General features: G+C 45.6%; 52 protein-coding genes, 1 pseudogene, 1 riboswitch and 1 other annotated feature (1 of these 55 running past the window's edge). Of the genes and pseudogenes, 23 read left to right on the top strand and 30 right to left on the bottom strand.

Features of this window, described 5'->3' with window-relative positions; all coding sequences use genetic code 11:
• The 4 genes from OU793_RS02755 to OU793_RS02740 form a co-directional block, all read right to left on the bottom strand.
• A protein-coding gene (locus OU793_RS02755; protein WP_024699899.1) for a class I SAM-dependent methyltransferase crosses the window boundary here: on the bottom strand, positions 1 to 285 show its start. The gene continues 648 nt to the left of window position 1, outside the view; the window shows 285 of its 933 coding nt (coding positions 1-285); it begins with the start codon at positions 283 to 285; the stop codon falls past the left edge of the window.
• A gap of 31 nt (positions 286 to 316) precedes the next feature.
• Positions 317 to 1,009 (bottom strand): TIGR01621 family pseudouridine synthase, encoded by a 693-nt coding sequence (locus tag OU793_RS02750; protein ID WP_017820860.1) that lies wholly within the window; start codon positions 1,007 to 1,009, stop codon positions 317 to 319.
• Between the two features lie 49 nt (positions 1,010 to 1,058).
• On the bottom strand, positions 1,059 to 2,672 hold the full coding sequence (locus OU793_RS02745; protein ID WP_025509723.1) for a methyl-accepting chemotaxis protein: 1,614 nt from the start codon (positions 2,670 to 2,672) through the stop codon (positions 1,059 to 1,061).
• Between the two features lie 242 nt (positions 2,673 to 2,914).
• Positions 2,915 to 4,345, bottom strand: a complete 1,431-nt coding sequence (locus OU793_RS02740; protein WP_024702722.1) for a sodium-dependent transporter — start codon at positions 4,343 to 4,345, stop codon at positions 2,915 to 2,917.
• Between the two features lie 371 nt (positions 4,346 to 4,716).
• On the opposite strand from OU793_RS02740, the gene cls reads away from it, so the two are divergent.
• The 4 genes from cls (at position 4,717) to OU793_RS02720 (ending at position 9,650) form a co-directional block, all read left to right on the top strand.
• A complete protein-coding gene (gene cls / locus OU793_RS02735; protein WP_005462347.1) occupies positions 4,717 to 6,171 on the top strand; it encodes a cardiolipin synthase in 1,455 nt (484 codons plus the stop codon).
• Positions 6,172 to 6,424: 253 nt separating this feature from the next.
• Entirely contained in the window at positions 6,425 to 7,633 is a 1,209-nt protein-coding gene (locus tag OU793_RS02730; RefSeq protein WP_140103963.1) for a cystathionine beta-lyase, read from the top strand.
• A 223-nt stretch (positions 7,634 to 7,856) separates the two neighbouring features.
• Positions 7,857 to 8,786, top strand: a complete 930-nt coding sequence (locus OU793_RS02725; protein ID WP_029832852.1) for a triacylglycerol lipase — start codon at positions 7,857 to 7,859, stop codon at positions 8,784 to 8,786.
• Positions 8,787 to 8,798: 12 nt separating this feature from the next.
• Entirely contained in the window at positions 8,799 to 9,650 is an 852-nt protein-coding gene (locus tag OU793_RS02720; protein WP_140103962.1) for a lipase secretion chaperone, read from the top strand.
• A 33-nt stretch (positions 9,651 to 9,683) separates the two neighbouring features.
• On the opposite strand, the gene OU793_RS02715 is transcribed toward OU793_RS02720, so the two are convergent.
• The 7 genes from OU793_RS02715 to pspA all read right to left on the bottom strand — a co-directional run bounded on the left by OU793_RS02715 (position 9,684) and on the right by pspA (position 17,006).
• Positions 9,684 to 10,250, bottom strand: a complete 567-nt coding sequence (locus tag OU793_RS02715; RefSeq protein ID WP_025555803.1) for a DNA-3-methyladenine glycosylase I — start codon at positions 10,248 to 10,250, stop codon at positions 9,684 to 9,686.
• Positions 10,251 to 10,326: 76 nt separating this feature from the next.
• A complete protein-coding gene (gene vmeI, locus OU793_RS02710; protein WP_005462306.1) occupies positions 10,327 to 13,428 on the bottom strand; it encodes an efflux RND transporter permease subunit VmeI in 3,102 nt (1,033 codons plus the stop codon).
• The gene (gene vmeH, locus OU793_RS02705) at positions 13,425 to 14,510 is read right to left on the bottom strand and encodes an efflux RND transporter periplasmic adaptor subunit VmeH (RefSeq protein WP_021449266.1); all 1,086 of its coding nucleotides are present in this window, start codon (positions 14,508 to 14,510) and stop codon (positions 13,425 to 13,427) included. The genes vmeI and vmeH overlap by 4 nt, the downstream gene beginning before the upstream one ends.
• A 1-nt stretch (position 14,511) precedes the next feature.
• On the bottom strand, positions 14,512 to 15,543 hold the full coding sequence (vmeG, locus tag OU793_RS02700; RefSeq protein ID WP_005462329.1) for an efflux RND transporter periplasmic adaptor subunit VmeG: 1,032 nt from the start codon (positions 15,541 to 15,543) through the stop codon (positions 14,512 to 14,514).
• A gap of 161 nt (positions 15,544 to 15,704) precedes the next feature.
• A complete protein-coding gene (pspC, locus tag OU793_RS02695) occupies positions 15,705 to 16,094 on the bottom strand; it encodes an envelope stress response membrane protein PspC (RefSeq protein ID WP_180793934.1) in 390 nt (129 codons plus the stop codon).
• A complete protein-coding gene (gene pspB / locus OU793_RS02690; RefSeq protein WP_015296543.1) occupies positions 16,087 to 16,320 on the bottom strand; it encodes an envelope stress response membrane protein PspB in 234 nt (77 codons plus the stop codon). The genes pspC and pspB overlap by 8 nt, the downstream gene beginning before the upstream one ends.
• Positions 16,321 to 16,334: 14 nt before the next feature.
• Positions 16,335 to 17,006 carry a phage shock protein PspA gene (pspA, locus tag OU793_RS02685; RefSeq protein ID WP_005462360.1) on the bottom strand — a complete coding sequence of 224 codons (672 nt, stop codon included), beginning with the start codon at positions 17,004 to 17,006 and terminating at the stop codon, positions 16,335 to 16,337.
• Positions 17,007 to 17,237: 231 nt separating this feature from the next.
• Between pspA and pspF the strand changes: the two genes are divergently transcribed.
• From pspF to OU793_RS02655, 6 genes are all read left to right on the top strand, one after another.
• The gene (gene pspF / locus OU793_RS02680) at positions 17,238 to 18,248 is read left to right on the top strand and encodes a phage shock protein operon transcriptional activator (protein ID WP_005495684.1); all 1,011 of its coding nucleotides are present in this window, start codon (positions 17,238 to 17,240) and stop codon (positions 18,246 to 18,248) included.
• Positions 18,249 to 18,474: 226 nt separating this feature from the next.
• Entirely contained in the window at positions 18,475 to 20,094 is a 1,620-nt protein-coding gene (sapA, locus tag OU793_RS02675) for an ABC transporter substrate-binding protein SapA (RefSeq protein WP_005462340.1), read from the top strand.
• Complete coding sequence (locus tag OU793_RS02670; RefSeq protein WP_005462367.1) at positions 20,094 to 21,056, top strand: ABC transporter permease subunit; 963 nt, start codon at positions 20,094 to 20,096, stop codon at positions 21,054 to 21,056. The genes sapA and OU793_RS02670 overlap by 1 nt, the downstream gene beginning before the upstream one ends.
• Positions 21,043 to 21,930 (top strand): ABC transporter permease subunit, encoded by an 888-nt coding sequence (locus OU793_RS02665; protein WP_005462338.1) that lies wholly within the window; start codon positions 21,043 to 21,045, stop codon positions 21,928 to 21,930. Before OU793_RS02670 ends, OU793_RS02665 begins: the two co-directional genes overlap by 14 nt.
• Positions 21,930 to 22,925, top strand: a complete 996-nt coding sequence (locus OU793_RS02660; protein WP_005462378.1) for an oligopeptide/dipeptide ABC transporter ATP-binding protein — start codon at positions 21,930 to 21,932, stop codon at positions 22,923 to 22,925. Before OU793_RS02665 ends, OU793_RS02660 begins: the two co-directional genes overlap by 1 nt.
• Positions 22,922 to 23,704 carry an ATP-binding cassette domain-containing protein gene (locus tag OU793_RS02655; protein ID WP_005462331.1) on the top strand — a complete coding sequence of 261 codons (783 nt, stop codon included), beginning with the start codon at positions 22,922 to 22,924 and terminating at the stop codon, positions 23,702 to 23,704. The genes OU793_RS02660 and OU793_RS02655 overlap by 4 nt, the downstream gene beginning before the upstream one ends.
• Positions 23,705 to 23,779: 75 nt before the next feature.
• On the opposite strand, the gene OU793_RS02650 is transcribed toward OU793_RS02655, so the two are convergent.
• Positions 23,780 to 24,169: a DUF2750 domain-containing protein gene (locus tag OU793_RS02650; RefSeq protein WP_005478908.1), complete on the bottom strand. Its 390-nt coding sequence runs from the start codon at positions 24,167 to 24,169 to the stop codon at positions 23,780 to 23,782.
• A gap of 75 nt (positions 24,170 to 24,244) precedes the next feature.
• Positions 24,245 to 25,150, bottom strand: a complete 906-nt coding sequence (locus OU793_RS02645) for a manganese-dependent inorganic pyrophosphatase (protein WP_005462364.1) — start codon at positions 25,148 to 25,150, stop codon at positions 24,245 to 24,247.
• 194 nt (positions 25,151 to 25,344) lie between these two features.
• On the opposite strand from OU793_RS02645, the gene OU793_RS02640 reads away from it, so the two are divergent.
• A complete protein-coding gene (locus tag OU793_RS02640; protein WP_005478915.1) occupies positions 25,345 to 26,559 on the top strand; it encodes a putative manganese transporter in 1,215 nt (404 codons plus the stop codon).
• A gap of 86 nt (positions 26,560 to 26,645) precedes the next feature.
• Here the strand turns inward: OU793_RS02640 and OU793_RS02635 are convergent, their stop codons facing one another.
• The 4 genes from OU793_RS02635 to torE form a co-directional block, all read right to left on the bottom strand.
• Positions 26,646 to 28,385: a glycoside hydrolase family 36 protein gene (locus OU793_RS02635; RefSeq protein WP_159408091.1), complete on the bottom strand. Its 1,740-nt coding sequence runs from the start codon at positions 28,383 to 28,385 to the stop codon at positions 26,646 to 26,648.
• Positions 28,386 to 28,629: 244 nt separating this feature from the next.
• Positions 28,630 to 31,092, bottom strand: a complete 2,463-nt coding sequence (gene torA / locus OU793_RS02630) for a trimethylamine-N-oxide reductase TorA (protein WP_005462326.1) — start codon at positions 31,090 to 31,092, stop codon at positions 28,630 to 28,632.
• A 24-nt stretch (positions 31,093 to 31,116) separates the two neighbouring features.
• Positions 31,117 to 32,301: a pentaheme c-type cytochrome TorC gene (torC, locus tag OU793_RS02625; RefSeq protein WP_005462368.1), complete on the bottom strand. Its 1,185-nt coding sequence runs from the start codon at positions 32,299 to 32,301 to the stop codon at positions 31,117 to 31,119.
• A 50-nt stretch (positions 32,302 to 32,351) separates the two neighbouring features.
• Positions 32,352 to 32,531 carry a trimethylamine N-oxide reductase system protein TorE gene (torE, locus tag OU793_RS02620; protein WP_005450728.1) on the bottom strand — a complete coding sequence of 60 codons (180 nt, stop codon included), beginning with the start codon at positions 32,529 to 32,531 and terminating at the stop codon, positions 32,352 to 32,354.
• Positions 32,532 to 32,992: 461 nt separating this feature from the next.
• Here torE and OU793_RS02615 point away from each other — a divergent pair, with 461 nt between their 5' ends.
• Positions 32,993 to 33,805 carry an ABC transporter permease gene (locus tag OU793_RS02615; RefSeq protein WP_140103893.1) on the top strand — a complete coding sequence of 271 codons (813 nt, stop codon included), beginning with the start codon at positions 32,993 to 32,995 and terminating at the stop codon, positions 33,803 to 33,805.
• 237 nt (positions 33,806 to 34,042) lie between these two features.
• Positions 34,043 to 34,180, top strand: a complete 138-nt coding sequence (locus tag OU793_RS02610) for a hypothetical protein (protein WP_005478877.1) — start codon at positions 34,043 to 34,045, stop codon at positions 34,178 to 34,180.
• Positions 34,181 to 34,252: 72 nt separating this feature from the next.
• Here OU793_RS02610 and focA read toward each other — a convergent pair whose 3' ends face one another.
• The gene (focA, locus tag OU793_RS02605; RefSeq protein WP_005462425.1) at positions 34,253 to 35,113 is read right to left on the bottom strand and encodes a formate transporter FocA; all 861 of its coding nucleotides are present in this window, start codon (positions 35,111 to 35,113) and stop codon (positions 34,253 to 34,255) included.
• 299 nt (positions 35,114 to 35,412) lie between these two features.
• Between focA and OU793_RS02600 the strand changes: the two genes are divergently transcribed.
• Positions 35,413 to 35,649, top strand: a complete 237-nt coding sequence (locus OU793_RS02600) for a TIGR02647 family protein (protein WP_005462432.1) — start codon at positions 35,413 to 35,415, stop codon at positions 35,647 to 35,649.
• 84 nt (positions 35,650 to 35,733) lie between these two features.
• On the opposite strand, the gene OU793_RS02595 is transcribed toward OU793_RS02600, so the two are convergent.
• Positions 35,734 to 36,156 carry a PACE efflux transporter gene (locus tag OU793_RS02595; protein WP_005495699.1) on the bottom strand — a complete coding sequence of 141 codons (423 nt, stop codon included), beginning with the start codon at positions 36,154 to 36,156 and terminating at the stop codon, positions 35,734 to 35,736.
• An 88-nt stretch (positions 36,157 to 36,244) separates the two neighbouring features.
• On the opposite strand from OU793_RS02595, the gene OU793_RS02590 reads away from it, so the two are divergent.
• Genes OU793_RS02590 through OU793_RS02580 form a run of 3 tightly spaced genes read left to right on the top strand, consistent with a single transcriptional unit; the run spans position 36,245 to position 38,600 of the window.
• Entirely contained in the window at positions 36,245 to 37,129 is an 885-nt protein-coding gene (locus tag OU793_RS02590) for a LysR family transcriptional regulator (RefSeq protein ID WP_021453146.1), read from the top strand.
• 8 nt (positions 37,130 to 37,137) lie between these two features.
• Complete coding sequence (locus tag OU793_RS02585; RefSeq protein WP_021453909.1) at positions 37,138 to 37,965, top strand: NAD(P)H-binding protein; 828 nt, start codon at positions 37,138 to 37,140, stop codon at positions 37,963 to 37,965.
• Positions 37,962 to 38,600 carry a YdcF family protein gene (locus tag OU793_RS02580; RefSeq protein WP_005462434.1) on the top strand — a complete coding sequence of 213 codons (639 nt, stop codon included), beginning with the start codon at positions 37,962 to 37,964 and terminating at the stop codon, positions 38,598 to 38,600. Before OU793_RS02585 ends, OU793_RS02580 begins: the two co-directional genes overlap by 4 nt.
• A 72-nt stretch (positions 38,601 to 38,672) precedes the next feature.
• Here the strand turns inward: OU793_RS02580 and OU793_RS02575 are convergent, their stop codons facing one another.
• On the bottom strand, positions 38,673 to 39,251 hold the full coding sequence (locus tag OU793_RS02575; RefSeq protein ID WP_005450744.1) for a thymidine kinase: 579 nt from the start codon (positions 39,249 to 39,251) through the stop codon (positions 38,673 to 38,675).
• A gap of 50 nt (positions 39,252 to 39,301) precedes the next feature.
• Positions 39,302 to 40,675 (bottom strand): annotated as a pseudogene (gene cysS / locus OU793_RS02570) (cysteine--tRNA ligase); the annotation flags it as partial.
• A gap of 203 nt (positions 40,676 to 40,878) precedes the next feature.
• On the opposite strand from cysS, the gene OU793_RS02565 reads away from it, so the two are divergent.
• The 4 genes from OU793_RS02565 (at position 40,879) to OU793_RS02550 (ending at position 44,062) form a co-directional block, all read left to right on the top strand.
• A complete protein-coding gene (locus OU793_RS02565) occupies positions 40,879 to 41,373 on the top strand; it encodes a peptidylprolyl isomerase (protein ID WP_005478939.1) in 495 nt (164 codons plus the stop codon).
• 60 nt (positions 41,374 to 41,433) lie between these two features.
• Positions 41,434 to 42,162, top strand: coding sequence for a UDP-2,3-diacylglucosamine diphosphatase (lpxH, locus tag OU793_RS02560; protein ID WP_140103917.1), 729 nt, complete (start codon positions 41,434 to 41,436; stop codon positions 42,160 to 42,162).
• Positions 42,163 to 42,270: 108 nt separating this feature from the next.
• Complete coding sequence (locus tag OU793_RS02555; RefSeq protein WP_017448335.1) at positions 42,271 to 43,485, top strand: EAL and HDOD domain-containing protein; 1,215 nt, start codon at positions 42,271 to 42,273, stop codon at positions 43,483 to 43,485.
• 73 nt (positions 43,486 to 43,558) lie between these two features.
• On the top strand, positions 43,559 to 44,062 hold the full coding sequence (locus tag OU793_RS02550) for a YchJ family protein (protein ID WP_031791265.1): 504 nt from the start codon (positions 43,559 to 43,561) through the stop codon (positions 44,060 to 44,062).
• A 67-nt stretch (positions 44,063 to 44,129) separates the two neighbouring features.
• On the opposite strand, the gene hisIE is transcribed toward OU793_RS02550, so the two are convergent.
• From hisIE to hisG, 8 genes are all read right to left on the bottom strand, one after another.
• The gene (gene hisIE, locus OU793_RS02545; protein WP_005460001.1) at positions 44,130 to 44,765 is read right to left on the bottom strand and encodes a bifunctional phosphoribosyl-AMP cyclohydrolase/phosphoribosyl-ATP diphosphatase HisIE; all 636 of its coding nucleotides are present in this window, start codon (positions 44,763 to 44,765) and stop codon (positions 44,130 to 44,132) included.
• Positions 44,762 to 45,535 (bottom strand): imidazole glycerol phosphate synthase subunit HisF, encoded by a 774-nt coding sequence (gene hisF, locus OU793_RS02540; protein WP_020840389.1) that lies wholly within the window; start codon positions 45,533 to 45,535, stop codon positions 44,762 to 44,764. The genes hisIE and hisF overlap by 4 nt, the downstream gene beginning before the upstream one ends.
• The gene (hisA, locus tag OU793_RS02535) at positions 45,517 to 46,254 is read right to left on the bottom strand and encodes a 1-(5-phosphoribosyl)-5-[(5-phosphoribosylamino)methylideneamino]imidazole-4-carboxamide isomerase (RefSeq protein ID WP_005495717.1); all 738 of its coding nucleotides are present in this window, start codon (positions 46,252 to 46,254) and stop codon (positions 45,517 to 45,519) included. Before hisA ends, hisF begins: the two co-directional genes overlap by 19 nt.
• A 12-nt stretch (positions 46,255 to 46,266) precedes the next feature.
• Positions 46,267 to 46,881 carry an imidazole glycerol phosphate synthase subunit HisH gene (hisH, locus tag OU793_RS02530; protein ID WP_005460004.1) on the bottom strand — a complete coding sequence of 205 codons (615 nt, stop codon included), beginning with the start codon at positions 46,879 to 46,881 and terminating at the stop codon, positions 46,267 to 46,269.
• 26 nt (positions 46,882 to 46,907) lie between these two features.
• Positions 46,908 to 47,981 carry a bifunctional histidinol-phosphatase/imidazoleglycerol-phosphate dehydratase HisB gene (hisB, locus tag OU793_RS02525; protein ID WP_140103918.1) on the bottom strand — a complete coding sequence of 358 codons (1,074 nt, stop codon included), beginning with the start codon at positions 47,979 to 47,981 and terminating at the stop codon, positions 46,908 to 46,910.
• 65 nt (positions 47,982 to 48,046) lie between these two features.
• Positions 48,047 to 49,087, bottom strand: a complete 1,041-nt coding sequence (gene hisC / locus OU793_RS02520) for a histidinol-phosphate transaminase (RefSeq protein WP_017448331.1) — start codon at positions 49,085 to 49,087, stop codon at positions 48,047 to 48,049.
• A gap of 15 nt (positions 49,088 to 49,102) precedes the next feature.
• Positions 49,103 to 50,398: a histidinol dehydrogenase gene (gene hisD / locus OU793_RS02515; RefSeq protein ID WP_140103919.1), complete on the bottom strand. Its 1,296-nt coding sequence runs from the start codon at positions 50,396 to 50,398 to the stop codon at positions 49,103 to 49,105.
• 5 nt (positions 50,399 to 50,403) lie between these two features.
• Positions 50,404 to 51,300 carry an ATP phosphoribosyltransferase gene (hisG, locus tag OU793_RS02510; protein WP_005480403.1) on the bottom strand — a complete coding sequence of 299 codons (897 nt, stop codon included), beginning with the start codon at positions 51,298 to 51,300 and terminating at the stop codon, positions 50,404 to 50,406.
• Positions 51,301 to 51,354: 54 nt separating this feature from the next.
• Positions 51,355 to 51,492: a sequence feature (His leader region), on the bottom strand.
• 364 nt (positions 51,493 to 51,856) lie between these two features.
• Between hisG and OU793_RS02505 the strand changes: the two genes are divergently transcribed.
• Positions 51,857 to 52,810: a sigma-54-dependent Fis family transcriptional regulator gene (locus OU793_RS02505; RefSeq protein ID WP_021449282.1), complete on the top strand. Its 954-nt coding sequence runs from the start codon at positions 51,857 to 51,859 to the stop codon at positions 52,808 to 52,810.
• A gap of 176 nt (positions 52,811 to 52,986) precedes the next feature.
• Positions 52,987 to 55,359 carry a hypothetical protein gene (locus OU793_RS02500; protein ID WP_140104076.1) on the top strand — a complete coding sequence of 791 codons (2,373 nt, stop codon included), beginning with the start codon at positions 52,987 to 52,989 and terminating at the stop codon, positions 55,357 to 55,359.
• A gap of 88 nt (positions 55,360 to 55,447) precedes the next feature.
• On the opposite strand, the gene tet(35) is transcribed toward OU793_RS02500, so the two are convergent.
• Entirely contained in the window at positions 55,448 to 57,049 is a 1,602-nt protein-coding gene (gene tet(35), locus OU793_RS02495; RefSeq protein WP_005460042.1) for a tetracycline efflux Na+/H+ antiporter family transporter Tet(35), read from the bottom strand.
• A 113-nt stretch (positions 57,050 to 57,162) separates the two neighbouring features.
• Positions 57,163 to 57,343: riboswitch (Lysine riboswitch) on the bottom strand.
• Positions 57,344 to 57,671 lie beyond the last annotated feature (328 nt).

The following is a 57,671-nucleotide window of genomic DNA, read 5'->3' as shown; positions in this document are numbered from 1 at the left end:
ATCGGCATAACGGTGCTGAAGAACCATAGTGCGACCTTGCTTGTCTGCCCACAGTTGTGATTGTGCCAACGCATTCAGGCCGCTTTTCAGCTCAGCGAGAAACGCGTCGTCGACTTCTTTAAACAAGTTGATAATCAACTGACCTTGTAACCAATCACAGGTGATTTGCTCTAGGCCCTCAAAACGACGGCCACGACCATGAAACAGTCGACGAATTTCATTCGGAGCTTGCGCGAGCTCGGTTTCTAGATGCTGAAAGAACAGCGGAAGTTGTGATGCTTGCATCGAGTTCTCTTATTAGTTTTCTTTGTGACGGTTATTTGATCGTAGGCCAGTTCAGCTCCCAAGGGGAAAGCCAAGTATCCAAGCCCTGAGAGACGATTTCACTGTGCCATTTGCTACCCAGCACTTTGTATTCTCGTGGATCGCAAACAAAGCGATATTGCTCATCTCGGTATTGGAAGCAAAGTGAAAATGCATGCAGGTAACCGCGATCAGCCTCATTGCCTGCATTGTAAATCGGGTCGCCAACAATACCTGAGCCAACCGATTTTAATGCCACGCGAATTTGATGCGTTTTACCAGTGTGTGGCTTACATAAAAATAGGCGCTCTCCGGGCTCTGCCGCAAGAGAGAAAAACTGGGTGACGGCTGGGTTGTTTTTGCTGTTGACCAGCTTCCATGATGAACGGCGCGAACGCTCCATATCACCAACGACCAAACCTTGTTTCTTTTTCGGCTTTTTAGAGCCAATCGCCAGATAGAACTTTTCCACTTGGCGGTCAGCAAAGGCTTGCGATAACGCACTGGCCGCTTTAGCGTTGCGTCCGAGGAGCAGAATACCCGATGTCATTTTATCCAAGCGATGGATAAGATAGAGCTGCTCATCACCACTCTGCTTAGCCACTTCTTGCAACAGCATTGTGTCGCCATCGTCTTTATGAACAGAGACGTTGGGATGCTTATTGATGATCAGAAAATCGGGATGGGTATGTAGAATATCGAACATAAAAAACTGGCTCCACGTTTGGAGCCAGAAGTATACCGATTCTGATTGATTAGGCGAGCTTAAACTTACCCACTAGTGTTTCCAACTCGTGTACCTTGCGGTTCAAACCTTCTACGCTTTGTGAGCTGTCATTCGCTAGTTGCAATGAGCGAACCGAAATGTCGCTGATCGACGTAATATCTGCGGCAATTTCTTTTGTCACCGCAGTTTGCTCTTCGGCTGCGGTCGCAATAGAGTTCACCATGCTTTGCACGTGCCCTGCACCAGCAACGATTTCTTCCAATGATTCCACCGCTCCCGAGCTTTGGCTAACACCAATTTCCACCAAACGGCAACCATCTTCGGTGTAAGTCACGGCTTCTTGCGTGCCAACTTGAATCGCTTGGATAATCTCGCCTACTTCTTGTGTTGCTTTCGTCGTACGCTCGGCAAGTGCACGGACTTCATCAGCCACAACCGCAAACCCGCGACCAAACTCACCCGCACGCGCAGCTTCAATTGCCGCGTTTAACGCAAGCAAGTTAGTTTGCTCTGCGATGTCTTCAATCACTTTAATCACTGCGCCAATTTTCTCGCCATGAGCACCAAGGTGATTCATCTGAACCGACATGTCCGCCATTTGCTTCGATACCTGTTGAATGCTCTCTACCATTTCAACAATGACGGTACGGCCTTGCTCGGCTGTGGCTTCTGATTTACGAGCTTCTTCAAACGTAGACGCACCTTGTTCCGCCACTTGTGAAATGGTCAAGCTCAGCTCTTCTGCTGCCGTTGCGATGAGGTTCGCTTTGTCGGCTTGGCTACTCGCACCAGAAACAATGTCTTGGCTAACAACAGACAGCTCACTCGTGACCGACTTAACTTCTTCAGACACGACTGAAATGGAGCCAATCAACCCCGTTAGAGATGCCTGCATTTTATTTAAAGAGGTCGCTAAGTTAGAAAGCTCATCACCCGATTCGTCTTTGATAGGAGAAGCTGTCAAATCGCCTTCCGCCACACGTTGTGCCAAAGTATCCAGTGCGGTCAAACGCCCTGTGATTGAATTAGACAACAAGTATGCAATGAACACTGTTGCGATCGCCGCAAGCGTACCTAGCGCGTAAATGGTGTTCTCGATATCGTTGAATGAATCGGTCAATTGGAGAAGCGCATCATGTGTGCTTTGGCGGCCTTCTGCCGTCGCCGTATTGAGCATGTCTTCAATTGGGGCTAGATTCACCTCGTACAACTGACGGACTTGCTCAACGTTTTCTTCTAAACTGCGATGCCCAATATTCGGCTGAATTTGGCTCTCAAAGCTCGACGTAAAATTCGCCATAAGCTGCTCAATTTTTTCGATATTGCGATAATCTTCTCCACCAGCGGTTTCAAGACGTTTTACATCAGCCAACGCAGAGGCAAACTCTTTCTTGTTCGATTGATATTCACGTTGTGCACCACTGGTATTGATGATCATACCGACAGCATCTCGATAAATATCCCCAGCTTCATCGATCAAAGCCATGTATCCGATGGTCTCTGGGACGTCGTCTGTTCTGACTTCTTGTGCCACTTTATGTGAATTAATCACTTCAAACGTAATAATCGCGATCATCACCAACATGGTTGCCAAAATGGCACCAAAGCTCGCATATAACTTTTTACGAACTGACATTTTCACTGACAAGGTTCCTTATAAATTATGTTCTGTGCAGACATTGCTGTATCAATCTGCACATGAATTATTTCGGGACGATAGACACCCCTTTGCAGTGGTTGCGCATTTTATGTGACAAACATCACATTGCAATTAAAGTTTTATAAAAAGACACAATTAATCTAAAAATGTCAGTCTTATCCTACAGACACAAAAAAAGCGGGAGCCTTACTAAGCCCCCGCTTTTCTTTATCTTTTTAAGCTGTTTACAGTTTCTTCGAAAGTAATCCTGCAAAACCAATAATCGCGATACCTAAAACCATGATTTCGCCTTTGCCGCTATCGAAGCCAGACTTAATGCCCATGAAGGCAACAATAGCAATCGCTACCGGAATGACGTATTTAACGAGGTTGTACCATAAGCCAAATAGTGGGAATGATACTTCGCCATCATTCGTGATTTCTTTTTCAAGCTCTGCACGATTTAAGCGCCAGCCAGCAAAGATACATACCAACATACCCCCAACCGCTAGGAAGATTTTATCTGTCAGTAGGTCGAAGATATCGAATGCACCGGTACCAAATAGCGTTGGTCCCATACCGCCTAGCGAAAGCGATGCAAAGACACAAAGTGATGCCATCACGACACTTGCTGAAACTACTGCGTTAGAACGTTTCATGCCTTTCTCATCGATAAGGTAAGAAACCACTACTTCTAACAATGAAACCGAAGAGGTAAGCGCCGCTACCGTTAATCCGATGAAGAACAGAAGCGCAAGTAGCAAACCAATCACACCGCCCATTTCCGCGAATAATTGAGGGACAACGACGAACACCAGACCTGGGCCTGCAGCTGGCTCCATGCCGAAAGCAAACATTGCAGGGAACATCGCGACACCAGCAAGGATCGCTACGCCGGTATCCATTGCCGTAACCATACCTGTTGTTTGAACGAGGTTTTCTTTCTTCTTCAAGTAAGAGCCATAAGTCATCATACAGCCCATACCAAGACTCAATGAGAAGAACGCCTGACCTAATGCTGCAAGTACCACGTTACTGTCTACTTTTGAGAAGTCTGGCATGAACAAGAATTCAAGGCCTGCCATCGCACCTGGAAGCATCAAACCTTTCACCGATACGATGATCAAGATGACAAACAGCAGCGGCATAAGAACTTTACCCGCTTTTTCGATACCGCCAGAAATACCTTTCATTACGATCAGTACGTTAAGGAAAAGGTACACCCCCATCCAGAACAGCGGTTGTAGCGGATCAGAAATGAAACCACCAAAGCTGTCACCGATTGCCTCCGGCGTGCTTAGTAGACCACCACCGACTTTAAAAATGTACGCTAACGCCCAACCACCTACGACTGGGTAAAAACCCATGATAAGTAACCCACTAAATACACCAATTACGCCAGTGAACGTCCAGCGTCGGTCAGTGGATTTAAATGCGCCTACTGCTGATAGACCTGTCTTACGACCAATAGCGAACTCAGTAAGCATGACGCTAAAGCCGATAAAAATAACAAAGAAAAGGTAGATCGCAACGAACGCACCGCCGCCACTCTCACCTGCTGTGTACGGGAACTTCCAGATGTTACCCAAACCAACAGCGGAACCCGCTGCTGCCATTACGAAGCCTAATTTAGACCCCCACGTATCACGTGGTGCTGCTGTATTAGTTGTAGCCACGCTTATTCTCCAAAGATTTGTTGTGTTGTGTATGCATAGAGATAGGCGTCTAAAATGTTTGTGTAAATATTTATATACACTTATAAGAAGTTTGTTCGACGCTCTATGTATAGCAAGTAAAGCAGTTCCCTATTAGAATTGGAACCCCAAAAAGTACATTTATCGCACAAGTGTAGTATTACGCACGTTAAATGCTGCTTTTTTGTTCAAAAGTTAAAGAATAGCCTTATTTTTCACATTAAAATAACAGAATCACCTGTTATGAAATTTGTTCCTCATGTAGGGTCAATCCCACTTCTCATTGGGAAATCTGTTCCCCCAACCCACTTTTATGCTTAATATCCTAGATGGGCATATTACTTTGAGCGTATATGGACAAGTTCTATCATTTTCTTACTCTTACTGGCATTGGACTGTATTGGTTCTTAGTTGCTGGTGTTACTTTACGCGTTGTTTTGAAGCGTCGTGCGGTGAGCGTGTCTTTAGCTTGGCTAATGATCATCTATATCCTTCCCGTGCTTGGCGTCGCGTGCTATTTCCTATTTGGTGAGCTGAACTTAGGCAGAAAACGAGCTGAACGAGCAAAAGAGATGTTTACCCCTTTTGCCAAGTGGTTTAGTCAACTCAACGATTGCCACGCGCACATGCCTGAAACCATGGGTCGCCATATCTACCGCATCGATGAACTGTGTAACAACCGTCTTGGGCTACCTGCTTTGAGCGGGAATACTCTGTCGTTGCAACAATCTCCTGATGAAATTCTGCACTCCATCATCGAAGACATCGAGAATGCCAAAACGAGCATTCGAATGGTGTTCTACATTTGGCACCCAGGCGGCTTGGCCGATTCGGTAGCATCCGCTCTTATCCAAGCATCTAAACGTGGTGTGGATGTGAAGCTGCTATTGGACTCTGCGGGTAGCCCACGCTTCTTCAGAAGTCCTTGGTACAAAATGATGAAAGATTCGGGTATCGAGGTTATTCAGGCGCTCGAAGTGAAGATGTGGCGTATGTTCTTACGTCGTCTTGATCTTCGCCAGCACCGTAAAATCATCGTCATTGATGATGAAATCGCCTATACAGGGTCAATGAACCTTGTCGATCCTGCATACTTTAAACAGAGCAGCGGCGTTGGGCGTTGGATCGATATCATGGTGCGAGTTACAGGGCCAACCGTAAACGTGCTGAGTGCGATTCACTGCTGGGACTGGGAAGTAGAAACGGGCGAACGTTATTTGCCGAAGTTGCCGGAGTGCAAAATTGACAACAGCAAATACCAACATCCGATTCAGGTGGTTCCATCTGGCCCCGGCATGCCAGAGTATTTGATTTATCAAGTGCTTACTTTGGCAATTAACCAAGCCAATCGTTCGGTACGAATCACAACACCGTATTTTGTACCTAATACAGACTTGCTTGAGACGTTAAAAATGACGGCGCAGCGCGGTATTGATGTTGAGCTGATCATACCGCACAAAAATGACTCACTTATGGTTCAGTGGGCATCGCGCGCTTTCTACAGCGAACTTTTGGCCGCTGGCGTGAAAATTTACGAGTTCTATGGTGGCTTGCTGCACACCAAATCGGTCGTTATCGACGACCAGTTTTGTTTGGTTGGTACGGTGAATATGGACATGCGTAGCCTGTGGCTGAACTTTGAAGTCACTCTGGCTGTCGACGATGAAGAGTTCACCAAGCAATTGTCATGGTTGCAAGATGGCTATATCAAGCAATCTCATCCTGTCGTTTTGGACGAGTGGGAAAAACGTAGCCTTTATTCTCGTTTCCTTGAGCGTGTGTTCTACCTCTTCAACCCATTGCTCTAAATCAGCAACCATTTCAGTTCAAACCTCCAGTAATGAAAGTCCATGCTGGAGGTTTATTTTATCTGCGTCTTATTTTTCGCATCGACTATTCTGTGCGTTCCCCAATACATCTCATGTAATCATCGCTACCACACGGCGCTCTAAACGTTCAATCCAAACGGTTATTGGTCGATATGTGACTTTTCCCTTGCAAACCCTATGTCGTCCATGTTTTAAATAATCCAAATTGTAATATTTAAGACAGGGAATATTTATGTCAGAGGGCAAAAAGACCAAACTCATTACCGCAGGCCGCGATAAGAAGTGGACCAACGGCGTGGTAAACCCACCAGTACAACGCGCTTCTACTGTCGTTTTTAATACTGTTGCAGAGAAAAACCAAGCCGCAATAAACCGCGCAAACAAAACGCTGTTTTACGGACGTCGTGGCACTAACACTCACTTTGCTTTTCAAGACGCAATGGTCGAGATCGAAGGCGGCGCGGGTTGTGCTCTTTACCCTTGTGGAACGGCAGCCATTTCTAACGCGATCCTTTCTTTCGTCGAAGCTGGCGACCATATTTTGATGGTTGATACGTGTTACGAACCAACACGTGATTTCTGCAACGTGATAATGAAAAAGATGGGCGTAGAAACCACTTACTACGATCCGATGATCGGCGAAAACATTCGTGATTTGATTCAACCAAACACCAAAATACTGTTTCTTGAATCGCCGGGGTCAATCACGATGGAAGTTCAAGACGTTCCAACCATGGCACGCATCGCTCACGAGCACGATATCATTGTGATGCTCGATAACACGTGGGGCGCAGGCGTGAACTTCTCACCTTTCGAGCATGGCGTGGACATTTCTATTCAAGCGGCGACAAAGTACATCGTTGGACACTCTGACGTCATGCTCGGCACCGCAGTGGCGTCTGAGAAATACTGGGATCAGCTTCGCGAACAAAGCTACCTGATGGGTCAATGCGTTTCTCCTGATGACGCTTACCTTGGCCTACGAGGTATTCGCACTTTGGATGTTCGCTTACGCCAGCATGCTGAAAACAGTTTGAAAGTCGCACAGTGGTTGGCAAACCGCCCTGAAGTGGATCATGTTCGTCACCCTGCCCTAGATACTTGCCCTGGTCATGAGTTCTTTGAGCGTGACTTTACTGGCGGCAATGGCTTGTTCTCATTTGTGCTGAAAACCTCGTATCCAAAAGCGACCACAGCTTTGCTTGATGGCATGAAACACTTCAGCATGGGTTACTCTTGGGGTGGTTATGAGAGTTTGATTTTGGCTAACGAACCTCGCAGCTTTAACAGCTTACGCACGGTCGCCAATCCGAACTTTGAAGGCACTCTGATTCGTATTCATGTAGGCTTGGAAGATATTGAAGACTTAATCGCCGATTTAGAAGCCGGATTTGCTCGATACAACGCCCTAGTGCTTGAAAAAGAAGTCTCTCTGAAATAACTCATGTTATCGCCCTGCTCAGCAGGGCTTTTTTATAAGTCAATGAAATAACTGGGATATCTACCGCCTCCCATCTTACTCTCCTTCAATGTTCATCATTTGTGTTGTTTTTCATTTGAGCAATCACAGAATAAAAATATGTGCTTCATGAAGACTTCCCATCTTCTCAATTTGTCTCCTACCTTTTATCACTCATAAGAGGTCATACCACAAGGAGATAACTTTGAAACTCAAACTCATAGCAGTGTTGCTTTTTACTCTAATTACCCTGCCGATTGCTTCAGCCAACACCGCCACTGGCTATACGCAAACCAAATACCCCATTGTGTTGGTTCATGGTTTATTCGGCTTTGACTCGCTGGCTGGCGTGGATTATTTCTTTGGTATCCCTCACTCATTAACCAAAGATGGCGCTACAGTTTATGTGGCACAAGTTTCTGCGACAAACAGTAGCGAAGCCCGCGGTGAGCAGCTTCTTTCTCAAGTCGAAACCTTACTCGCCGCCACAGGTGCTAGCAAAGTGAACCTCATCGGTCACAGCCATGGTGGCCCAACAGCGCGTTATGTAGCCTCTGTACGCCCTGATTTAGTGGCTTCTGTCACCAGTATCGGCGGAGTCAACAAAGGCTCAAAAGTCGCAGACTTAGTACGTGGCACTGTTCCAGAAGGATCGGGGACAGAACAGTTGGCCGTTAAACTCGCGCAGGGATTAACCACTCTGATCAATCTGCTTTCGGGTGGTTCAGATCTTGATCAAGATCCACTGGCTTCGTTAGCCGCATTAACGACGGAAGGCTCGTTAGCTTTTAACCAACACTACCCTGAAGGCATTCCAACCAGCGAATGTGGCGACGGTGATTTGCTGGCTCCCAACGGCGTGTATTACTACTCATGGACCGGATCATCCACTTTTTCCAACGTTTTCGATCCGACAGACGCAGCCATAATGGTACTCGGCTTGGCATTCGATGGGCCAAACGATGGGCTCGTTGGCGCATGCAGCACTCATTTAGGAAAAGTTATTCGTGATGATTACAAAATGAATCACTTGGACGAAATTAACGGTTTACTCGGTATCCACCATCTTTTTGAAACCGACCCCGTCACGCTGTATCGCCAGCATGCGAATCGTTTGAAACTGCAAGGTCTGTAACAGGAATTCCCCATGAAGAAAGTCGCTCTTATCGTTGTGCCCATTCTTTTGCTTCTCGGTGTGGGAGCGGCTTCCCTCTACGTATCGGACTCACCACAATCCAAGATGGCTCAATCGCAACATGACACTACTATCGACCTCTCCTCTCAGAAAGACTTTTTTGAGTTCTCATTGAGCAGCTTGGGAGAACATAGCCTTGAAGAAATCCAAGAAAATATTGAAGAAAGTATCTCGCAGCAAAACTCACTAGGCATTGATGTTGAGTTGTTTCAAACCTATCTCGCGTACAAACGGGCGCTTTCTAAATTAGAACCACTTGAAGATACGACGTTGTCATTAAGCCAACTGCAACGGCTGAATGAAGCCATTCTAAATTTGCAACTTGAATACTTTAACGATCAACAAATTTCCCAACTATTTGATGAAGAAAATCGACTACGCCAACTCGCAATAGAGAAACTGGTGATTAAAACGTACGAGCAAGACTCTGATTCTCAGCAACTACTACTCAACCAAGCGTTATCTGAACAACCTGAGTACATCCAGCAAAGTGAACGCAACAATGCCTTAACGAGGCAACTCGACCAAACAGCATTACTCAGTTCACAGGATAAGTATCTTGCTCGCGTCGAGTTGGTAGGAGAAGAAGGCGCGCAAAGGCTGCAAAAATTGGATGAACAACGAGCGACGTTTGAAACAGAGCTAACAAATTACCTAGAAAAACGTGCGGATATTCTTGATGATGAAATTTTGGACAGCGAAGAGAAGCAGTTAGAAATTGCCAACTTAAGGAAGCAAAGCTTCGAGACAACTCAATGGCGCCGTATCGAAGCCTTGGAACGTATTCATGACAGCCAGAACTAGCTGTATAAACTGAACAATTATATAAACGAAACGTTACTGGTTTTGTTTTTTAGGGCATCCAACGATGTGGTCATCCACCATGCCAACGGCTTGCATAAAGGCATAACAGATGGTTTCACCGACAAACTTAAAGCCTTTCTTTTTGAGAAACTTGCTCATGGCTTTGGACTGTTCTGTCGAAGCAGGTACGTCACTCATTTCATGCCACTGATTTACCACAGGCTTGCCATCGACAAACTGCCACAACGCCGCTGATAAGCTGCCATATTCAGCAATAAGTGCTTTGGCTGCTTTAGCGTTGCTAAATACCGAATTGATTTTGCCGCGATGCTTCACTACATCGAAGTTTTCGACGATGAACTCGGCGCGCTCTTCGTTTCTCTGTTCCAACGCGTCCAAATCATAGTTTTCAAACGCTTCTCGGTATCCTTCACGTTTTTTCAGAATCGTAATCCAACTCAATCCCGCTTGCGCACCTTCCAACGTAATAAATTCGAACAACACTTTGTCGTCATAAACCGGAACGCCCCACTCTGCATCGTGATATTCGCGCTCTAGAGGGTGGTTCATCGCCCACGCGCACGTTTTGTGTTCTGTCATTTTTCGTCCTTATAAAAAGCGCCTCTAACTCACCAGCTAGAGGCGCTGAACTTTACATCGTTACTTTACATTAAGCCTATTTCGGCACCGACACTTTATGGAACAGACGATACAACACTGGCACGACAATAAGTGTCAGGATGGTGGCAAAACCTAAACCAAACATAATCGTTACCGCCATCGGTTTAAAGAAGATATCAGGTAGAAGAGGAATCATACCCAAAATGGTTGTAATTGCTGCCATACACACTGGGCGAACACGACTGACTGCCGCATCAACCACTGCGTCATACGCCTCTTTCCCCGACTTCATCTCAATTTCAATTTGGTCGAGCAGAACAATGCCATTTTTGAGTACCATGCCGGATAAGCTCAAAAAGCCCAGCAACGCCATAAAACCAAAAGGCGTATTGAGTGCCAACAAGCCGGTGGTGACACCAATCAATGCCAGTGGTACGGTGAGCCAAACAATCAGCGGTTCTTTAATCGAGTTGAATAGGAACACGGTGATCAAGAACATGAACAAGTAGCCCATCGGCATCGTTGTGAACAGAGACTCTTGAGCATCACCTGAAGACTCGTACTCACCACCCCATTCTAGAGAATAGCCAGGTGGCATTTGAATCGCTTCGATTTGCGGTTGTAGGCGTTTTTGCAACGTCGATGCGGTTTCTTCACCGAGAATATCAGGGTCCGCCATCACAGTAAGCATACGCTTACGGTTCTTACGCACGATGATAGGGTCTTCCCAACGCATGTCGTAACCCATTGTGACTTGCTGGAGTGGGATAAACTCACTCTGCGCAGGGCTCCAAATTTTCATGCCTTCGATGTTACGAATATCGATACGCTCGTCTTCTGGTAAACGCGCCACAATCGGCATCAACGTAGTACCGTCACGGTAAAGACCTATCGTCATTCCCGAGAACGACATCGACAAGAAATCATCCACATCAGATTTAGTGATACCGTAACGACGCGCTTGGCTTTCGTTGAACTGAGGCTCAAGCACTTGAGTACGCTCACGCCAATCGTGGCGAATATTGGTCGCGCCCGGATCGGCGTACATGATATCCATTACTTGCGCCGCAATCGTGCGAAGCACCGTTGGATCAGAGCCGATAATACGCGCTTCAATTTTCGCGCCGCCACCAGGGCCCAATTCAATCTGTTTGAGCTTGTAATTGATCTCTGGATAGTTGGCTTTTAGGTGATCCCTAAACCGTGCCATTAACGGCGCAAGCGCTTCGTAGTTATCAACTCGCGTAGTGATTTCACCATAAGCGGCATAGCTTTTTTCCGGAGCATACGTCAGCATAAAGCGTTGCAGACCTTTACCCGCAGTTGTTGTGATGTGATCAACGTGCTCTTGCTCAGCAAGCCAAGATTCCAGTTCTTTTAGCTTATCGTTAGTCGCACGAATATCTGTACCTTCCGGTAGCCACACATCCAATTGGAAAATTGGCGTGGTTGAAGATGGGAAAAACGATTGTTTTACCAAGGTAAACCCATAAACACTTGCACCAAGCCCAACAATCAACACCACGACCGTTAACCACGCGCGACGCATACAGAACTCTAAAAACTTTTTATATGCCACAAAAATAATGCCGTTATATGGGTCGTTTTCCTCACCTTCACCTTGCTTGATTTTCTGTCCCTTAAAGAAAATATCGGCAAAGAACGGCGTTAGAGAAATAGCGGTAAACCAACTCAGCATGAGGGAAATCAGCAGCACCGTAAACAAGGTGCCACAATACTCACCCGTGGAGTCCTCAGATAAACCAATTGGCGCAAATGCCGTTACCGCAATTACAGTTGCACCCAATAGCGGCCATTTGGTTTGAGTGACGATATCCGTCGCGGCTTGTAATCGCGTTCGCCCTTTTTGAGTGCCGATTAATATCCCTTCCACCACCACGATGGCATTATCCACCAACATACCGAGTGCGATAACCAACGCACCCAGAGAGATGCGCTGCAAGTCAATCGCGAGATATTTCATGAAGATGAACGTACCTAAAACCGTGAGTAGCAAGATCAGGCCTATCAATAGACCCGAGCGCAGCCCCATAAAGAACAGCAATACAATAATTACGATGCCAACCGCCTGCGCCAAACTGATCACAAAGCCGCTGACCGATTTATCTACCTCTTTCGGTTGGCTGTAAATCTCTGAGATTTCGACACCAACCGGTTGTTGATACTTCAACTCGGCAAGGCGACGATCAAAGGCCTTACCGACTTCAACCACGTTGACACCTTGAGCAAATGACACGCCAACGTTCAGCGCTAAGCTGCCATTAAAGTTGATGATGTTACTCGGCACTTCAACATAGCCACGTTTAATCTCCGCTACGTCTTTGAGGAAAATAAGCCCTTGCGCGCCAGATTCGGTGATCAACAGATCCCCTAACTCATCAACGCTTTGGAACTCACCCGTAGGCTGAATTCGAATGTACTCATCACCAATACGAATAGCGCCAGCATCGGACACAATATTTTGCGTGGACAGCAAGTTAAAAACCGTATTTGGCGACAAACCAATACTGCTGAGCTTCTTCATCGAAACTTCAATAAAGACTTGCTCTTGCTGCTGACCAGAGACAGAAACCTTGCTGACGCCATCGACCAGTTCAAGCTCACGGCGTAAGTAGTCGACATAATCAAGCAACTCTTTATAGCTGTAGCCATCCCCTGTCACTGCCAACAAGATGCCGTACACATCACCGAAGTCATCAATAACCTGAGGCTCATTAACACCTGGAGGTAAGGTGACTTTTAAGTCGTTCACTTTTCGACGCAATTCATCCCAAATTTGTGGTAAATCATCGGGACCATAGTTGTTTTTCATCGTCACGGTGATCTGAGATAAACCACGGTTGGAAATGGAGTTCACTTCGTCAACGTAAGTCAGTTGCTGGATGGCTTTTTCCAGCGGGTACGTCACTTCTTCTTCCACTTGTTGCGGCGTCGCACCTGGGTATGACGTCACTACCATCGCATCTTTGATGGTAAAGGCCGGATCTTCTAAACGTCCCAACCCGAAGAAGGCAGCAATACCACCAATCAAGAAGATCAAAGACACCATCCAACTAATCACGCGATTTCGAATGAAATAAGCCGCAATGCCCGTTACGTCATCATCACTTTGAGGCACTTTATTTTGCTCGCTCATAAACCAGCCTCCTGCTTAACCACTTCCACTTTCATTCCATCTCTGAGTCGCGAAACGCCAGCAACCACCACTTTGTCGTTAAGCGCTAATCCATCAAGCACTTGAATCGACGTTTTAGAGGCTTTGCCGGTTCGGATTTGTTTTCTTGAAATGGTACTGTCGTCATTCAGTACCCAAACAAACTTGTTCTCACGTCCAAGCTCGTCACCATCGGCATTGAAAATCGCCTCAATCGGCACATTGATCCCAACGTTCAGCTCTAAACCCACTTTTTCATCTTTCGAGGTCACTTCAACGGCCATACCATCAAGGATGTATTCCTCTTTTGGCATCGGTAAAGAAAGCGTCACGGTAAATGTTCCCGTGGTTGGGTCAGGCTCAGTAGTGAACTCTTTAACCGTCGCCTTGTACTCGTTGCCACTAGGAACACGAACCACCGCATTAATTGCCGTTAATCTTTCTTCTGTAGGAGGCTGTTTGACGTACAAGCGATCTGGCAATTGGATCAAAACTTCTACGCGATCCAGACTGTGGATATTGACGATATGTTGCCCAACTTGAACATTCTCAAATTGATCAATATTGACCCGAGAAATGATGCCATCAACCGGCGCTTTTAATGTGGTGAACGATAAACGCAACTTAGCGAGTTCCAATTCCGCCAAAGCGATTTGGCGCTGCGCAGCAATTTCATCAAACTGCGACTTCGCCAACAAACCTTTATCCACCAAAGGCCGAGAGCGGCGATATTGACTGTCGACCACAGAAAACCTCGCCGCGGCATTATCGACATCTAGTTGATAATCCGTTGGGTCTAGGGTGGCGATAACAGCGCCTTTTTGCACTTTATCCCCTTCTCGCACCATGACGCGACTCACTTCACCCGCCACACGGAAACTCAAATGAGAGCGGTCCGCAGCGTTCGCAACAGCAGGAAAATACAGATTGTCATCAACTCGATTGCCTTCTAGCGAAACCACTCTTACTTTGGGGGTTTCGACGGTTCTTTCTGGCCCTTTTTCACCACAACCAGCCAAAGTAAGCGCTGCGAAAATCGCGGTTAAGGTTATGATTCCTTTCATACTACAACCCTCGCTCCTTCACCCAAGCCCGGACTTTGATTCCCGGCTCAATGACGTTAATGCCTGAGATAATGATTTGATCGCCATCCGCTAACCCTTGCAAGATCTGTCCATTGTCATTCATCGTAATGTCGGCTTTCGCAACCACGCCTTGGTCATCAACGCGCCAAACGTAAGTTTTTCCATTTTCTTCAAAGAGCGCAGAATCTGGAATTTTGGTCGCTCCGGAGTTTTGTGACACGAGATACGCATTGCCTGACATACCTGGAAGAATGCCTAGCTCTGGCGGTCTTTCCATCACCATCGTCACTTTATAGCTACCCGTTTTTGGGTCGGCTTCGGTGTCAATTTCTTGGAAAGTCAGATCGAAAGAGCGTTCGGGAAACGCATCGAATATCATTTTTGCTGAAACATTCACGCCTTGCGTATAACGGTTGAGCAAATAGTCAGGCAGTTGAAAAATCACCTTCATTACCTGATTGGTTTGAATGTTCATTACCCCTTCTTTGGCGGCAACGTATTCATGATTTTCGGCAGGAAGATAAGAAATTGTGCCATCGTAAGGAGCAACGAGTTGGGTGTAGCGCAAGTTCGCTTTGGCTTGATCCCATTGCGCTTTAGCGGAGTTATGATTAGCTTTCGCTTCATCAAAATCTTGTTCAGAGACCACTTGGTCTTTCCGCAGCTTTTTATAGCGCTTGTACTGAACATCAGCTAACGCAAAATTCGCTCTTGCTTGCTTTTCCAATAAGGAATATTCATCTGGGTTAAGAACTGCTAGCACATCGCCTTTTTTAACAACTTGCCCTTCATTAACTTCGATAGATTGAAGCAACCCTGGGACACGAAATGCGAGTACAGCTCTGTCACCGGCTTCTGTGGTGGCGGGGAAATGGCGTTCAAATTGTGCGTTGCCAACAGAAACAGTAAAAAGTTTTGCGGGGCGAGATTCTGGCTCAGGAACTGGTGGAAGCTCTTTACCACAACCCGACAATGCAGCCGTGACGGCTATCGGAATGAGCAGTTTTCTCATCACATTCATCCATAAAAAGTAAGTGATTACATTTAAAGTAGATGAATTATGAATTAACTTCCAGAGCACAAAAGATTAATTATGCTTAAAAATTAGTAATTTGTGATAAAAAAGCAGGCTTGTCGCCTGCTTTATTTAAATCATTGATAGATGCATCAAGTTTAGAGTTTGCTGAACTCTCGGTTCACCCTAAATGTATCGGACGTCACATACGCTTCCATGTTACGGATTTTGCCATCAAGACGGTCAAAATCTCTTTCCAAAACACTGAGTAATTGATCCGGACTTTGTCCTTTCTGCCAAGGCTTACTTTTAAGCGTATGCTCTTGCAGCTCTCTTATGTTTTCAGAATATCTCACGGGTTGCTTTTCGAGCATAAATGCCATCGCGATATACGCTAACACCACTAAGAATGTACCACCTAATAGGGCAGCAGAAATCACTACAATACGAATCAACCAAACTTCTGCACCAAAGTAGTTGGCAAATCCGGCACAAACACCGGAGATTTTGCCATTTACTGGATCACGATACAGTTCTCGATTATTCATACTTACGTCTCCATGTTGGTGACTCAGCATCTAAGATGCGCTCCAGTGTATCAACTCGAGACTGCATCGCTTCCGCTTTTTCAGACAGTACCTGAAGGCGCTCTAAGTCTTGGCTCGACAGTGCACTATCCGTTTTGCGTTTGCTGCGATAGTGTAAGAAGAGCCATAGTGGAGCGACAAAGATTAAAAAGACAATCACTGGTCCTACTAATAAAAATGCCGACATAAATGGCTCCTCTCTTATTTATCTTGCGATGACATCTGTTCTTTCAGTTTTGCCAACTCTTTTTCAATTTCGTCTTGAGCCTGAAGCTCGGCAAACTCTTGCTCTAGCGATTTTGCATTCCCAGTTTGAGCGTACAAATCGGCTTCCGCTTCCATTTCGTCAATTTTACGAGAATATTGATCGAACTTCGCCATTGCTTCATTTGTGCGGCTAGTATGCAGATGCTTTTGAACATCGCGACGGTTAGACGCTGTTTGATTACGAATCGCTAGTGCTTGTTGCTTTGCACGTGTTTCTGCGATTTTGTTCTCAAGCTTACCGATTTCACCAGTCAACTTGTTGATCGTTTCTTCCACCAGCGTTTGCTCTGTGTGCAAACCTTTTACGACTTGCTCAAGTTTTTGCTTTTCAATTAGGGCTGCACGCGCCAAATCTTCGCGCTCTTTAACCAACGCTAGGCTCGCTTTTTGACCCCATTCGCCAATTTGCTCTTCTAGCATCTCAACTTTACGAGCCAGCTCTTTTTTGTCTGCAATCGCTTTAGCCGAGTTAGTACGCACTTCTACAAGTGTGTCTTCCATTTCTTGAATGATAAGACGGATCATTTTTTCAGGATCTTCCGCCTTGTCTAGCAATGCACTGATGTTTGAGTTAACGATATCTGCAAAACGAGAAAAAATACCCATAACGGAACTCCTCTTTTTCCTATTAAAACTCGACAAGGTGGTGATTCACCTTGTGTCTCCCTGAATATATAACAAGTACCATGCCAACTTTTATAACCTATTAAAATCAACAAGTTATCAGTCACCTTGTTGTTATGCACCGTTATGCTATGATGTTTTTCACCAACAGTTGGTAAAATTCACCAACTCTGCGCTTAAATTAGGCTAGGTAGCAAAAATAAGAAGGATTTTATGAAGCAAAACCTTATTGGTGAATCTCCCGCTTTTCTCGCTGTATTGGATAAAGTATCACAACTCGCCCCAATTGAACGTCCCGTCCTCATTATTGGTGAGCGAGGTACCGGTAAAGAACTGATCGCTCAACGTTTGCATTACTTATCAAAACGTTGGGATAAGCCACTTCTTTCTCTCAACTGTGCGACCTTAAGCGAAGGTTTGATTGACTCCGAGTTGTTCGGCCATGAATCCGGCTCGTTCACTGGTTCAAAAGGCAAACATAAAGGCCGTTTTGAACGTGCGGAAGGTGGCACCTTGTTCTTGGATGAGTTGGCAACTGCGCCGTTACTTGTGCAAGAGAAGCTGCTGCGAGTGATTGAATACGGTGAATACGAACGCGTCGGTGGTCATACCGCTCTTAACGCGGATGTGCGCTTAGTGTGTGCTACCAATGCAGATTTGCCACGACTGGCTGAGCAAGGTGACTTTCGTGCCGACTTGCTCGATCGTCTAGCCTTTGACGTTATCATGTTGCCACCACTGCGAGAGCGCAAAGAAGATATCCTGTCGCTTGCCGAACATTATGCAATGAAAATGTGTCGAGAGTTGCAACTCGAATACTTCGTTGGTTTCACTCATCAAGCGCAACAAGCCCTGCTCGATTACTCGTGGCCAGGTAATGTGCGTGAGCTAAAAAACGTAATTGAGCGCGCTATCTATCAACACGGACTAAATGCAGAACCGATTGATGAGCTGATTTTTAACCCTTTTGCCACTGGTTGGAACAATGCGCTTGGCCATACTGCGGCAAACGAAGATCCTCAAGAAGAAGCCTCGTCTCAAACGACTTCGATCCACTTTCCTCTCGACTACAAACAGTGGCAAGAGGAGCAAGATATCAATCTTCTCAATCGTGCCTTGGAAGAAGCAAAATTCAACCAACGACAAGCTGCCGAATTGCTGGGATTAAGCTATCACCAGCTACGAGGTATGGTCAGAAAGTACGGTTTGGTCGGACAAAGTTAACAAAACCAAAAACACCACTAGCCATAGATAGCGCAACTCATGTCTGCAAAATTCGGGCTACAGTGTTAAATAGACATCGTATTTTGATCTAACACCCTACCAGCAAAAGATTTTGTGTTTGGAGCGAGTTCACAAAGGTGTTAAATTAGCGAGATCATTTTCGCTTGTGAGCTCTGGACGAGTAAGATCAAATGAAACAAGCAAAATCCAATGAACATTTCATATTATGAATGCTTTTATAAGATTATCGCTGAGCCTTATTGGTATTAGCTTACTGACTGCCTGTGGTGAAGAAATCGATCACAACGATATTCGCCAAGCAGGTTTTGTGTTTTGTGGGCAAGGTAAACCAACAACATTTAATCCTCAGCTTATAGACAGTGGTATTACAGCCGAGGCGTTAAGCCCTCAGTTGTACGACACCTTACTCACGCTTGATCCTAAAACACACCAACCTATTGCAAGCATTGCGGAAAGTTGGTCTGTGAACAAGGAAGGTACTGAGTACACATTCAAGCTCAAACATGGCGTTCAGTTCCAAACGACACCGTGGTTCTCTCCGACTCGCCCGTTAAATTCAAAAGACGTGGTATTCAGCTTTAAGCGAATCATTGATGTAGACCATCCTTTTCATCAAGTTGGTGGTGGTTTTTATCCATGGTTTGCTGGTTTAGATTTTCAAAATCTATTGCAAGATGTGATTGCTGTCGATGATTACACAGTGACGTTTAAACTCGCGCAACCAAACTTTTCATTCTTGGCAAACATCGCCACCAGCCATGCGGTAATACTGTCAGCAGAATACGGTCAACAATTGGCGGCAAAAGACAACAAAGAGCAAATCGACCAACTCCCTATTGGTTCAGGGCCTTACCAGCTCAAAGAGTATCAAGTAAACGATTTGATTCGCTTGGAACGTCACCCGAACTACTGGAACTCGCCAGCGAAAATGGAACAAGTAGTGTTCGACATTTCACACCGTGGTACTGGCACGTTAGCTAAGTTGCTGCGCAATGAATGCGATGTTTTGTCTTCACCTATCTCTAGCCAGATCCCAATCATTCAAGAAGATGAAAACCTTGAGTTGACGGCAACACCAGCAAATAACGTTTCCTTTATTGCGATTAATACCGAGACTCCAGCACTTCGCGACCCAAGAGTCCGCCAAGCGTTGAACCTTGCGATCAATCGTCAAAATATCTTGGATTCGGTTTATTACGGTACAGGTACCCTAGCTTATACATTGCTGCCGCCGAACTCTTGGGCGTATCAAAAAGACAGTGCGAAAATTCGTTATGACCGAAATTACGCTCTCGCTCTACTTCGTGAAGCAGGATACGAAGATGGTCTAAAACTGTCGATGTGGGTGCCGCTAGAGCCAAGAGCATTCAACCCAAGTCCACGCAAAACTGCTGAGCTCATTCAGGCGAACTTCGCCGATATCGGCATTAAGCTGACTCTGCTCACCGACGACCGTTTCGAGCGAGTGGATCTTGAAAACATCAACGATATCGACTTGCTCCTTACTGGCTGGATTGGCGATACAGGCGATCCGGATAACTTCTTCCGTCCTTTACTATCGTGCGAATCAGACCGAGTGGGCCTTAACGTTTCGATGTGGTGTAACGATGATTTCGACTTTTTGCTGGATCTCGCGCTAGAGACGCAAGAGCAACGTTACCGCCTAAACCTGTATCGTCAGGCGCAAAATATTTTGAATGAAGAGTTTCCAGTTATTCCGTTGGCACATGGGGTTCAATTCCGTGTGCACGACAAGTCATTAACTGGCTTCAAATCGAGCCCTTTCAATGCCCAACCGTTTGATAGAGTTGAGAGAATCCACTGATGTTTTGGTACACCATTCGACGATTTAACCTCTTTTTCATCACTTTGATGATTCTCACTTTGGTGGGCTTTTCTCTGCTGCGCCTTGACCCGCTTTCACATTGGGCAAATGTGGAGTTCTGGTCTGGCTGGCAAAGCTACTTAATTAACCTTTCTCAGCTCGATTTTGGTTTAAGCAAAAACGGCAATGCGATTTACGACGAACTCGCCGTTGTTTTTCCTGCCACATTAGAATTGTGCTTTTTCGCCTTTCTGGTTTCGCTCTTAATCGGTATCCCACTTGGTACGATTGCAGGGATGAAGCAAGGTAAGTGGCTAGACACTGGTATCTCGTTTCTTTCGATGTCGGGTTACTCTGCTCCGATTTTCTGGGTGGCACTACTGCTGATCATGGTCTTCTCGTTGGAATACCATATCTTCCCTGTTGCTGGACGCTATGACTTGCTGTACGAAATCGACCATGTGACTGGGTTTGCCATTATTGACGCCTTTATGGCGAAAGGTGAATACCGAGCTCATGCACTGCAAAGTGTCATTGAGCATATGGTTCTGCCGTGTTTGGTTCTGGCGTTAGCACCTACGACTCAAGTTGTTGGTTTGATGCGTGCATCTGTTGCAGAAGTTATGAGCCAAAACTACATTCGCGCAGCCCGAATCAAAGGTTTATCGAATCGTGAGATCGTCACTCAGCACGTAATGCGTAACGCCATTCCGCCCATCATTCCAAAAGTTGGGGTTCAGCTATCTAGCATGATCACTTTAGCGATCATCACCGAGTCGATCTTTAACTGGCCGGGCATTGGTCGCTGGTTGCTGGATGCGCTTGCCAATCAAGATTACGCCTCAATCCAAGCAGGAGTAATGGTGCTTGCGACACTCGTTTTAACTGCCAATATCCTTTCGGACTTGATTGGCGCCATGATCAACCCTCTGGTGAGAAAGGAATGGTATGCTAACAAATAACGTTTATCAGGAAGAACGCATTCCAACTCAGTTCGAGCGATTTTGGCGTAGTTACCGCGCTAACGGGTTAGCGATGTTTGGCTTGTGGTGTTTAGGCTTGATTGTATTGATCACTATTTTAGCTCCGTGGCTTGCCCCGTTTGATCCACAAGCACAATCTGGCGAGTTGCTCGTTCCCCCTTCATGGGCACCAGCGGGCACTGTCGATTACTTTTTAGGAACCGATGACTTAGGTCGTGATATTCTGTCGCGCTTGATCATGGGCTCTCAACTGACTTTTGGCGCAGCAGTTGGCATTACTGCGATTGCGACCATCGTAGGTTGCTTTATCGGAGTGCTGGCGGGGATGACGAAAGGTCTGCTTTCCAGCACTTTGAACCACCTTCTCGATACCGTTATGTCGATTCCATCGCTATTGCTCGCGATCATTTTTGTGGCATTCCTTGGCTTTGGTGAATTTAATATCTTGCTGGCGATTTGTTTAGCCCTGATCCCACGTTTTATTCGCTCGGTGTATATTGCCGTGCATACTGAGGTAGAAAAAGATTACATCATGGCAGCCCGCCTAGATGGCGCAAATGACTTCTACTTGCTGTGGAGCTCGATTCTTCCAAACATTTTAACCGTCATTGCAGCAGAGATTACTCTCGCTCTGTCGGCGGCCATTTTGGATATTACAGCTCTTGGATTTCTTGGCTTGGGTGCTCAAGCGCCGAGTACCGAATGGGGAGCCATTTTGGGTGATTCCGTCGAGCTGATTTACATCGCACCATGGACCGTGACGCTTCCGGGTCTGACCATCATGTTCACCGTAATTATCTTAAACTTAGTAGGTGAAGGTGTACGCCAAGCGCTGAATGCGGGGATCGAATAATGCCGTTATTAGATATTCGACATCTGACTATCGAGATCGAAACACCACAAGGGATGGTGAAAGCCGTCGACCGAATGAGCCTAACGCTCAACGAAGGTGAAATCCGAGGCTTGGTGGGCGAGTCTGGCTCAGGTAAAAGCTTAGTTGCGAAAGCGATCGTGGGGGTTTGTAAGGACAACTGGCGAATCACTGCGGACCGAATGCGCTTGGGTAACATCGACCTTTTACAGCTTACGCCGAAAGAGCGTCGACGCGTCATTGCCCGCGATATCGCGATGATCTTCCAAGAACCCTCAACCTGTTTGGACCCTTCCGAAGAAGTAGGACGTCAGTTAATTGAGTCTATCCCCTCTCGCGCCTTTGAAGGCAAGTGGTGGGAGCGATTCAAATGGCGTAAAAAACAGGCCATTGCGCTACTGCACAAAGTTGGTATCAAAGATCACAAACGCTTGATGGGCAGCTACCCGTACGAGCTAACAGATGGTGAATGTCAAAAAGTCATGATCGCCATGGCCATCGCAACCAAACCTAAATTGTTGATTGCCGATGAACCAACTAACGACTTGGACCCCATCACTCAATCGCAGATTCTGCGTTTGTTGAGCCGAATGAACCAGCTCAACAACACTACGATTTTGCTGATCGGTCACGACTTGGCTACCATCACACAATGGGCAAGCCGAATTACCGTCATGTACTGTGGTCAGTCGGTTGAATCTGCCGACACCGACAAAATCATCGAAGCACCTAAACACCCTTACACTGACGCGCTGCTAAAAGCGATGCCAGATTTTAATGATTGGGTACCGCACAAGCAGAAACTGCAATCGCTACCTGGGTCTATCCCTCCTTTGCAGCACCTGCCAATTGGTTGTCGATTAGGGCCACGTTGTCCGTACGCGCAAAAACAGTGTGTTGAAATTCCACACACGCGACGCATTAAAAACCATAAGTTTAACTGTCACTTTCCATTGAACACGGAGAAGAAGTCATGAGTGCGTTACTCGAAGTCGATAACTTATCGAAGCAGTTTGTCACGCGTTCTCGACTGTTCAGACGTCAAGTTAATGAAGCGGTTAAACCCGTGAGCTTTACGCTAGAACCGGGGCAAACTATTGGCTTTATTGGCCAGAATGGCTCCGGTAAATCAACACTTGCACGTATGCTCGCAGGCGTTGTTGAACCGAGCTCTGGTGAGATCCGAGTCAATGGTGAGCGTTTAGAACACAAAGATTACGCAACGCGATGTAAGTTGATTCGCATGATTTTCCAAGACCCAAACACGTCATTGAACCCTCGGATTCAAATTGGACGAATCTTGGAAGGTCCGTTGAAACGAAACACCAACATGCCGCCCGATGCACGAATGAAACGTGTGAAAGAGACGTTGCTTCGCGTGGGGCTTCTGCCGGAGCACGCCTACTTCTATCCTCAAATGCTTGCTGCTGGTCAAAAACAGCGTGTCTGTTTGGCTCGTGCACTCATCCTTCAGCCATCAATCATTGTGGCGGATGAAGCGCTAAACGGTTTGGATATGGCGATGCGCTCACAGATCATCAACTTGTTCTTGGAGCTGCAAGAAGAGATGGGCTTGTCGTTTGTGTACGTGTCTCAGCATATCGGTATCGTAAAACACATCACCGACAAAGTGATGGTAATGCACGAAGGCGAAGTCGTTGAGTTTGGTGAGACAAACCAAGTCCTTACTAATCCAGAACATGCGATTACCCAGCGCTTGGTAGAAAGCCATTTCTACAAAGCGCCAAGCCACTAAACAGATGGCTCACGAAAAACAAAAAGCCTGCTTTCATGCAGGCTTTTTCTATTGGGTAAAGCGAGTAAAGTCAGATTAACGACGGCTTGCTTGTTTACGCAGTTCGAAATCAAACTCGTCAGGAAACAACACCACGCCTTCTTCGTTTTGATTCGGGAATACAACAACCGATAGCTCATCATCTTCTAGGCCAGTAGTCCAACGGCTATGCCATTTGTTAAGAGAGATCGCTTCTGGTTCACACTCTTCCCAGTCACCCGTTGCCCACTGCTTGGCAAATTCTTCATTTGGCCACACAGGAACGCAATCATCGTCTTCTGTGTTTAACATGACACAGCCGTGCTCATCTTTAAGAATCCAAACTTTACGATTCGCGACAATCTCTTTGACACAATACTTTAGGCGCTGCTCTTCGTTGTAGCGATTAATCGTATCGATTTGTTCTTGGGTGAGTTGCTCAGACATATCAGTCTCCTGTTTCCCATAGAAAAATGCCCGCAGCTAAGCGGGCATTTACAGTATATGCTGGTAATAGTGAAATTACGCTAGCTCAGTTTGAAGCCAAGGCCAACCTTGCTTCTTACGGCTTAGTGTATTTTCCATCATTAGCATGCCGTCTTTCTCGTGCTTAACAAGTTTCTCAGCCCACTCACCTTTGTATAGAAGACGAGTTTGAGCAGTTGTGATGTCTGTTAGCATAACAGCAGCGAACGCTAGGTTATCTTTCTCACAACGAGATTCTAGGTCTGCTTCTAGTGCTTCGATCATACCGTCAACTTGCTCAAGAGTTGCAAGTTCAACCTGACCAACCACTACGTCACGACCGTTGAATGGGTAACCTTTAAGGTCCTTTTCAACGAGTTGAGCCGCAGATAGACCTTCGATGTTTGTCTTAGCAATTAGAAGATCTTTCGTGAATGCATCCACATCTTGTACGTCAGCGATTGCAGCTAGCTCAGCAACAGCATCTTTGTCTTTTTGTGTACAAGTTGGAGAAGCGAAGCCTACTGTGTCAGATAGGATTGCTGACATCATTAGCTTAGCGATTTGAGGCTTGATCTCGTGACCTTCAATCTTGAACATGTTGAATAGTACTGTGTTAGTACAGCCAACAGGCCAGATCCATGCTTCCATTGGGTTCACTGTCATCACGTCACCTAGACGGTGGTGGTCAACGATACCCGCAATTTCAGCTTCAGCGATGTCGTCTGGTGCTTGCGCTAGATCTGAGTAGTCTACTAGCCAAACGGTTTCACCCGCTACTGAAGTGCGAAGTTCTGGAACTTCTGCGCCAGCTACTTCAAGAATGTGCTGAGTTTCACGGTTGATTTCGCCCTGACGAATTGGCATTGCTTCAACGCCACGCGCCTTTAGAAGTTCTGTTGCAACTAGTGCACTACAAATACTGTCACTGTCTGGGTTCTTATGACCTACAACTAGAATCATGTTTCTTCCTATCCAAGTCAATTTGATACGCTTCCGAACAATGGCACGGTGTGCCGTGGAAGCTGTTTGCTCACAAAGGCCGATACTTTACCTGATTTGAGGGAATTTGACACGAAGAAAAGTTCACAACCCTATTGCGAATAAATCTCATTTACATATAATGATAATTATTACCATTTGCATTTGAGTTAACGATGAACGCGACCCGATTTTTGCACTCCGCACAGCAGCTATTTCAGCCAACTCAGTTCCAGTTAGCTTATAAGCGACTGCTTATCCCCATTATCATGCTTGTCTTATTAGCGAATGAGAACACCCGAGAGATCACAGTGACCACGCTTTCCGATTCTTTCTGGGCAGTATCTTGTTATGTCGCAGCAACCTTGGCGATTTATCATTACCTCTCCAACTTTATGTCGAAGACGAATCGCATCACTCAACTCTATCATCGCTCTCGTCATCATCAGGTGTTTTTTGCAGCCCTACTCGGTGCGCTTCCGGGCTGTGGCGGAGCTATTGTTGTTACGACTCAATTTATTAGTGGACGAGTAGGATTTGGCGCAATCGTAGCCGTACTAACATCAACCATGGGCGATGCGGCATTCTTGTTACTCGCGGCAAAACCGTCCGTCGGCGTTGGCGTCGTCGCACTTGGCATTGTGGTAGGTACGGTTTCGGGTTTGATCGTCAACGCATTTCATCCTGATGATTTTCTACGCCCCGAGCCAAAGCAAGCGAGCGCTCACCACCATTGTTGTCAGCATCAAAGCGAGCGATACACACCTTTAGAGCAACGTGCGATTAATCTTCAAGGCGCATTCTGGAAGTGGTTGATAGTCCCTGCGAGCATGGTGGCCGTAATGACCTCATTCCAAGTGGATATCAATCAGCTACTGAATTTGAGTCCAAGTAGCATTGAATGGTTAGGAGCGATATTTGCGGTGGTCTCCATGTCGTTGTGGGCAATGACAAAAGAGTTGGGAGATTATCAATCGACGGTGTCAGAAGATGAAAAAATCGTTGATTCACACCCGATTCAAAAAGCAGCTCAAGACACCAACTTTGTCAGCGCGTGGGTTATCGTGGCGTTTCTTGCGTTTGAATTAACGACCTATTTTTCAGGCGTTGATTTGGCTGCTACCTTTTCAAATTGGGGCATCTGGATGCCATTGGCTGGCTTAGCCATCGGTATGCTACCAGGCTGCGGCCCACAGATTCTCGTCACCAGTTTGTACATTACTGGTGCCGCACCATTATCCGCGCAGATTGCGAATGCGATTTCTAACGATGGAGATGCACTGTTCCCCGCGATTGCCATGGCTCCCAAAGCGGCATTGATGGCAACGGTCTATTCTTCTATCCCTGCATTCATTGTGGGCTATGGCTATTACTTTATGTTTGAGTTTTAGTTATTCCGCTCTCAAAAAAGAACGCGTAAAAACAAGAAAAGAGCCCAAGTGGCTCTTTTCGTTTAATACATCGTTTTCAATGACCTTTACGCGGTCACTATTGCTTTGGCATTCAGACCTCTATCGACACTCACTAGAAGCAACTGACAAGGATCTTGGTTGAGCTTTTCTCCGGTCCAATAGTCATACCAATCAACGGGCTGATCCGCTGTGAGAGTAAATTCAGTCGCATTATGATTCGCGTAATTGAACAAACAATGTAGATCATTCTTGTCCGTCAGTTTCAAAAAAGCATGGCTCAAACTTAACGCCGTGAACTTAGCAGATTCTTGGCTGCGTCGTTGTCGCAACATCAATTTCGCCAAGGTTTTACTCGCAAATGGCGTGATTTCCGGGAGAGGGTCGCCAGACAAAAGCAATCCGCCAGAAGCCAATAATACGGTACGGTGAAACTCGTAGTCTTCACGTGATGCTGCTTGATTAGCAAGAGAAGTAAACGTCGCGCAGTCTGGGTCAATTTGCCACAACTTACGGTGCTGCCAACTACGAAAAAACGTCTCTTTAGCGATCTGTTCAAAACGGTTGCTATGACGCTCGACGTCATCAGACACGCGCATCGCATCCACCAGCCCCAAAGATGGCCACATTGGCGCGTTGCAGCCAAGCAACCACGCGTCTCCTGCGCCTCTGGCGATCGCCTCCATCCCTAATCGATACGCTTCGACACCCGTAATACCAGACTGACTACGTTTTCCTTTTAGTGTTCCCCAGTAGTTTGCATCGAGCTTAAACAGCTCTACGCCCCACTCTAGCCTCATCACTGACACAACGTGCGTTAGATGATCTTGCACTTCTGGGTTGGACGTATCGAGAATATACCAAGGCGTGCAACGCCAGCCGCCGTAGGTAACATCTTCGGCTTTAAGGAACTGACCGTCAGGATGACGAACAAACCATTCAGGATGTTGCTTAAAGACCTCAGATTCTGGCTGCGCTATGAAAGGAGCCATCCAAATCGCCGGCCTTTTGCCTTTTGCGCGAATGTTTTGAATCAGCTCCTTCACACCGCCAGAGAATTTATCCGACGGCGTAAGCCAATCCCCCATGAACGCTTGATAGCCATCATCCAGAAGTACCCATTCTAGGTCTTCGAGCTTGTCTTGCATGCAATCAACATTTTCTAAAACATTTTGCTCGGTCACATCGGCATAGTACGCATACCAAGAACACCAGCCTATCGGTGCATCCTGCGTGACACCGCTGCGAATAGGATGATGCGCGGCAATCATCTCGCTGAACTCTTGATACAGATCGGATAGCGAGTTGCCAGTTAAAATCGTAATGGACTCAAGTTGATTGTGTTCCCAATCCGCCACTTGCGTGTGTTCGCCATCGATTGCAGCGGTCAGTATCCACTGTCCATTTCGCTGTTGTATATCAAAGTATCCAGCAAATCGACAGCACGTCGTGAAGCCAAACAAGGTGTAACCAGCAGAATCCTCAATCACTAGATAGTTGTAGTAACGCTTGGGGGCATGTTGCGAGTACACACGGTATGGGGGAATGTTGTCGGGGCAGCGACCTATTTCAATAGGATGCGTGATCGTTCCTGACGTTTGCGCCAACATTTGAAAACCATCACCAATCACGTTGGCTTCGTGCTCGTATAAAAACGGCATTTCGAACAGCACTTCACGGTCAGTAAAGGTTTTGTTGTGAAGCCCAGAGAAGGAGAAATGGGCCTGATTACCAATCACATCCACGTGCAGATCGTTATCGATGATCGTCATTTCGGAATGGTTGGCTAACTGAATGGTCTGAGCCATATTGCATCTACTCACTGATTATTATTGTTTTGTGTCCAATTGACCCCACGATGCTTGGTTGCGCGTGAAGCCTTTTGAATATGACTTCATTATCCTGTGAATGATGCGAGCAATTCGTTATTTTCGTCACGAATCCATGCACTCTGACGCTCAAAAACGGTTATTGAGATAACGCTCACTGAAATTTTGGTTAAAAAAATACCAGCCCGAAGGCTGGTATTTCGATTTATGCAAATTGCACTAATTAAGCAACTTCGATTGGACCACCGAATGAAGTTACTGGCGGTACTTTGCCTGTGAACTTCTCGAAGTCTACGATACATGTGTTCGCAGAAGTCGCTTGAGCAAGCTCAGAAGAACCGATGTCCTGCGTTAGCGTATTAGGGTCACCGTAAGTACAGATTGCGCCTTCTTTCTCGTTTAGAGGGCCGTACCATGCACCTTCTTCGATACGGATAACGCCACGTGGGTAGCTGTCAGTTAGAACAGCACCAGCTAGTAGCTGACCGCGGCCGTTGAATACGCGTACCAAGTCACCGTCTTTAATGCCTTTTGCTTTTGCATCGATTGGGTTGATGTAAACAGGCTCACGACCTTGCACCGCGTATGTCGCGCGGAACTCTTCAGACTCACACATTTGAGAGTGCAGACGCTTGTCTGGGTGACAAGACTGCAACCAGAATGGGTATTTGTCTGAACCAGGGCCACCGTGTGAACGCTCTGATTTTTCGAACCACATTGGGTGCTCTTGACAGTGTTCGTAACCGTAACGGCCGATCTTACGTGATGTAATCTCGATGAAGCCAGACGGTGTACCTAGAGGGTTAAGCTCAGGGTCTTTACGGAAGTCCGCGTGACGAACCCAAGGTTTACCTTCACCGAAGTCTAGTACGCTCTTCTCCCAGAACTCATTGAATTCTGGCATTTCGAACTTACCTTCGTTCGCTTTCTTACAATCGTTGTATAGGCTTTCGATCCACTCCATCTCGCTCATACCACGAGTGTATTCTTCGCGGCGACCAAAACGCTGAGTTAGTTCACTCATGATTTGGAAGTCAGGCTTAGATTGGAACAATGGATCGACGAGACGATGCATCGCGATCAGACCTTTGTTCGAGTATGAACCGTACACGTCGATGTCGTTACGTTCCCATTGCGTACACGCAGGTAGAACGATGTCAGAGAAACGACATGTTGCAGTCCAAGCAAACTCGATCGTTACAACCGTTTGAAGTTTGCGGAACGCTTTCTTCATGCGGTTACGATCTTGATGGTGGTGCCATGGGTTACAACCCGAGATAACCATCATCTTGAAGTCTGGCAGTTTCACTTTACCGCCGTTGTAGTTGATCTCTTTGCCTGGCTCAAGCAGACAGTCGATCCAACGTGCAACTGGGATAGTACGGCTGTAACCGTTAAAGTCGTTGTTGTCCCACTTCGGCTTCATACCTTGGTCAAGGTTACGAGGGAAGCCACCAGGGCCAGCGAAACCAGTAGAAGGCACCCCGATACTTGAGTAGTGGTGACCGTAAGAGATACCACCGCCAGGTAGACCGATTTGACCAACCATTGCCGCAACCACAGCCGCCGCCCAGTATGGCTGCTCACCATGCTCTTGACGCTGGATACACCAACCCATCAGGATCTGTGTACGGCCGCTTACTAGCATGCGTGCGAATTCACGAATCTTGTCCGCTTTCACGCCACAGATAGCCGCTGCCCATTCTGGTGTCTTCTCTACTTTGTCTTTTGTCTTACCTTGAACGTATTGGATGAACTCTTCAAAGCCTAGACAGTAAGTATCAATGAACTTCTTGTCGTACAGGTTTTCGTTGTACAGGACATGAGCCACAGCCAGCATGAACGCTACGTCTGTCATCGGGTTGATGTACAGGTGATCGTTCTCTAGGTAGCGTTGCGTTTTGTTCTTAACTGGGTCAACAGACAGAACGTTGATCTCGCCTTTCGCTACTTTTTCTTTTAGCTCTGCAAGGTACTTGAATGATTCGTGAGTTTCACAGTTCCAACCTACTTGTAGGTTTTTCACTGGGTCGTTTGCCCACAGAATGATGTTGTCTGAGTTCTCAAGGATTTCAGACCAAGACGTACCTTGTGCGTAAACTTCAGTTGAACCAAGTACGTAAGGCATGATGGTTTGACCTGCACCAGTCGAGTAGTCGCCTACTTTAGTGATGAAGTTACCGTGCATACCTACTGCACGTTGCATGTGCGCGGTACAGTTGTTGAATGAACCTGTTTGGTTCCAACCAGTTTGACCAGCATGCAGAGCCCAAGGACCGTATTCTTTTTGAACACGTTCTAGCTCACGGTAGAACAAGTCTAGAGCTTCATCCCAAGTCACACGGATGAAACGGTTGTTACCACGAGTATCCGCGCTGTATTTATGTTTCTTCAACCAATCTAGACGAACCATTGGGTAACGAACACGTGAAGGGCTGTAGATAATACCCTTGATGCCGTTCAACATTTCTGTTGGGTTTTTGTCTAGTTCTAGCGGTTTGATCTCTTGAACTTTACCCGCGTAGATGTGGGCGCGGAACGCGCCCCAGTGTGAGCCTGTTACTTTCCAAGTACCAGTCGACTCAGCTGCGTTTGCAGAAGCTGACGCCAATAAGCTTGGACCGATAACTGACGCTGCACTTGTGGTTGCTACACCTTTAAGAAAACTTCTTCGTGTAATAGCCATTTAAATTACTCCAATCCGCGCTTATTAGTGGTGGCCTTCAGCATAATCTGAAGAGTGCTTCTGTAGATATTTCAAGATCAGTGCTTCACTGTCTGTATCTAGGTTAACGAACGCAAGCATGCCGTCGAACATACCTGGCCAGGTGTTCGCATCGAAGTGCGCTTCAGCTGGTTGTGTATGACATACAGAACAGTTTGTTTTGTATGCTTCTTTCGATTTTTCCCATACAGGGTTGATATCGTTCAGCATAGACTCTTTCTTGATCCATACTTTCGCTGCCACTTTCTCCCAAGGAAGACCAGTCAGCTCGTCCACTCGTTTTTCACCAGTCGTAACGATGTTGCTGTCTGTAGACGCTTCTTTAAGTAGAGACGCAGTTGCAATGTTCTTACCGAAATCTTCTTGAATTACGCGACCAAAGCCTTTCGCTTTACGCCAGCCGTCAATTTCGATTTCGATGAAGTCACCTTTATCTTCCAGAACTTTTACTGTTGATGCAGGGTTTAGAAGACCCGCTTCTTTCGCGCCTTGCGCGTCAAAGTAAATTGGAAGGTGACGAATACTTACGAGCTCTTGACCTACTGCGTAGTCAGTACCTGATGTCATTTGCTCTAGATCACCCACGATGCCGCCGATGCTATCCATACCTGCTGGTAGGTTGTGCGCGATACCTTTGTGACAGTCAACACAGCTTTGATCTTTTTCTGCCGCTTGCTTCATCTGGATACGAGCGGTTGGAGACATTTGCTCGAAGTCCATAGACTCGTAGTTGTGACAGTTTTTACACTCTAGAGATTTGTTTGCAGAGAAACGATCCCATTCGTGTTTAGCAAGTTCGATACGACGCTCTTCGAAAACGCCAGGTTCAGAGTAGTTGCCAAAAACTTGCGCAAATACTTCTTTAGAAGCCTGCATTTTACGAGCGATTTTGTCAGTCCAGTTGTGAGGAACGTGACAGTCAGGACAAGTAGCACGAACACCAGAGTGGTTTTTCCAGTGAACCGTGTCTTGCAGCTCAACGTATACGTTGTCACGCATGGTGTGACAGCTAATACAGAATTCTTCAGTGTTGGTTGCTTCTAGCGCGGTGTTAAATCCACCCCAGAAAATAACACCAGCGATGAAACCGCCCATAGTCAGCACGCCAAGGCTGATATGAACTGCCGGGCGCGTCATCGTACGCCACAGTTTAATGATTAATGATTTCATTATTTGCTCTCTTAAAATCTTTTCAAAAGTGTGGTTGTGAGCTCACTGGCTTACATGCCGTGTGCGCCTGGAGGACCAAAGAAGAACACTTGTAGTGCCCAAACGATAAATCCGTAGCCGCCTACGAAAGCCACACTCAGAATTGGGAAGAGAACAACTGCAATGAAGAGGAAAGACTTCCACTCCAGTGAGCGTTTTTCGCCACTCTCAATTTTATTAACATCACTCATACATTTGCCTATTTTGTATCTAGTGTTATTGAAAAGCCCGTGTAACCAAGCTTAAGTTTTTACAATCTCTAATTGAAAATGTTAGACCATACTAATAGTAAGGTTCAATCAAATAACTCCCTTCACGCCTTGTAATTCAACACTTTTTTGAGCTCATCCGGAGTTGTGTGGGATTGATATTATTTATTAAAAAACATGAACAGATATGAAAAAATAAGTCTTTTAAAACCTTGTTAAACTTACAACATTTACAAAACATAAATTACATTTGAGCGGTAAAATTCGTGCCGAAAAATTACTCAAACTCCTGAGAAAGATAATGACTTGTAAACAAAATGATAAAAAACATTTTACAAAACCTCTCGCAATTTCCACCATGAAAAAAGCAAAAATTACCCATTGAGATTCATATAGAGAATGGGGTTGGTTACAATTCTAAGCGGCAATTTCAAGGAGTGATTATGAACAGTGTGGTGGACATTAGTTGGGCAAAATTAGCGGCTTTCAGTTTGATTCTGTTAGTGCCATTTGCGATCAATGCACGCTATAGATTAGGCATCGCGAAAGATGCATCAATCAGCGTTGTGCGTATGACTTTACAGCTCGTTCTGATCGGGGTTTATCTTGAATATCTCTTTCAATTAAACAGCTTGATCATCAACTTACTTTGGCTTGCGATTATGCTCGTCGTAGGAGCTAGTTCCATAGCAGGGAAAGCACGTTTACCGAAAAAGCCGCTCATGTTGCCACTTCTAACTGGGCTTGTATGTGGCTTGTTTCCATTACTAATTGCGATCACCGCTGGCTTGGTGCGTCCTACTCCGCTTTACAATGCGCAATATATGATCCCATTGGCAGGCATGCTGTTAGGCAATAGTCTGAGCAGTAATATCATCGCGCTACAAAACTTATTCTCTGCTTTTGAAGAGCGTAAATCTGAGTACGAAGCTGCCATCTCACTGGGTGCCGCCCCTAAATACGCTTCCTTTCCTTTCGTTCAGGAGGCTCTGAGAAAATCGTTAGCGCCAACGCTAGCCTCAATGACCACGATGGGCCTTGTCACACTTCCTGGTATGATGACGGGGCAAATCCTAGGGGGCGCAAGCCCATTGGTTGCTATTAAATATCAACTGGTCATCATGCTAGCTATTTTTGTCATGATGAGCGTCTCTGTTGCCATCACACTTGAAATGACATTGAGCTTTGTACAAACAAAAGAAGGCCGTGTTACGGTCAAAGGACGCCCAGTTGATGGAATGAAGCGAGGTCAGTAATTGGCCACATAACCCCCTAATTTTATGAAATTTTCTGGATCTTCAGAGATACTCACGATCTTTGATACAGGTTATCCACAGAAAATGTGGATAAGCCACCAAAAGATATACGCAACCAGAAACATAGCCACATTTCTGAGTCTCCTGTCTTATCAACATGCAATGGTCACATTTTAGTCAACTCAATGACATCTTCGGCTTCTACATTGTGCTTAGAGACAAAATGGAGCAGATATCATGGACGTATTGATCATGGCGGAAAAACACGATGAGTTACTGTCTGACTTGCCGGTTGAATGGCTTGTGCAAGAGCCAAAAGAGATCACTTCTCACTGGTTGCCAAACGAGTTTGGAATCAATGAAGAGCTGATTTAGAAAGCACTTTCACCCAAATACGACGTACAAAAAAGGCGAGCTACCTAGCTCGCCTTTCTCTTTCTTTGGGCTCTATCGCAGATGCTTGTCTTCATCACGTAGATAGATCATCCAGTACCACATACCGACGAACACACCGCCGCCGATGATGTTACCGATCGTGACTGGGATAAGGTTGTTAACGATAAAGCCCATCATGTTCAAGTCCGCATAATTTGCGATATCAGCACCTGTCATTTGCCAGAAGGCTTCTGGCGCAAAGTATTTGATACCAATAGCCATTGGAACTTGGAACATGTTCGCAATACAGTGCTCAAAACCAGCGGAGACGAACATCGCTACTGGCAAAATCATTACCGCGATTTTGTCTGTTAATGTACGGCCACTGAATGTCATCCAAACCGCAATACAAACTAACACGTTACACATGATGCCAAGTGCAACCGCCGCAAAAAAACCATGGTGCAATTTATGTTGTGAAATGGCCATGGCATTCAAACCAACTTGACCGTGATCGAACATGTATTGCTTTGTCACCAACATACACGCCACCAGCAAAATAGCGCCAACCATATTGCCGAAATAAACCACAAACCAGTTTTTAACCAGCGTTTTCCATGAAATTTTGCCACTCGCACGCGCAACTAGAGTCAGAACCGAACTGGTAAATAGCTCGCCACCTGTAACCACCACCAAAATCAAACCAAGGCTAAATGCTAGACCGCCAATGAGTCGTGTGATGCCCCAAGGCAGATCGCCCGCGCCTGTCGTTACTGTGGTATAGAAAATGAAAGCAATACCAATATGAAGCCCCGCAGAAATGGCGAGCAGAAAAGATTTGATTGGAGCTTTCGTTGCTTTGCCTACACCTACTTCGGCGGCACGTTCAGCAGCCTGAGGTGGCAATAAAGAGTCAAACTGATTGAAGTTCATGGAAGTGTAACATTTAGAAACAATTAAAGAGGCGCGGATAATCGCTCCATTTCCTGACTTTTTCAAGGGCTATTTTTCATGTTTACTAAAAATGTTGTTGGTGAGACGGGAATCGATAAAACTCAACTATAGTTTGTTGTCTGAACTATCATTGATATTAAACAAGATACTCAGCGTTCGAACAAAAATTCCACGTTATATCAGTCTGATAGCAATGCAGTTAACACTTCTTGTTGTTTTGTGTTGCTCAACACTGGTTTTAAGACTAGCTTGGATAAAAAAGCGCAAAGGAATTATCTATGAAATATTCAGCTGAACACATCGCCGAACTGAACCTTCTTCTTCAATTCGATTTAAGCAGTGCAGCGACAGGCATTAAAGTCCATTCAGATGCCTCAGAAGAGATGCAAGCAGCAGTTGCGCGTCTTTACCAAAAGCAATTGTGTACGCAACCTGATGGTGGTTATCTAACCGACGAAGGCATTGAAGTTGCAGAACACGCAGACAAAATCTTACGCGTACTTTCTGCAGAATAACTACCGCCCACTGACCAATAAAGCCACCGAAATACGGTGGCTTTTTTCTAGTTAATCCAATCGCATTTGGGGAATCTCACTCGGCTACACCAGTAACTTTCTCATTTTCCCAAACGGTTGAACTTTATCGTACAACCAGTTAAAGCCTGTGGCGTAAAACAAGAAGAAGACTAGAAACCCTGCTTCGAGCATCAATGCTTGAAGGAGCGTAATCTCCAAGAACCATGCGATCACAGGTATAGAAATAAAGATCAACCCGCCTTCAAACCCAACGGTGTGACCAAGGCGCATAGCTAAACTTCTGTCTGCTCGGTTGCTGCCAAACCACTTATCGAAGTACAAGTTGTAAATGTAGTTCCAAACTACGGTGTACAAACTCAAACCGATCCCTACTAACGCCAAATCACTTGAACCTTTGCCTGTGATCAACGCAGCTGCAGGCACGATGATCGCTAACGCCATCAATTCAAAAAGTACTGCGTGGAAAATTCGTTCGTTACGAGTCATGATTATCTACCCATTTGTTCTACTCAATGACTGAAATTTTATCTATGATTGAGATAATAAAAAGTTAGATACCATCGGTAAAAACGATATGTTTACTATCGAACAATTGCAGGCGTTTGTTGCCACATCCGAATCCGGCTCATTTTCCGCAGCAGCGAGAAAGTTAGGTCGAGCCCAATCCGTGATAAGCCAACACATTATGAACATGGAACTCGACTGTGGTGTCGATCTGTTTGATCGCTCCGGCCGTTATCCCAAACTGACCGAGAACGGCCATGCTCTGATGCCTTACGCGCAAGCGGCGATCAGTCAACTCGACCGATTAAACAATAAAGCGACTCAGCTCTTTTCTGCGCAGGCGAGCGAGCTTGTTCTCGCGATTGATGAAGGGATTCCGCTGACTCGATTACCGGATGTGCTTAAAAACCTAGAGCAACAATTTCCGCAACTACAAGTCGAATGTTTAACGGCATCTAGCCCAGACATTATTGAACTGGTGAAATCTGAACGTGCGACCACCGGAATTATTCTGAGCGATCTGCAAATGCCTAGGCATATCGATTTCACCAATCTTGGTAATATCGCATTCGATGTGTATGTCTCTTCCGCTCACCCATTAGCGGCTCAGCGAATTACCCATATCGATCAACTCAAACAATATCGCCAACTGGTGATACGCTCAAAGAGTGCAGAGCCAGGTAGCCTCAACCAAGCATTGAGCCCAGATATCTGGTACGCTGATAACTACTACATTTTGTTGGAATTAGCGAACAAAGGGTTTGGATGGTGCTTCCTACCGGAGCACTTAGTCGCAGACTCACCAAACACGTTAAAAAAAGTTGGGGATGATTTCACAAAGCTGGCTTGGCAAGTCAATGTTGACCTGATTCAGCATCAAAAATGGCATTCTGATCCCCTCCATCAACAAGCCAAAGCAGAGCTCATTACTCTCTTTGAGCAAACAGTTAAGTAGGATAAACAATGGCAAACACATTGATTGTAGGTGCAGGTTGGCTTGGTACTCCACTAGCGCAAGCCTTGTTAGTCGAGGGACATGATGTAGTTATTACACGTCGTAGCCAAGCTCGGTTAGATGAACGGCCATCCACTATTGCTAACGCCGCCTTGCTTGATCTCAACGATGAAAACGCAGAGCAAAAACTGGATGAAATAATTCAGTCGAATCATATTGAGCGTATTGTTGGTGCGTTTCCACCTGGGTTTCGTAGAGGATCTGGTCGAGAGTATGCGCAGCAATGGTCAACGTTAGTTAAAGCGGCAAAACAGCATGCGATAGAAAAGCTCGTCATGATCAGCTCTACAACGGTCTACCCTAATTTACCAACGGATATGAAAGAAGAATCCGCATCGCTCGCTCTCGCGCAAACCCACCCTCACTTTTCTGACAATGCGAAAATCATGCTCGAAGCGGAGCAATCCGTTATCGACTCTGGCATAAACTACGCCATCTTACGTTGCAGTGGTTTGATTGGCCCAGACAGACACCCCGCTCGCTTTGCCATACGCCTAAAACAAGTCAGCCGTAAAGCCCCAGCCAACATGCTTCATCAAAGTGACGCAGTCGCTGTGGCACAATTTGCATTGGATCACCTGAGTAATCAGATCATTAATGTCACAACGCCTCACACCGTGAGCAAAGCTGAGTTTTACCAAGCAGCAATCACCAAAAGTGGCGCAGAGATTTCGCTACCTCCCGTTACAGAAGATGCCGATAAACGCATTTTAGCGGACAAACTGGTTTCACTTGGGTATCAATTCCGATTCAATTCAACGCTGGATGCACTATGAAGTTATATCAACATATAGAAACGCTTTGGGATTACATGCAGCTAAAACAGGATTTAAAGCCTGCCGACTGCTTGTTTGTTATGTGCAGTAACGACGTGCGAGTTGCTGAGCACGCCGCTGCGCTTTACCACCAAAAACTCGCACCATTGATTGTGTTCTCCGGTGGTGAAGGCCGTTTTACGGATGGGTTGTTTGAAAAAAGTGAAGCCGAAACATTTGCAGACATTGCGCGTTTAGCTGGCGTACCAAGCGATGCCATTTTAGTAGAAACACGTTCAACCAATAGTGGAGAAAACGTCCGTTTCACCGAGCAGTTATTAAAAGAGAAAGGCATCCAATGCGAATCTATTATTTTAGTGCAAAAGCCATTTATGGAACGCCGCGCCATCGCTACGTTTGAGAAGCAATGGCAATCGCCCTACTCGCAAGTGCAAGTCAGTTCTACCGCTCATCCATTCTTCGAATACATCAACGAAGACATGCCGCTAATGATGGTGTTAGAAGCGCTGATGGAAGATTTTTCCCGCGTCAAAAGCTATCCCGAAAAAGGATTTCAAACTAAGCAGGACATTCCAAAGCAAGTGGATTCATCTTATCAAGTCTTGTTAGAGCGATTCGGTTTTGATCTCGTCTGAACGAAATGAACAATTAAAAAGCCACCGAATTCGGTGGCTTTTCTGTACTGCTTTGAAGCTGAATGGATAGGTTTATTTACCTAGGGCTTCTTTGTAGTGCTGACGGCAAACCGAGACATAACGGTCGTTGCCACCAATCGCCACTTGGTCACCTTCTTTGATTGCGACTCCGTGTTCGTCGGTGCGGATAACCATGTTTGCTTTTCGGCCACAGTGGCAAATTGTCTTCAACTCAACCAGCTTATCAGCCCAAGATAGTAGGTACTTACTGCCTTCAAAAAGTTCGCCAAGAAAATCGGTACGAAGACCATAGCAAAGTACTGGAATATGCAGCTTATCCACTACCTCTGTAAGTTGGTAAACCTGCTCTTTCGATAGGAACTGACACTCGTCAATAAGAATACAGTGACGTTTTTCGACTTCATGCAGGGCTGCAATCTCTTGGTATAGGTTCGTATCTGGACGGAACAAATGCGCGTCCGATTGTAAACCAATACGAGAACTTACTTTGCCTACACCATAGCGGTCGTCCAACGCCGCAGTGAAAATCACTGGCGTCATACCGCGTTCTTGGTAGTTAAATGAAGATTGAAGAAGAGTTGTCGATTTACCCGCATTCATTGCTGAGTAATAGAAATACATCTGAGCCACAGAGCATTACCTAAAGTTAAAATTTTATTGATGAAATTGGAAAATAAAACACGCCACGTTGTGCCTTCTGGGCCATCCTCAAGGACAATGCCCATTTCCGTCAGCTTATCACGTGCCATGTCAGCGTTTGCCCAATCTTTCGAAGCACGCGAGTCGTTACGCAGTTTGATTAGCGCTTCAATTTCAGCGACTTCACCATCGTTGCCAGCATTACCTTTTAGGAAAGCTTCAGGATCTTGATAAAGAATACCAATCACGTCTGCTAGTTCGCGCATTAGCGCACCAAGTTCACTCGCTTTCTCTACGCTTTCTGTCTTAAGGCGGTTAACTTCGCGCGCCATATCAAACAGAACTGAGTATGCTTCTGGTGTGTTGAAGTCGTCGTTCATCGCCGCAGTAAAGCGAGATACATACTCCTCACCACCCGCAGGTGCTGCATTTAAATCCAGACCACGCAGAGAAGTGTATAGACGCTCAAGAGAAGCGCGTGCTTGGTTTAGGTTATCTTCACTGTAGTTCAATTGGCTACGGTAGTGACCAGACATTAGGAAGTAACGCACGGTTTCAGCATCGTAGTGACCAAGAACGTCACGAATAGTGAAGAAGTTGCCTAAAGATTTAGACATCTTTTCGCGGTCTACCATCACCATGCCACTGTGCATCCAAGTATTTACGTACTTAGTGTCGTGAGCACAGCAAGATTGTGCGATTTCGTTTTCGTGGTGTGGGAACTGTAGATCAGAGCCGCCGCCGTGAATATCGAAATGGTCGCCTAGGATCGTAGAGTTCATTGCTGAACATTCAATGTGCCAACCTGGACGACCTGGGCCCCATGGAGATTCCCATGTTGGCTCGCCTGGTTTCGACATTTTCCAAAGAACGAAGTCTAGTGGACTACGTTTTGCTGTTTCGATATCAACGCGCGCACCAGCTTGAAGCTGATCAAGATCTTGCTTAGAAAGCTTGCCGTATTCGTCAAACTTACCCACTTCAAACATGACGTCGCCGTTGTCTGCAACGTATGCGAAACCGCGTTCGATAAGCTTTTCAACCAATTCGATGATTTCTGCGATAAATTGCGTTGCGCGCGGCTCAACGTCAGGACGCTTCATGTTCAATGCATCAAAGTCTGCGTGCATGTCGCCAATCAAACGTTCTGTAAGTGATTCACAAGATTCGCCGTTTTCTGCTGCACGTTTGATGATTTTGTCATCAATATCTGTGATATTGCGAACAAACGTTAGGTCGTAACCAAGGTAGCGCAGATAACGTGATACTACGTCAAAAGAAACGAAGGTGCGGCCGTGGCCGATGTGACAGAGATCGTAGATGGTTACCCCACAGACATACATGCCAACTTTACCGGCTGTAATTGGTTTGAATTCCTCTTTCTGTCTTGTGAGTGTGTTATATATCTTTAACATGATCTCTATCTATGATTGTGAATGAATACAAGAACGTCGAGTATATCAAGTCCGACCTTATTAGGTAATAGCAATTAACCGATAAAACGATAATCGGCTAAACTTCAAGCACAAAACGAAGAATTTACTCTTCCTGAGTTTTTAATGCGTTATAACTTAGGCTAGAATCTCGGGCTCAACACAACACAGTAAAGGAAAGTAGCATGATCACCCTTCACACTAATTTTGGTGACATCAAGATTCAACTAAACGAAGAGAAAGCGCCAGAGACAAGCGCAAACTTCCTTCAGTACTGCCGCGACGGCTTTTACGACAACACTCTTTTCCACCGTGTTATTGATGGTTTCATGATCCAAGGCGGCGGCATGGAATCAGGTCTACGTGAAAAATCAACACGTGCACCTATCAAGAACGAAGCAAACAACGGCCTAAGCAACAAAGTCGGTACACTTGCTATGGCTCGTACGATGGAACCACATTCTGCAAGCTCTCAGTTCTTCATCAACGTAAACAACAACACTTTCCTAGATTTCCGTAGCGAAAGCCTAGATGGTTGGGGTTACTGTGTATTCGGTGAAGTTGTAGAAGGTATGGACGTTGTAAACAAGATCAAGGGCGTTAGCACTGGCTCTTACGGCATGCACCAAGACGTACCACTAGAAGACGTGGTAATCACTGGTACTACAATCGCAGAGTAATTCTTGCGAATTATTCCCAAGAGATAAGTAATTGGGGAGGCTTCGCCTCCCCTTATTTCTATGACGACATTATTTATATCAGACTTGCACCTTACGCCGTCACGTCCTGACATCACAGAATGTTTCATTACATTCATGCGTACGGAAGCCAAAAATGCCGAAGCTCTTTATGTATTAGGCGATCTTTTCGAGTTTTGGGTCGGTGATGATGACAAAACACCGTTTGCAAACCAAATTCGTACCGAGTTCAAAACGCTCACCGACCAAGGTGTCCCGGTTTTCTTTATTCAAGGCAATCGTGACTTCTTGTTGGGCGAACGCTTTTGTAAAGAGACGGGCATCACTTTGCTTGATGACATTTTCACCATCGACTTGTATGGCACAAAAGCGGTGATTTTACACGGCGATACCCTGTGTATTGATGACGTGGAATATCAGAAATTTCGTAAAACTGTGCATCAACCTTGGTTACAATGGATCTTTAAACGCATCCCATGGTGTTTAAAGAAAAAAATTGTCTCTAAAGTTCAATCAGACATTCGCGACGATAAACAGATGAAGTCTTTAGATATCATGGACGTGAATCAAAGCGAAGTTGAAAAAGTGATGTCTCAGAATTGCGTCAACTTGATGATTCATGGCCACACTCATCGCCCAAATACACATTTTTTTGACGCAAATGGTGCTAAAAACACGCGCATCGTCTTAGGGGACTGGTATACGCAAGGCTCAGTTTTACAAGTGAATTCTGATGGTTTTGAACTGCAAAACCGGCCTTTCAACACATAATTTACGCTAAGCATGTCGAACATGTAGAAGATTCGCATTCAAAGCGTAGATATTTTGTAAAAAATCGCTATTATCATATTACTAAGTTAAACAGAACGAAGTACCTAATTGAAGTATTCTTACGTAGCTCGCCAACCGATTCTAGACAGAGAAAAGCGAACCATAGGTTACGAACTTCTCTTTCGAGACGGCCCCAAAAATACCTTCCCTGAAGTAGAACCTGAGCTTGCTACTAGTCGACTGCTATCTGATCATTTTTTGTCGACGCATTACAACACGTTAGGTAACAAACTCGGTTTTGTTAACTTTCCCCACCAAAGCTTGGTCAACCTTGTTCCGACACTGTTTCCGAAAGATTCTCTGGTCATTGAAGTACTCGAAGATTGTGAGCCTACGCAAGAGCTTCTCGATGCAATAAAACATCTGCACGAATGCGGCTACCGAATTGCACTGGACGACTTTGTACCAACTAAGGCTTGGAAACGCTTTCTTCCGTACGTATCGATGATCAAATTTGATATTCGTTTAGTACCAATTGAAAAAGCGGCAATTTTCATCCAAGCATTGAGCCAGTTTAATATCGATTTTTTGGCTGAAAAAGTCGAAACCTATGAAGAGTTTGAACAAGCGCTTGACGCTGGTTTTAACTACTTTCAAGGTTACTTCTTTAGTAAACCAGAAATGATCCAAAAGAAGCGCCTCAACCCGGCGTTTTTAACCGTCATCCAGTTGTGTAAAGAGATTGCTGATAAGCCCATCGACTTCAATGAAGTGGAGCGTCTGTTCTCTATTGATGTGACGCTTTCCTATAAGTTGCTCACTTACGTTAACTCGGGTTACACGCTCACAACCAAAATCAAATCGTTTAGACAGGCGCTGATTTATCTGGGCGAAGAACGTTTACGACGCTTTATTTCACTGGTTGCGATCGCTTCTGTGCAAGAGGACAAGCCCGATTCACTCTACTCGCTTGCTATTCAACGCGCTCGTATGTGTGAAATTTTGCTTAGCCAAATGAACACCAAGTACGATCCTGGACAAGCCTTTCTGACTGGTATGTTCTCATTACTAGGCTCGCTTCTCGATCAACCTCTGTCGGATGTGATTGAAGACATTCCCGTCGATGAAGACATTAAGCTCGCCCTGACAAGCCGAAAAGGTGTGCTTGGGTATCTCCTTTCTATGTGTATTGCTTACGAACAAGCAGATTGGGAACTGGCTGAAAGATACTGCTCTGTATTGAAGTTAACGGAAACTCAGCTAGCTGATGCATTCAATGAATCGACAGAGTGGGCTCAAGAACTGCTTTCTCAAACACCTTAACTCGCTATAATGCTTCTCTCCCACTCTATTGGGATTATTTGTTTCATCGCTTTACCTAACGAGATTTCATCTTATGGCTTCTTCTTGTCCTTGCGGCGCTAACCGTACCTACCAACAGTGCTGCGAAATTGCGCACAACAATCACGCTGACGTCAAAACACCAGAACAGTTAATGCGCTCTCGCTATAGCGCTCATGTGCTAGGCCTCGTTGACTACGTTGTGAACACATATCACCCAAGTTGCAACGCAGAAGAACAACGTGAAGGTATCGCACAATCGATCGACAGCGATTGGTGCAAACTGGAAGTCGTCAAAGCAGAAGCTGGCAGCCATGAAAATGAAGGCTTTGTTGAGTTCAACGCCTATTTCAATGAAGACAGCCAACGCTACTGCCTGAGCGAGCGTTCACGCTTCGTGAAAGAAGATGGGCTGTGGTATTACATTGATGGCACCTTCCCTGAAGAAGAATCCGAGCAAGATCCGCGACTTAATCAATCCATCAGCAGCTTAAAAGTCGGCCGTAACGATCCATGTATTTGTGGCAGCGGTAAGAAATTTAAAAAGTGCTGTGGATAAAATCGCACTATCAAGAAAAAACAAAGGCTTCCAAATGGAAGCCTTTGTTTTATTTCTTTGATTTGAACTACTTGTGACGCTCTTTAAGCTTATTCACCACATCGTTCATTGATAAACCTTGGTCTTGTAAAAGCACCAACAAGTGATAGATCAAATCTGCAGATTCACACACTAACTCCGCCTTATCGCCCGACGTCGCCGCAAGCGCGACTTCAACGCCTTCTTCGCCCACTTTCTGCGAAATACGTTTGGTACCACGGGCATAAAGGCTGGCGGTATAAGAGGAGTCTGGATCGGCACTCTTGCGGGCAGCCAGTAGCTGCTCAAGTTGATGAAGCCACACCATTTGTGATTCCTCTTGTGCATCGCCGTCCCAACACGTTGTTGTGCCTGTGTGGCAAGTAGGCCCAATCGGATTCACTCGAACCAGCAAAGTATCATTGTCACAATCTAGAGAGATATTCACGAGTTGAAGAACATTGCCAGACGTCTCACCTTTAGTCCATAAACGCTCTTTAGTGCGAGAGAAAAATGTCACCTGACCCGTTTCACCCGTTTTTGCTAGCGCGTCTTGGTTCATGTAACCCATCATAAGCACTTGGCTCGATTGGAAGTCTTGCACGATGGCAGGTACCAAGCCATCCACCTTTTCCCAATTGATTCGCTCCGACAGCGAACTGACTTCGGCGGCTTTAAAACTCATAGTCGTACCTCAATGCCTTGTTGTTTCAAATACTGCTTTAGTTCACCAATATTGATGACTTGCTTGTGGAATACCGAAGCGGCCAGCGCACCATCCACGTTTGCTTTTTGGTATGCTTCTGCAAAGTGCTCCATGGCACCTGCACCACCGGAAGCGATGAGAGGAACTTTACACACTTCGCGTACCATATTGAGCTGTTCAATATCGTAACCGTTACGCACGCCGTCTTGGTTCATCATGTTGAGCACGATTTCACCAGCGCCGCGCTTTTGCACTTCTTGTACCCAATCGCGCGTTTCCCACTTCGTCGCCTTTGTACGTTCTTCGTCGCCAGTAAACTGGTAAACCTGATATTTACCAGTATCTTTGTCGTAGTAGGAATCGATACCAACTACGATACACTGAACGCCAAATTTATCTGCTAAATCAGTAATAAGCTGCGGGTTAGCCAACGCAGGCGAGTTGATAGAGACTTTGTCTGCACCAAACTCCAGAATACGTGCAGCATCCTCTGCGGATTTAATACCACCAGCCACACAAAAAGGAATGTCGATCACTTCCGCGACACGAGCTACCCAACTTTTATCAACTACACGACCATCGCTTGATGCAGTGATGTCGTAAAACACCAGCTCGTCAGCGCCTTCTTCAGCGTAGCGTTTAGCGAGAGGAACAATGTCGCCGATGATCTCGTGGTTGCGAAACTGAACGCCCTTCACCACTTGTCCATCACGAACATCAAGACATGGAATTATTCGCTTTGCCAGCATGCAAATGCCTCCTCTGCTGTGAACTTACCATCTAACAACGCGCGACCAACAATCACTCCTGCCACACCGCTGCCTTTTAGCGCTTCGATATCTGCTAGCGAACCGATGCCGCCTGAAGATTGGAACTGCACTTGTGGGTACTGTTTACATAGGTCGACGTAAAGCTCTACGTTTGAGCCCTCTAGCGTACCGTCACGAGAAATGTCAGTACACAGCACGTGCTGTAGACCTACCGTTAGGTAATCGTTGATCAGAGCTTCAATAGTCACGCCTGAATCTTCTTGCCAACCAGAGATCGCCACTTTACGTGTGCCGTCTTGGTCGATGTTGATGTCCAACGCGAGAACGATTTTCTCTGCGCCGTATTTTTCCATCCAACCTTTGACTAACTCAGGCTGTTTTACTGCGGTTGAACCAACCACAACGCGCTGTGCACCCGCTTCTAATAAGTCCACAACGTCTTGTTCGGTACGCACACCGCCACCGATTTGGATGTTCGCAGGCGTGCTTGCTAATAGCTTTGCAATCAAATCAAGTTGGCGCGCAGATGTATCTTTCGCGCCCGTCAGATCCACCAAGTGCAGCCAGTTAGCCCCTGCTTGGTGATACAAGTTGAACTGCTCTGCTGGGTCAACTTTATATTCGGTTACTTGGCCGTAATCACCTTGATATAGGCGAACTACCTGTCCTTCAATTAAATCAAGAGCTGGAATAATCACACTAAATCCCTTTTATAATTCTAAGAAGTTTTGAATAAGCTTCGCGCCCGCCTTTGAAGAACGCTCTGGGTGGAATTGCACACCATAATAGTTACCACTTTGAACCGCAGCAGTGAATGGATTTCCGTAATCACATTCGGCAATGGTGTAGTCTCCAACAGGCATCGCAAAGCTGTGCACAAAATAGAAGTACTCACCCTCTTCAATGTCTTTGAACAACGGATTGCCTGCTTTTGCAGAAACGGTATTCCACCCCATGTGTGGCAGTGGCAAATCGCCAGTTTGTAGCAGCTTCACTTCGCCATCACAAAGTCCAAGACACTCAACCAATTCATCTGCTTTTTGGCCTTTCTCTTGAGAAAACTTACCCAATAACTGCATACCTAAACAGATACCGAGCAATGGCTTTTCAACTTGCTTAACGAGATTGATAAGATCACGCTCTTCAAGGTTTTTCATCGCTTCGCTTGCTGTACCCACACCAGGTAGAAACAACTTGTCTGCTGACAACACCACTTGAGGATCTTTTGAAATCGTTACGTCATAGCCTAAGCGTTCAATGGCAAACTTCACCGAAGAAACGTTGGCACAGCCCGTATCGATAATGACAACTTTTTGTTCTGTCACTGTTTTTCTCCTTGCTCACGTGAGCCTTAAAGCACGCCTTTGCTGCTTGGCAGCTCCGTACCTTCCACCTTGATTGCTTGGCGTAACGTTCGACCAAACGCTTTGAATAGGCTCTCAATGATGTGGTGATCATTATCGCCAGCAGAAGAAAGGTGCAGCGTACACGCTAGTGTGTCAGTTAAAGAACGGAAGAAGTGAACCACCATCTCTGTCGACAAGTCTCCAACTTGATCACGGCTAAATTTCGCGTCAAATTTCAGGTAAGGACGACCAGACAAATCCAACGCACATTGCGCCAAGCACTCATCCATCGGCAGGCTGAAACCAAAGCGACCAATGCCGCGCTTATCGCCCAACGCCTCTTTTAATGCCTGACCAAGGGCTAATGCGGTATCTTCAATCGTGTGGTGATCATCAATGTGTAAATCACCGTCGACTTTGCACACCATTTGGAAACCACCGTGAGTGGCAATTTGATCCAGCATGTGGTCAAAGAAACCAAGACCTGTTGAGATATCATTGCCGCCTTGCTCATCCAGATTAACGGCAACTTTAATGTCGGTTTCTTTAGTAGTACGAATCACTTCGGCAACCCGTGCTTTTACCGTTAGATCTTTCAAGATCTGCTTCCAACCCATGGTTTCTTGATTGTATTGAATGCCGCGAATCGCCATGTTTTCCGCCAATTGCAGATCCGTTTGACGGTCACCAATCACGACAGAATTTTGGAAATCCACTTTACCGCCTTGAAGATACTCTTTCACCATGCCTAATTTAGGCTTACGGCAAGAGCAGTTGTCTTCTTCAAAATGCGGACAAATCAGCACATCATCGAACTTCACACCTTGAGACTCGAAGATCTCCATCATCATGTTGTGTGGCGCATCGAAGTCTTCTTGAGGGTAGCTGTCTGTGCCCAGACCATCTTGGTTTGTCACCATCACTAGACGGTATCCCGCATCCTGCAACGACAACAGGCTTGGAATAACGAACGGTTCTAGTTTTAACTTATCCAAGCGGTCAACTTGGAAATCAATCGGTGGCTCGACAATCAGCGTGCCATCTCGGTCGATAAATAGGATTTTTTGTTGCTTGCTCACTCGAACTTCCTTATTACTAATCTTGTTTCGTTCTCGGCATGAACCGAGAACGTTGAGAATTCTATTTATGAATAGTAGTTTCTAATGAAACCCAGTGTCTTTTCACACTCGTCGCGGTTACCAACGCTGATACGCACGCAGTTTTCAATTGGTGAGTTACGTAGAATGATTCCGGTATCCCAAGCAGCTTTAAACAGCGCATCACCATCTGGGAATTTAACCAATAGATAATTGCCCCACCCTTCGAAAACTTGCAATCCTGGAATCATCGACAAACCAACCTGCAGATAAGCGCGGTTTGCATTAAGGTCGAGGACTTGGAATTTCGCTCGAGCCAAACCTGCTTCTGACAAGGCTTGAACCGCAATTTCAGCAACAGGCACTGGTACTGGGTACGGCGCGATGACTTTAAGTAGGACGTTGATTAGCTCCTCGTTTGCAAGCGTGAAACCACAACGTAAGCCTGCAAGCGCGAACGCTTTTGATAACGTACGTAGAATCGCGAGATTTGGATATTGAGATAACAAATCCACCGTTGACGCCTCAGGGCAAAAATCGATGTACGCTTCATCCATGACCACGATTGCTCGGTCTTTTGTCATCTCAAGCAGAGAGACAATATCTTCACGCTTAACGAGGTTACCGGTTGGGTTGTTTGGCGAACAAACAAAAACCAGCTTGACGTTATCGAGATTGGATTCGATGCCAGCAAGGTCAAGTTGCCAATCCGATGTTAGCGGTACAGTCTTACGTTCAACACCAATGGTTTCAGCACTGATTGCGTACATACCGTAAGTCGGCGGACAGTACAAAATCGCGTCTTGTCCTGGCTCACAGAAAGCGCGAACTAACAGCTCAATACCTTCGTCAGCGCCACGAGAAGTAAGCGTCTGTTCTGGCTTTACGCCCGCGTAGGCAGCGTAAGCAGAAATAAGCGCTTTTGGCTGGCATTCGCTGTAGCGGTTTAGGCGAGCAAAATCCGTTTTGTACTCATTATTAAATGGAGATTCATTGGCGTTGAGCCAAACGTCACCCGTGCCGCCAATTCGGCGAGCAGATAAATACGGGGTTAATTCTTGAACTTGTTTGCGTGCTAGCTTTTCCATCTCTTTACTCTCTTATTATCTATTTTTGTTCAGCTTTTCTACTCGGATGGTGACTGCACGTTTGTGAGCGTCGAGACCTTCCGCCTCCGCCATCGTAACCACAGTCGGAGCGAGATTCTGTAAACCTTCAGCCGATAACTCTTGCACTGTCATTCGTTTAGAAAAGTCGGCAAGGCCAAGGCTTGAGTAAGTACGAGTATACCCGTAAGTTGGAAGCACGTGGTTAGTTCCCGACGCATAATCACCTGCAGATTCAGGAGACCAATCGCCAAGAAAGATTGAGCCCGCATTATCTAGTAGTGGAAGTAGCTCACGAGGGTTCTTCGTTTGCACAATTAAGTGCTCAGGGCCGTAGTAGTTAGAAATAGAAACCGCTTGTGTGATTGACTCAGAAATAATAATCAGACTTGAAGCCAACGCCTTCTGCGCGATGTCTGCTCGAGACAAGGCTTTTAGTTGACGCTGAACAGCATCCGTTACTTGATCCGCGACAATTGGTGATGGTGTCACAAGAACCACCTGTGAGTCAGGGCCGTGCTCTGCTTGGCTTAACAAGTCTGCTGCGATGAAGTCTGGATCTGCGGTTTCGTCTGCAATCACAAGAACTTCAGAAGGGCCAGCCGGCATGTCAATCGCAGCACCACGGAAGTCATTGCTTACTTGACGTTTTGCCTCCGTCACATAGGCGTTACCCGGACCAAAAATTTTATCGACTTTAGAGACGCTTTTCGTACCGTAAGCCATTGCAGCGACCGCCTGTCCACCACCGACATTGTAAACTTCATCAATGCCGCACAACTTGGCAACGTACAAAATTTCATCTGCAATCGGTGGAGGAGAACAAAGCACCACTTTACGACAACCAGCGATTTTTGCAGGCACGCCCAGCATCAATACCGTCGATGGCAATGGCGCGCTACCACCAGGAATATACAACCCTACTTTTTGAATGGGACGTGTCACTTGCTCACACATCACACCAGGTTGTGTCTCCACTTTAATTGGTTGTGGCTTTTGCGCTTTATGAAATTTAGCAATGTTGCTGTAAGCCTGCTCCAGTGCTTGTTTCATTTCCGCAGAAAGGCGCTCTGAAGCCGCATTAATTTCTTTGGATGGAACTCGGATTGATTCCGGTTTTACACGGTCAAACTTTTCTGTAAGTTCTAATAGCGCTGCGTCACCTTGAGTACGCACCTTTGCGATCACATCCGCAACTGCAGCGGTAATATTCGCGCCTTCCGCAATGGCAGGACGCTCTAAAATTGCATCTTGTTGCTCTTCACTCAGTGATTGCCATACAACAGTTCTCATTGCCGTTACTCCATCATTTTTTCAATTGGTAGCACTAGAATTGAGCTCGCACCCAGTTCTTTTAGCTGTTCCATGGTTTCCCAGAACAAGTTCTCTGTACTCACCAAATGAACGGCAACTTTCTGTTTGTCTGCTGATAATGGTAAAACGGTTGGATCTTCTGCGCCCGGGAGTAATGCTTTAATTTGCTCCAACTTTCCAGCTGGTGCGTGCAGCATGATGTATTTTGATTCTTTTGCCTGTTGAACGCCTTGCATGCGAGTTAGCAATTTATTGATCAACTCTGCTTTGTCTGCGTCGAACTCACCAATGCGTTGGATAAGCGTCGCTTTGGATCTGAAGATGACTTCGGCTTCTTTCAGGCCGTTTGCTTCTAATGTTGCACCTGTAGAAACCAAATCTGCAATCGCATCCGCTAAGCCCGCTCGTGGCGCAACTTCCACAGAACCAGTGAGCATACAAGTTGAGAATGGCACGCCGGCTTCATCCATGTACGCTTTAAGAAGTTGAGGGTAAGTCGTTGCGATGCGTTTGCCTGCGAGATCTTGTGGACCGTTGTATTCTTCATCTTTATCGATGGCGATGGACAAACGGCAGCCACCAAAATCCAGTCGACGAAGTTGAACAAACTCACATGGCTCACCCAAAGCTTTGCGATCAAGACGAACTTCTTCTAGTTCGTTTTCTCCGATGAAACCAAGGTCAACCACGCCATCCATGATCAAGCCAGGGATGTCGTCGTCACGAACCAAAAGCAAGTCAATTGGCATGTTCTCTGAGTGAACAACAAGACGCTCACCCATTACGTTAAATTTCACGCCGCATTGCTTTAGTAGAGCTTGGCTCTCTTTGCTAAGACGACCTTTTTTCTGAATTGCAATTCTTAAGCGTTGTGTTTGCATTGCTTTATCCCTGTGCAAGATTTTGATATCTAAGTAATTTTTAAACCAGTAAAACTAAAAAACCCTCGAGAGATTGGCGTCTCCCGAGGGTTTAAAATCTGTTCTTACTTTGATTTTCACCTCCGGGAGTTTCCTGCCTCCCGGGTATGCGTACATCTCCCGAAAGACTAGGCTGGGTGATGATGGTGATGAATGTTCATTACAAAATTACGCATACTTATTTAAGACTTTAGTTAGTTGCTTCGTTAGTAACCACACTAACCAAGGATTCTTAATTTTTCAATACCGAAATTGAACTTTTCTTAACTATTTTTTCAAGTCTATGTTTTTTAAATGTTTATTTTTAGTTTCATTGCGATAGAGTGCAAGAAATGAAGTTGCTATACAACGATTTTCCTAGCAAAAAAAGTCCCTAGTATAAATTTTCTCCGAAACAAACATTTAGACTTTACCACCCACAGTAATTAACAAACTTCTCAATAAAGAGACATTCACTCACGATTGAGACGGCTAATTCAAAACTATTATTTCAGTGGGGCAAAAATAGTGATTAATGATGAAACTGCGAAAAGGTAGTACCAAACCAACGGTGCAATTCAGCGAGGCGGAGCTATATCCTCTGATTGGGAATAGCGCTTGTATCCACGAGCTTCGAAATGCCATTAAAAAGTACGCGCAATGTGACGCGGAAGTACTCATACAAGGTGAAACTGGTGTGGGTAAAGGGTTATGTGCTCGATTGATCCATCAGTTATCTAGTCGACGCTCATCACCCTTTGTAGAGGTTAACTGCGGTGCGATTCCAAGTGGCTTGATTGCTTCCGAACTTTTTGGCCACGAAAAAGGTGCATTTACAGGTGCCATTTCTGACCGGATTGGTTTTATTCAAAAAGCACACAAAGGCACTTTATTTCTCGATGAGATTGGAGATATGCCTTCGGATCTTCAAATACATCTCCTTCACTTTTTAGAAAGCAAACAAATACACAAAGTAGGTGCGGATAAATTTATCGATGTTGATTGTCGTGTGATTGCCGCCAGCCACGTGGATTTAAAAAGCGAAGTCGTACAAGGAGAATTTAGGGAGGATCTATTTTATCGACTCAATATATTACCGCTGACCATTCCTCCACTTCGAAAAAGAGGCAAAGACATTTTGATGCTGTCTGAGCACTTTTTAACCGATTTATCTCATGGTCAAGTACACAACATGTCCGAAGAAGTGAAAGCAAAACTGCTTAAACATCGTTGGCCTGGAAATGTACGTGAGCTGCGTAATGTGATTCAGCGAGCAATTGTCATGTGTGAAGACAATACCCTACTCGTTGCTGATTTAGGGCTTGAGAACAGTGAAAGGCAATTACTCCCTTCTGTTGATCAAATTGACCTCGACTATTTGTTACAGGCCATCGAAGAAAATAAACACAATATGAGCGCAGCCGCACGCCATCTAGGTATTTCTAGAACAACACTTTATCGGCTGATTAAGAAGTACAATATCAACATCTGACAATGTGTACATGTGTAACGCAACACAGTGTAACAACGAAATCACGGCATATCATTTACTTAGCTTTTTCATATAAAACACGTCATGTAAGGCTCTTATAAATCAATAAGTTAAAACAGGCATACTCTTTGCCTTTGTATCCTGTGTCGTCACTCATGATGACACAGGAGCAAAAAATGAATATCAACAGGTTTTTATCCAAATTAAGGACAACAACTCTTGCGATATCTTCGTTAGCTATCATGTTTGCTGTACCAGCTTTCGCTAGATTAGATGGTGCAATATTCACGACGACACCTGCTGGTGATATCGTCAATGAAAATGTCCGCTACGAGTCTAAACAAGAAGTATTTTTAGATGGAGGCCCAGGGCCTAACGCACCAAGGACAGCCGCAGCACTGCCTGCTGGTTTGTATTATTTTCAAGTTACCGATCCATCAGGTAAATGTTTGTTATCAAGTACTTTAGATAGCGCAGACACCAACGGTGGTACCTGCTATCAAGATGTAAAAATCAAAGGCAAGAACGCTAGAAACACCGAAGAGTTTTACGCAGAACCATTAGCCTGTCGTCTTTTCTATTTCGACGGTGAAGGTGGTGTGACATATATGAATGACGTCGTCACCATCACTAAAGAAGTTAAAGTTCGCGGCAAAATGGTCACCCAATCGATAGACATAGAATGTCGACATCAATTGGGAAGTGAGTATTTAGATGTCGACCCTACTTCTCTGCCTGATGGAGAAACCATACAGCTATTTCCATTTGCCAACACACCTAACTCCGGTGGGGTTTACAAAGCTTGGGTATCCACAGCAGCGAGCGTAGAAGCCGCTTGTGAAGGTACTGACCTGTATGGCGAAGAAACTGGTGAAAACTGTGCAGGGTTCTTTGGGTTTATCCCTCGATTCTCGAAAACAGATAACTTCAAAGCGAAGACTGCGGAGCCAGAACCGCCAAACTTTGATATTGCTTTTCGTGCGTTCCACGACAGAAACCTGAACTGCCAATATGATCCTATCATCGATGAAGTTATTCCTAATTGGGAGTTCGGTATTCGTGACTTAGCGATGGAAATGGATGGTATGCGTAATACTAAACTTTCCAATGATTCTCCTGACGAGCCAATTACGTTTAGTGTTTTTGGGGTTGAAGACCATCAATGGAGCTTAGACCAATTCATGTGGTGGGCGAAAAAAGTTGGCTTTACCGCAATGAACACCCCATTCACTCACTTCACAACCTTCGCAGATTTAAGAGACTTTGCACCGACGTTCGAAGATGGCGATCTGCATATAGGCTTTGCAAACGCTCTAGCATGTCAAACCAACTTCGACGAAACCATCAAACGTTCTGCTGGTGAGGACACAGATGAAGCCAGCGGCAATGAGGAGAATGACGTTGGTTTCATGCCTAGTGCTTGGGCTCAACCAACCTTTAGTGATGATCCCGTGTTAACCATCCGTTTTGGTTCTATCGGTATTGCCAATCTTAAAGTGTGTAAATCGTTCGATATGAACGGTAACGGTATTCATGATGAAGGCGAAGGCTTGATTCCGAATTGGCCGGTCAACCTTTACATACCTGACAGTGTACCCGTTCCTAAACCATTCAACTCTGAGTATCCAGAAAATGGTGAATTCTTAGTGATAGAACAACTTCTTCTTGATGCCGGTGTTCTTCCAGAAGGCGAGAATTTAGCGGAAGTTGATGCCAATGGTTACGTACAGCGGATGACAGGAGAGGATGGCTGTGCCACATTCTTCGTTCTCGTTCCAAATGTTCGCGGTGAAGATCCCGCGCCTTATGAAGTGAGCGAAAGCCTTTCTGCTGCATGGAACAATACCAGTGATCACACCATTTCGTTCGACGTAAAATCTGTCATGAAAATGGAAAATGGCGTCCCTCTCATTATCGGTGAAGTATACAACCGCAGTGACGCACTTGATGGTAATGAAGTGCACTTCAATAACATTTGTGAAATCACCGCAGACTTTGACACCAAAGGTTACTGGCACAACAAAAATGGCTTAAGTGAACTAACTGAAGCCGACAGAGTATATGTGAATGGTTTAGCCCCTTACGCCTCTCCAAGTAACTACTTTGGAGCTGGTGACGAGCCATTTGACGGTAAATTTACTGGTGGAGAGCCAGTTGAAGCAGCATTTAGCGGCGATTCTGCTATTTGGATGGCCGGGACTTGGCAATCCGAAGTGTCACAATTCTTGGTCGATAGCAATGGCAACGCGGACCTTAACGAGCATAAAGAGCAGCTAGCTCAGCAACTACTCGCATTTATCTTTAACACTCGACATCGCCCAACCTCTGAGGGTTTAACCCAAACTACCGTTATTTGGTTTGGCGATCAGTGGATGTCTATTGGAGATATCATTAGTAACGCGGTCAGCGCTTGGGAAGGTTCAGACATCAATCAAATTGATCAGATCAAGACGGTTTTGGATGGTTTGAATAACAACGATGATGTTCCAATTCTGCCATCGTCGTATGAAGACTGTCCAACACCTGACTTCACACAGCCAGAATCTTAAAGGTTATCCCCAAAAACGCGATTGCCCCCCTCACCTAAATCGCGTTAAAAAAAACGGAGCTTCCTCTTTTCAACAAATCATATTGCCATTAAGCGCTCTGACATGATGCTATTTTCGATTTCGACAACCATGATAGAACAGCACAGACGATAACGAATGTAATCGACGCTGCAATGAAAGAGAACGCGATTGACGTTGTCATACCAAGTGCAATAAAGCCGACACATGAAACCAAAGCAACAGACAGCGCATAAGGTAACTGAGTTGATACGTGGTCAATGTGATTACAACGAGCGCCTGTCGAAGACAAAATAGTCGTGTCCGAGATTGGTGAACAGTGGTCACCGAATACTGCACCGGCCAAAACTGCACTTAGCATAGGAAGCATTAGTGCGATGTCAGTTGCACCCGCCATATCACCAGCGATTGGTAACATGATACCGAATGTACCCCATGAAGTACCGGTTGAGAACGCCATTAGACCCGACAACAAGAACAGGATTACAGGTAACCAATGCGGATTAATGTTACCTTGAGCCATAGTCGATAGGTACGAACCCGTCTTCATGTCACCGATAACAGAACCGATTGTCCACGCAAACACAAGGATAAGAATCGCACCAAACATCGATTTAGCACCAATCCACAGTGTGCGAGTAATCTCAGTCAGTGGTAGACCTTGTTTTAGAACAGTAAACAGAGCAACGGCCAAACCAAGTAAGCTACCGTAAATCAGAGACGTACCCACATCGGTATTCTCGAATGCACCTAACAATGCAAACTCTTTACCGTCAGCAGCCAACGCTTGACCACCGGTGTACATCATCGAAGCAATTGTCGCGACGATAAGCGTAACAATCGGTAGGATTAAGTCAGAGACTTTACCTTTTTCACTCTCACGAATGTCCAACTCTTCGTTGAGCTCATGCGCTTCTTGAGTGTCGTTCTCTTTGTCTTTGTCAAAACCACGACCTTGAGACGCTGCAATTTCATGCTCGCGCATCTTACCGATATCCAGACCAAACCACGCTACTGCAAACACCATTAACAGCGCAAATACAGCGTAGAAGTTCATTGGGATAAGACGCACATACGCCCCAAGCGCTGAATACTCAGTAATACCGTGTGATACTAAAATACCGCCGATGATAGTAATGATGTAAGCACCCCAACTAGAAGCTGGCATGATGACACACATAGGTGCAGCGGTTGAATCTAGGATGTAAGCCAGTTTCGCACGAGATACATAGAAGCGATCCGTTACTGGGCGTGAAATCGCACCTACAGCAAGACTGTTAAAGTAATCGTCGACAAAAATGAATACGCCTAAAAAGGCTGCAAGAAGTTTAGAGCCGCGTTTACTTTTCACACGAGACTGTGCCCATTCAGCGAATGCGCGAGTACCGCCAGAAAGTGTCAATAGAGCCGTTGTCATGCCTAATAGAATTAGGAAACCAACAATGCTCATGTTCCAAGTGTTAATTCCACCATCTTCAATGAAGACAGAAGACACTTGAGTACCTACATAGCTTGCAGTACCACCAATTGACCAGCTGTTAAGTAGAACCGCACCAAGCGCGATACCTACACCAAGAGAAACTAATACACGTCGAGTCAGAATCGCCAATGTCAGAGCAACAATAGGAGGCAATAATGAAACAGGAGAATGAGAAAAATCTATTAAATTCATGATCTTCAAAAACCAAAGTTTGGCTAGAGATCTACTGCAGACAAGTCACGCCTTCTTTATAAGAAACGTGCTCATGTTGAACTTAGCGACAGGGAAGCGAACACTCCACCCAACCCTACAGTAGCGCTCCATAGTTTAATGTAAATATACTATGGCAGTGTTGTTCCTTTCAGATACAACCCCAGCAAGGCGTTTTGATATACGACTTACTTCGGCAATCTTCGCCTTCCACTATTATTCATTGGCATCACCCCAATAATAGCTACTCTTCGAGACTGCGCCTCTACGGCAACAACAAACAATTAACCGTTAATTGTACAAATTAACAACAAATTGTCTGCAATATTGCATCAGGTAGCAGCCATTGTACTTATGATGAGAACCAATGCAACACATCAAACTAAATTAAACTAATAAATAATCGCCAACCCAATTTATAAACGTCGAACAAACAAATTGAGTATTGTGCAACTGAAATCACGTTAATTGGGTTGTTTATGAAACTTTATTACTACCATAAAAATATCATGGATTATCTAATATCGATAATTTAAAGAAATATGAATAACAAATACCGGCTTTGTTGCGTAATTCAGACGAGAAACCAAACCTCCTAAAGTTG

It is taken from the genome of Vibrio sp. VP6 (assembly GCF_028823755.1).
Lineage (GTDB): Bacteria > Pseudomonadota > Gammaproteobacteria > Enterobacterales > Vibrionaceae > Vibrio > Vibrio parahaemolyticus.
The sequence above is the reverse complement of the archived record's forward strand: the minus strand, read 5'-3'. Positions and strand labels throughout refer to the sequence as shown.

Coding starts and splice junctions, on each gene's coding strand:
- hisD (WP_140103919.1), bottom strand. CDS start 50,398: ATGAGAACTGTTGTATGGCAATCACTGAGTGAAGAGCAACAAGATGCA.
- cls (WP_005462347.1), top strand. CDS start 4,717: ATGGACAAGTTCTATCATTTTCTTACTCTTACTGGCATTGGACTGTAT.
- pspA (WP_005462360.1), bottom strand. CDS start 17,006: ATGGGTATTTTTTCTCGTTTTGCAGATATCGTTAACTCAAACATCAGT.
- hisF (WP_020840389.1), bottom strand. CDS start 45,535: ATGCTGGCAAAGCGAATAATTCCATGTCTTGATGTTCGTGATGGACAA.
- sapA (WP_005462340.1), top strand. CDS start 18,475: ATGAATGCTTTTATAAGATTATCGCTGAGCCTTATTGGTATTAGCTTA.
- OU793_RS02590 (WP_021453146.1), top strand. CDS start 36,245: ATGTTTACTATCGAACAATTGCAGGCGTTTGTTGCCACATCCGAATCC.
- hisIE (WP_005460001.1), bottom strand. CDS start 44,765: ATGAGTTTTAAAGCCGCCGAAGTCAGTTCGCTGTCGGAGCGAATCAAT.
- hisC (WP_017448331.1), bottom strand. CDS start 49,087: ATGGAAAAGCTAGCACGCAAACAAGTTCAAGAATTAACCCCGTATTTA.
- hisG (WP_005480403.1), bottom strand. CDS start 51,300: ATGCAAACACAACGCTTAAGAATTGCAATTCAGAAAAAAGGTCGTCTT.
- OU793_RS02720 (WP_140103962.1), top strand. CDS start 8,799: ATGAAGAAAGTCGCTCTTATCGTTGTGCCCATTCTTTTGCTTCTCGGT.
- OU793_RS02585 (WP_021453909.1), top strand. CDS start 37,138: ATGGCAAACACATTGATTGTAGGTGCAGGTTGGCTTGGTACTCCACTA.
- OU793_RS02645 (WP_005462364.1), bottom strand. CDS start 25,150: ATGATTCTAGTTGTAGGTCATAAGAACCCAGACAGTGACAGTATTTGT.
- lpxH (WP_140103917.1), top strand. CDS start 41,434: ATGACGACATTATTTATATCAGACTTGCACCTTACGCCGTCACGTCCT.
- OU793_RS02550 (WP_031791265.1), top strand. CDS start 43,559: ATGGCTTCTTCTTGTCCTTGCGGCGCTAACCGTACCTACCAACAGTGC.
- pspB (WP_015296543.1), bottom strand. CDS start 16,320: ATGTCGGCATTTTTATTAGTAGGACCAGTGATTGTCTTTTTAATCTTT.
- OU793_RS02660 (WP_005462378.1), top strand. CDS start 21,930: ATGCCGTTATTAGATATTCGACATCTGACTATCGAGATCGAAACACCA.
- pspC (WP_180793934.1), bottom strand. CDS start 16,094: ATGAATAATCGAGAACTGTATCGTGATCCAGTAAATGGCAAAATCTCC.
- OU793_RS02565 (WP_005478939.1), top strand. CDS start 40,879: ATGATCACCCTTCACACTAATTTTGGTGACATCAAGATTCAACTAAAC.
- OU793_RS02500 (WP_140104076.1), top strand. CDS start 52,987: ATGAATATCAACAGGTTTTTATCCAAATTAAGGACAACAACTCTTGCG.
- OU793_RS02655 (WP_005462331.1), top strand. CDS start 22,922: ATGAGTGCGTTACTCGAAGTCGATAACTTATCGAAGCAGTTTGTCACG.
- OU793_RS02640 (WP_005478915.1), top strand. CDS start 25,345: ATGAACGCGACCCGATTTTTGCACTCCGCACAGCAGCTATTTCAGCCA.
- OU793_RS02595 (WP_005495699.1), bottom strand. CDS start 36,156: ATGACTCGTAACGAACGAATTTTCCACGCAGTACTTTTTGAATTGATG.
- OU793_RS02715 (WP_025555803.1), bottom strand. CDS start 10,250: ATGACAGAACACAAAACGTGCGCGTGGGCGATGAACCACCCTCTAGAG.
- OU793_RS02610 (WP_005478877.1), top strand. CDS start 34,043: ATGGACGTATTGATCATGGCGGAAAAACACGATGAGTTACTGTCTGAC.
- OU793_RS02650 (WP_005478908.1), bottom strand. CDS start 24,169: ATGTCTGAGCAACTCACCCAAGAACAAATCGATACGATTAATCGCTAC.
- pspF (WP_005495684.1), top strand. CDS start 17,238: ATGAAGCAAAACCTTATTGGTGAATCTCCCGCTTTTCTCGCTGTATTG.
- OU793_RS02505 (WP_021449282.1), top strand. CDS start 51,857: ATGAAACTGCGAAAAGGTAGTACCAAACCAACGGTGCAATTCAGCGAG.
- OU793_RS02665 (WP_005462338.1), top strand. CDS start 21,043: ATGCTAACAAATAACGTTTATCAGGAAGAACGCATTCCAACTCAGTTC.
- torA (WP_005462326.1), bottom strand. CDS start 31,092: ATGGCTATTACACGAAGAAGTTTTCTTAAAGGTGTAGCAACCACAAGT.
- OU793_RS02600 (WP_005462432.1), top strand. CDS start 35,413: ATGAAATATTCAGCTGAACACATCGCCGAACTGAACCTTCTTCTTCAA.
- OU793_RS02750 (WP_017820860.1), bottom strand. CDS start 1,009: ATGTTCGATATTCTACATACCCATCCCGATTTTCTGATCATCAATAAG.
- OU793_RS02615 (WP_140103893.1), top strand. CDS start 32,993: ATGAACAGTGTGGTGGACATTAGTTGGGCAAAATTAGCGGCTTTCAGT.
- focA (WP_005462425.1), bottom strand. CDS start 35,113: ATGAACTTCAATCAGTTTGACTCTTTATTGCCACCTCAGGCTGCTGAA.
- OU793_RS02580 (WP_005462434.1), top strand. CDS start 37,962: ATGAAGTTATATCAACATATAGAAACGCTTTGGGATTACATGCAGCTA.
- vmeG (WP_005462329.1), bottom strand. CDS start 15,543: ATGAGAAAACTGCTCATTCCGATAGCCGTCACGGCTGCATTGTCGGGT.
- vmeI (WP_005462306.1), bottom strand. CDS start 13,428: ATGAGCGAGCAAAATAAAGTGCCTCAAAGTGATGATGACGTAACGGGC.
- OU793_RS02730 (WP_140103963.1), top strand. CDS start 6,425: ATGTCAGAGGGCAAAAAGACCAAACTCATTACCGCAGGCCGCGATAAG.
- OU793_RS02670 (WP_005462367.1), top strand. CDS start 20,094: ATGTTTTGGTACACCATTCGACGATTTAACCTCTTTTTCATCACTTTG.
- vmeH (WP_021449266.1), bottom strand. CDS start 14,510: ATGAAAGGAATCATAACCTTAACCGCGATTTTCGCAGCGCTTACTTTG.
- torC (WP_005462368.1), bottom strand. CDS start 32,301: ATGAAATCATTAATCATTAAACTGTGGCGTACGATGACGCGCCCGGCA.
- torE (WP_005450728.1), bottom strand. CDS start 32,531: ATGAGTGATGTTAATAAAATTGAGAGTGGCGAAAAACGCTCACTGGAG.
- OU793_RS02635 (WP_159408091.1), bottom strand. CDS start 28,385: ATGGCTCAGACCATTCAGTTAGCCAACCATTCCGAAATGACGATCATC.